Raw genomic sequence first — 57,671 nt, 5'->3', positions numbered from 1 at the left:
AAAGATTTCCGCCTCCGGGCTGAGTTCTACGGCAAAGCCGGCATGCGGCTGAAACCAGTCTTCGACCTTGATCCTGCCTTCGGGGAAGCTCGCCTGGACGATGGCATCGGCCTTGTTGGTGACCTTGAACCCCTTCCATCCCAGGTTGATCGTCACCATGCCTAGGTCGATCTTGTCCTGGACATGATATTGGAAGGTGTTCGTCGTGAAATCGAACTCCCACTGGGTGAAGAAGGGGTTTTTGGGATAGTCGCGGAAGCTCAGGCCCGGCTCCGTCCGGCTGGCGAAGGCGTAAAAGCGGCGCGCCTGATGGAATTCGTTATTCTCATACCATGCCCCTGCGCTCAGCGTCTGAATGCCCAGCGTATAGTCGACGCTGCCGAACACGCCGATCCGGTCCATGTCATATTCGGTCGTGCGAACCGACATGGGCACGCCGTTGGGGCTGGGCGTATAGGGCGTCCCCCACAGGCCCATGCCGCTATTATTGTGATAATAGCCCTTGATGCGGAACGTCGCGGCCTCGCCGATCGGGGTCGTCAGGCCAACCGCGCCCAGCCAGTCCTTGCGCAGGCCCGCCGCGTCATAATAGGCGTCGTCGGCGCTGGTGACGTTGCCGGGATAGACCTGTCCGCCCGCGACCGGTGCGCCGCTATAATCGTACAGGCCGTCGGGGAATGGCGATCCGCCGCTGTTGCTGATCCGATCGACGTCGTTGAGGCGGTCGGCATAATCGATCGCGCGCGCATAGTCGGGGAACGTGTTGTCCCAGTCCCATCCCAGGCGGCGGATCATGTTCATCGACATGTCCTGATAGTCTTGCTCGCGCCGGTCCGAATAGCTCAGCCACCCATCGATGGTCGCGTTGCCGGCCGGGATCACGACCTTCGCATTGCCCATATGCTGGTCCTGCGTCCCCTGGCCCTTCCACTTGTCGGTCGCGCCATAACCATAGGAGACATAGCCGCGGATGCCATCGCGCGTGCCCAGCGCCAACCGGGCGAAGGCGCGCCAGGTTTCGTCGCTGCCATAGGTCAGGTTGCCCTGGCCAGCGAGCGATCCGCCGCTCAGATATTCGGCAGGGTCGGCGGAAAATGTCTCGACCGTACCACCAAGATTGCCGGTCGATTGGGTGCCAAGCGAACCCGCCCCCTGACTGACGCGCACGCTGCCGATATTCTCGCTGCTGATCGCACGGGTGATGTGCAGGCCGTTATGGTTGCCATAGCTCATGTCGCCCAACGGAATGCCGTCGAAGGTGAAGCCCAGCTGATTCTGGTTGAAGCTGCGGATGGTGACGCGCTGCGACCATTCATAATTGCCGAACGGGTCGGCGGACTGGAAATTGACGCTTGGCAGCTTCTCGATTGCCTTGAGCGGATTGGTGCCCGGCGTCAGCGTGACGATGTCCTTGTCCGTGATTTCCTGCACCTGGCGCGTTTCGCCACGGCCAAAGACGATGATTTCCCCGCCGTCCGTCGGCGTGGCTGCTGCGGGCAGGGCGTCCTGCGCGAAAGCCGGCGTCGCCGCCAGGAAAGTCGATGCAAGCAAGAAAGTGTGAAGTGGCCGCATGGTGATAGTCCCCCTGGACACCGGTCTGGTCGCCGGGTCGCGAGGGGCCTGTATCGTCGGCATGTTGCAAGGTGGTGAGGGATCGTTGACGGATTGGCGTCATGGTCGTGACAGGTGCGTCATGAATGGTGTGTTGCAGGCCTGTGTCAGAAAAGCCGCACCTTCGTCATTTTGCATGATGTTATTGCATCGATGGCCGTGACGGCTATGGCAATGACCATATATTTCCAAGGGAAAGCAGAACATGCCCAAACCTGAAAGCTGGCGGTTCAGTCCCGATGCCTATCGTTTCATCACGAGCATCGATACTCGTTTCCAAGATCTCGACACGATGGGTCACATCAACAATGTGGCCATTTCTGGTATTTTCGAAACGGCGCGCATCCGCTTTCACCATCATCTGGGCCGTCACCCGCAGGAACAGGGGGTGCGCTGGCTGGTGGCCAATGTGAACCTCAATTTTCTGGAGGAATCGCATTTTCCCTATCCGTTCGAAGTCCATTGCGCCATCGGCCATATCGGCCGCACCAGCTGGACGATCAGTTCGGCGGGGTTCCAGAAGGGCGTGTGCGTCGCGACCTGCGATACGACGGTGGTGACTCATGGCGCCGAAGGGCGTCGTATCATCGACGATACGCTGCGCGAAGCGATGGAGCGGAATTTCCTGCGCACCTCCGCCTGATGGCGCCTTAGCTAAAACCCGCCAGATGGCGGCTCCATTGCAAAGCGATGACCCCGCCCTTGACCGGCTGGATCAGGGCGATGGCCAGCATCGCGGCAAGGCTGGGCCAGATCAGCGATTGCCACGCCAGCGGGATCGCCAGCATCCTGTTCGTCTCGATCATCAATGGCACCAGGATATGGCCCAGCAGCAGGATCACGATATAGGCGGGGAAATCGTCCGCCTGATGCGCGTCCAGCTGGAGGCCGCACCCCTCGCAGCAGGGCCTGACCTTCAAAAACCGAGCAAACATGCCCTGCGCGCCGCACGCGGGACAGCGGCCACGCAGGCCACGCGCGATGGCGGGCCAGGCGGCGCGTTCGGGCGGTTGCGGGACAATCGGATCGGTCATGCCCTCATCGCTAGGACGACATCCGGACCGGCGCAATATGATGGGCGCGCGGACATCGCTTCCGTCGGGCGCAAAGCCTGCTAGGAAGCGTCATGCGCCTGCCGGGTCCGACCGAAATATTTTGTCTGTTCGACGACGCGCGTGTGCGCGGACCCGCGCCCGCCCGTCTCTATCGTGATCCCGTGGCCACCATCGCGGCGTACCGCATGGATGAAGTGCAACCAGCGCTCGATCGCGTCGCACAGGCGAGTGATGGGGGCCTGCACGCCGCCGGCTTCATCAGCTATGAAGCGGGCCTGGCGTTGGAAGACAGGTTGGCGCCGATCGCCGCGCGAAGCGAGGGGGGCGGCGCGCCTTTGCTGTGGTTCGGCCTGTTCGAAGGGATGCGCCGCATCCCCTCGACCGCCGTGCCCGGTCTGCTGCCGGACAGGGCGCAGGCAAAGATCGGAACCGTGCGGCCGCTGATCGCCGAGGCGGATTATCGCCGCGCCTTCGAAGCGGTGCAGGGCTATATCCATGCCGGCGACATCTATCAGGTCAATCTGACCTTTCCTTGCGATGTGCCGTTCGAAGGCGACCCGCTGGCGCTCTATGCCGCGGTCCGCCCGCGCGCCGCCGCCGGCTATGGTGGCGTCGTCCACACCGGCAGCCATAACATTCTGTCCTTCTCCCCCGAACTCTTCTTCAGCCAGGTGCGCGGCCAGCTGACCGCGCGGCCGATGAAGGGCACCGCGACGCGCGGCGTCGATCCGGCAAGCGACGCGGCCCAGGCGCGTTGGCTGGAGGAGGATGACAAGCAGCGCGCCGAAAATCTGATGATCGTCGATCTGTTGCGCAACGACCTGTCTCGCGTGTCGCAGGCGGGCAGCGTCATCGTGCCTGACCTGTTCCGGGTGGAAAGCTACCCCACGGTGCATCAACTGGTATCCACCGTCCGCGCCCGCGTGCTGCCGGGCCTGTCGCCCGTCGATGTGTTGCGGGTGCTGTTTCCCTGCGGGTCGATCACCGGCGCGCCCAAAATGCGGGCGATGGAGATCATCGACGCGGTCGAACCGCATCCGCGCGGCGTCTACACCGGCGCGATGGGCTGGATCGATCCGGACGGCGACGCGGCGTTCAATGTCGCCATCCGCACATTGTGCATCGAAGACGGCAAGGGCGCGGCCCGGTTGGGGCTGGGGTCTGGTATCGTCGCGGATTCCGATGGTGCATCCGAATGGGCGGAATGTCTTGCCAAGAGCCGATTTCTTTGCGCAGCTTGACTTGAATGAGAGCAGGGGCTTGAAATAACCGCAATGTCTTTGATCGACGGACAGTATGACCTGCTCGAAACCATGGCCTTCGACCCGCATGAGGGGATAAGGCTGCTGGACCTGCATCTCGCGCGCATGAAGGCAAGCGCCGATGTGCTGGGTTTTGCCTTTGACCGGCACGATGTCCGCAACGAACTTCAGGCCGCGACCTTCCGCCTGCGCGAACGCAGCCGGGTACGGTTGCTGGTGTCCAGGGGCGGAGCGCTGGCGATCGAGGTGCGCGATCATCGCACCTGGCCGCACGCGATCGTGCCGGTTGCGGTCGTGCCCCGACAGGCGTCGGCTAACGACCCGCGCCTGCGGCACAAAACGACGGACCGGGCCGTCTATCGCGACGCATTGCGCCGTGGCGGCACCTATGAAGTGCTGCTGACCGATGAAAAAGGGTATTTGACCGAAGGCTGTTTCTCGACCCTTTTCGTCGAACGCGGCGACAAGCTGGTGACGCCGCCGCTCACGCGCGGCCTGCTACCCGGCGTTTTGCGCCAGAGCCTGATCGACATGGGGGAAGCTGCGGAGGCGGACCTCAAGGTTCATGACCTGGAGCGCGGCTTCTTCATCGGCAATGCCGCGCGCGGCATGGTCGCGGCGACGCTGGCGCGATAAGCGCCCGTCGATAGCCGCGCTTTTAAAGGGCAAAGCCATTGCCGCCCATCTGGCGGTTGCCCCTAAGTGCGTTGCGCACTAAGGACCGCCGCGTCCGCTTAATGTGCGGGCAAGAGGATATTTGAGAAAGAAGATTGCCATGAGCCAGACTTCCGCTGCCCTCGGTCGCATCCAGCCGTCCGCCACGCTCGCCATGAGCGCACGCGTCAACGCGCTCAAAGCCGAAGGCGTGGATGTCATTGGCCTGTCGGCGGGGGAACCGGATTTCGACACGCCCGATTTCGTCAAGGACGCCGGCATTGCAGCGATCCGCAACAACCAGACCCGCTATACTGACGTGGACGGAACCGTCGATGTCAAGGAAGCGGTCGCCTTCAAATTCAAGCGCGACAATGGCCTTGTCTACAAGCGCAGCCAGATCAGCGTCAATTCGGGCGGCAAGCATACCTTGTTCAACGCCTTGATCGCCACGGTGGACAAGGGCGATGAAGTCATCATCCCCGCGCCCTATTGGGTCAGCTATCCCGACATCGTCAATTTCGCGGGCGGCACGCCGGTCATCATCGAAGCGCCGGCTGCCCAAGGGTACAAGATCACTCCGGCGCAGCTAGACGCCGCGATCACCCCGCGCACGAAATGGGTGATGCTCAATTCACCGTCCAACCCCTCGGGCGCGGCCTATTCGGCGGACGAACTCACGGCGCTCGCCGATGTGCTGCTGCGCCATCCCCATGTGATGGTGATGACCGACGATATGTATGAGCATGTCTGGTATGCCGCATCGCCCTTCGCCACCATCGCGCAGGTCTGCCCGGAGTTGTATGACCGCACGCTGACGGTCAATGGCTGTTCCAAGGCCTTTTCCATGACCGGATGGCGCATCGGTTTTGCCGGCGGTCCTGAATGGATCATCAAGGCGATGGGCAAGCTCCAGTCGCAATCGACCAGCAATCCCTGCTCGATCAGCCAGGCCGCCGCCGTTGCCGCGCTCACTGGTCCGCAGGATTTTCTGGAAGACCGCAATGCGGTGTTCAAGAAGCGCCGCGACATGGTCGTCGCCATGCTGAACGATGCACCGGGCCTGGATTGCCCAACCCCCGAGGGCGCTTTCTATGTCTACCCTGACGCAAGCGGCGTGATCGGCAAGACGACGCCCAAGGGTGCGGTGATCGACAGCGATGAAGCACTGATCGGCTATTTCCTGGATGAAGCCAAGGTGGCCGCTGTCCATGGCGCCGCCTTTGGTTTGTCGCCGGCCTTCCGCATCAGCTATGCAACCTCGGACGATGTGCTGCGCAAAGCGTGCACCCGCATTCAGGAAGCCTGCGCGGCGCTGAAATAAGGCCGTCTATTTTCCGCCGCGCGAAAAAAACGGGCGGCGGGAACTTTTTTCGCCCAAACTGGAAACGGTCCTTTTCCCGCTGCGCCGTCTTGTGTTCGGCGCAGCGCGGCTTATATGCCGGTTGCGAACAGAAACTTAAATATCCGGCGGCGTTCGTCGTCCTTATCCTGGCATTGGTCGAAAGCTGCTGCGGTGGCATCGATTGTTCAGTCAGGGGCAAGGCGCATGAAGGTAGCGGGAAAGCCGATGAGATCGGCAGACTATGGTAGAAAGGCGTTTGCCATGAAGGCGTTCCTCAAATCCGACTTGTTCCTGCGCTTCCTGGGCGGGTTTGCGATCGGTGCTGTTGGCATGGTCATGCTGCAACCTGACGAGCCGCCGATGTTCAGCAGCACCGCTGTCGCCGCGACCTCGACCGATGGCTCGGCCCTTTAAGCGCGTCATCCCGTTTCTGGTGGCTGCGCTTGCCGCAGCCGCCCCAGCGCACGCGGAGCGTGTCGTGTCCGCGCCTGCCCCCGCCATGGATGCCGCACCCACGCGCAAGCTGGAAACAGCCGTTTTCGCAGGCGGCTGCTATTGGGGCGTCGAAGGCGTTTTCTCCCACGTCAAAGGCGTCAAGCTGGCGGTTTCCGGTTTCGCCGGTGGGCCACGCGGCATGCGCGTCGATTATGACACGGTCAGCGGCGGCGATACCGGCTATGCTGAAGCCGTGCGCGTAACCTATGATCCCAAGATCGTAAGCTATGGCACGCTGCTGCGCATCTTCTTCTCGGTTATCGCCGACCCCACTTTGCTCAACCGCCAGGGCCCCGACCGTGGGACGCAATATCGCAGTGCGCTCTTTCCCTTGAATGGCGAACAGGACCGGGCGGCGCGCGCCTATCTCGCGCAACTGGGGAAAAGCGGCCTGTGGAATGATCCGATCGTGACGAAGGTGGAGCGGTTCACCGGCTTCCAGGACGCCGACAGCTATCATCAGGACTTCATGCGCAAGAACCCGCGCCATCCCTATATCCTGCGTTGGGACGCGCCCAAGCTGGCGGCGTTCAAAACCATGTTTCCGGCATCATATCGCAACCAGCCTTCCGCCTGAGACGCGCGCGCGAAGCCGGCCCTTGTTCTGGCCGGACCTGCGCCTACCTGTTTGAGGAACGATGCAGGAGGATAGGATGAGCGACATGCGCGGCCGCCGGATTTTGACGACCTTGCAGGAGGACGGTCGACTGATCGTCGAACTGGCGGAGGAAAGCCTGCCACCGCCAACCGGGCATGACGTCGTCGTGCGGGTCGAGGCAGCGCCGATCAACCCATCCGACCTTGGCCTGCTTTTCGGTCCGGCGGACCTGGACAATGCCGAATATGGCGATGGCCGCATCGTAGCGACGATGCCGGACGGCGCGCGCCGGGCGATGGCCGCGCGTGTCGGGCAGGCGATGCCGGTCGGAAACGAAGGTGCAGGAACCGTCGTCGCGGCAGGGGAAGCCGCCGACGCGCAAGCCTTGCTGGGCAAAACGATCGCTTGTGTCGCCGGTGGCATGTTCGCGCAATATCGGACAGTCGATGCCCGGTCCGTCATTGAGTTGCCGGACAATGCCACGGCAGAGCAGGGGGCGTCCGCCTTCGTCAATCCATTGACCGCGCTCGGGTTTGTAGAAACCATGCGTCGCGACGGCCATAGCGCGATCGTCCACACGGCCGCTGCCTCCAACCTGGGCCAGATGCTGCTGCGCATCACCAAGGAAGACGGCGTTCCGCTCGTCAACATCGTGCGCAGCCCTACGCAGGCCGCGATGCTGAAGGATATGGGCGCGGAGCATGTTGTCGACAGCAGCAGCGACGATTTCAAAGCGCATCTCGTCGCGGCGCTCAAGGCCACGGGCGCGACTTTGGCCTTTGATGCGATCGGCGGAGGCACGCTGGTCGGGCAGATCTTGCACGCTATGGAAGAGGTGGCGTCGGAAGGGCAGGAATATAGCCGCTATGGCTCCAACAGCCGCAAGCAGGCCTATATTTATGGCTCGCTCGATACCGGCCCGACCATTCTCAACCGCAGTTTCGGTTTCAGCTGGTCGGTCGGGGGCTGGCTGCTCTTCCCCTTTCTGCAAAGTCTTGATGCAGCCGCACTGGAGCAACTGAGAGCGCGCGTGCGGGATAATCTGACGACGACCTTCGCGAGCCAGTATAAGGCGCGCATTTCACTGGAGGACGCACTCAAGCGCGATGCAGTGTTGACCTATAATGCGCGGCGCACGGGCGAGAAATATCTGTTGCTGCCCAACGGCTGAGCTGAGGCCGGACGGACTATACCATAGCTTGGCGGAAGGCACCCGGTCAGTCGGTGCGCCTCAAATAAAAAGAGGCGGGGGCTGCATCCACACCCCGCCTCTTTTTGCGATTCGCTGGTGCGCGCGCTTATTTCGGCGCGAGAACCATCAGCATCTGACGGCCTTCCATACGCGGATAGGCTTCGACCTTCGCGATTTCCTGGACATTCTCAGCCACGCGTTGCAGCAAATTCATGCCCAACTGCTGGTGGCTGAGTTCGCGGCCGCGGAAGCGCAGCGTGATCTTCACCTTGTCGCCATCGCCGATGAAGTCATGCACCTTCTTCATCTTCGTCTCATAATCATGATCGTCGATGTTGGGGCGCATCTTGATTTCTTTGAGTTCCTGCGTCTTCTGCGTCTTGCGGGCGATATTCGCCTTCTTCTGCGCTTCATACTTGAACTTGCCGATGTCGAGAAACTTGCAGACCGGCGGATCGGCGTTAGGCGAGACTTCGACGAGATCGAGGCCGATCTCATAGGCCTGCTCGATCGCCTCCTGCGTAAACATCACACCGAGATTTTCGCCTTCATCGTCAATCACGCGCACTTTGGGCACGTTGATGAACTCGTTATAACGGGGGCCGGATTTCGGCGGCGGCGCCATCGGGCGGCGCATCATCGGGGGACGTATAGCAATATCTCCTATGGTCGTTACGAAAACGAGCGGCTTTTAGCGACATTTTACCAATGCGGAAAGGGGTGCGCGGTTCCGCCGTGGCGAAATCACGCACCCTTGCAGCATTTCTGCCTCACCGCATATCGGGGGGCGACGCTTCTTTTTCAAGACGGGCGATGACATCGTCCAGCGACAGGAGGTTCTGGCCATCCTTGCCCAACTCGCGCAACGCCACCGTGCCCTCATCCGCCTCGCGTCGCCCGACGACCAGCAGGTTGGGCACCTTGGCCAGGCTATGTTCGCGCACCTTGTAGTTGATCTTTTCGTTGCGCGTATCGAGTTCGGCCCGGATTCCGGCGGCGCGAAGCCTGTCGACGGCCGCCTTGGCATAATCGTCCGCATCAGAGACGATGGTTGCGACCACCGCCTGAACCGGGGCGAGCCAGAGCGGGAATTTGCCCGCATAATGTTCGATCAATATGCCGATGAAACGTTCATAGCTGCCGAAGATCGCACGATGGAGCATGACCGGGCGATGCCGCTCGCCATCCTCACCGATATAGCTGGCGTCGAGCCGTTCGGGCAGCACCCGGTCGGACTGGATCGTGCCGACCTGCCAGGTGCGGCCAATCGCGTCAGTGAGGTGCCACTCCAGTTTGGGCGCGTAGAAAGCGCCTTCGCCCGGTAACTCCTCCCAGCCATAGTCCGGCGTATTGAGCCCGGCGGCAGCGACCGCGTTGCGCAGTTCTTCCTCTGCCTTGTCCCACATCTCCTCGGTGCCGAATCGCTTTTCGGGACGCAGCGCCAGCTTGATCGAATAGGTGAAGCCGAAATCCTTGTAGATACGGTCGGCAAGCGCGCAGAAGGCACGTACTTCCTCGACAATCTGGTCCTCGCGGCAGAAGATGTGCGCGTCGTCCTGCGTGAATTGGCGCACGCGCATCAGGCCGTGCAGCGCGCCATGCGGCTCGTTGCGGTGGCAGCAGCCATTTTCGTAGAAGCGCAAGGGCAGGTCGCGATAGCTTTTGATTCCCTGCCGGAATATCAGGACGTGCGCCGGGCAGTTCATGGGCTTCAAGGCCATCCAGTCGGCATCGTCCGACACCAGCGGCCCTTCGTCCTCGACATTGGGGACTTCGTCGGGGATGACGAACATATTTTCGCGATATTTGCCCCAATGGCCCGACTGTTCCCACTGGCGTGCGTCCATCACCTGCGGCGTCTTGACCTCGCGATAGCCAGCATCGTCGATAGCGCGGCGCATATAGGCTTCGAGGTTCCGCCAGATGACATAGCCCTTGGGATGCCAGAAGACCGAGCCATGCGCTTCCTGCTGAAGGTGAAACAGGTCCATCTCCGCGCCCAGCTTGCGATGGTCGCGCTTCCCCGCTTCCTCAAGCCGCGTCAGATGTTCGGCCAGTTGCTTCTTGTTGAGCCAGCCCGTGCCGTAGATGCGCGACAGCATCGCATTCTTCTGGTCCCCGCGCCAATAGGCGCCCGACACGCGGGTCAGCCTGAAGGCCTGCGGATCCAGTTTGCCCGTCGAGGCAAGGTGCGGCCCACGGCACATATCGTACCAGGAGCCTTCGGAACCGGGGGCGCCAGAATGATAAACGGTCAGTTCCTCACCCTGCGGCAATTCGGCCGCCCACTGCGCCTTGAACGTCTCGCCGGCCGCTTCCCATTGTGCAATCAGCGTGTCACGGTCGATCACCTCGCGTTTGAGCGGCTTGTCTGCGGCAATGATCTTGCGCATCTCGGCCTCGATCGCTGGCAGGTCTTCCTCGGTGAAGGGCCGATCCTTGGGCGCGAAGTCATAATAGAAACCATCCTCGGTCGCCGGACCGAAGGTGATCTGCGTGCCGGGAAACAGCGCCTGTACCGCTTCGGCCAGCACATGGGCAAAATCGTGGCGCGCCAGTTCCAGCGCGTCCGCTTCGTTCTTCGCGGTCACGAGCGCCAGATGGGCGTCCTCTTCCAGCGGCCGGCCGATATCGCGCAATTCGCCATCGACCCGCGCCGCGATCGCCGCTTTGGCGAGACCCGGGCCGATCGCCGCCGCAATGTCCGCCGGGGTAGTGCCGGGCGCGACTTCACGCACGGAACCGTCGGGCAGAGTGATTTTGAGCATGGCGGACACGATATGTCTTTCTGTTGAAGGAGCTGTCAGCGCGGCACACATAGCCGCGCCTTTCCCTTAGATGGGTCGACTTGCCTGTCAATACAGGGGGGATCTCATGATGAGGCCGAGCCGGAATCGAACTCGCAAAAATTCTAAGTTAATTTTCAAATTTATAATGGAAATGAAATGCGCAAAAGGGCCTCAGAAAAGCCCCAGGCCGCCTTTGCTGAACTTGAAAATCACAACGGATTTTCAGTTGTTTATCAAAATGCTCGCCATAATGGAACGGACAATGAACGGGGTGGGGTCGTCGGACCAAATAGGGAGCCGCTCCCCTCCGCCGTCTGGCTTGCTCGCCGTCCGGCTAGTGTACGGCTGTCTATTCGCTGGGCTTCCTATTGCGGCTAAGTCCCATCGTTCATTTTGATGGCGATAGCCTGGCTATCAAGCAGCAGTCTGGGCGCGTTGCTACAATGCTTTACCCAACTGCTCGCATTTTCAGCCATGTTGGCGATCTTCCAAATCCTATCAAAATGATGGCGCCCCCGCATTTGCATCTCACCGCGCCCATGATTGCCGTGCCTCCTTATCAAGATACGACAGAAGAGACCCGAAAAAACATGCTCAGCGGCCGCGACGCACATAGGCTTACCTATTCCACTGGCGCCCGGGTCATCCTTCCTACGAACGCTGCCATTGCGTCCCGCCGCGGTTTCCCCCGGCGGGACATATGGCGTCAAAAGCTGACGCGGGCGGTCACGCGGATGTCGCGTCCCGACAAGGGCGCGAAGTCCTTCAGGAATGAGGCATGGCGGCGGGCAACGACATCGAAGATGTTGTTTGCCGACAGCGCGAAGCTGAGAGGACGTTCTGTACCCCAAGGACGGTAGTTGACCTGCGCATTGACGAGGGTGAAGCCCTTCGTCTCCGTCTCGAAGTCAGAGACACGCTTCTGGTCGTCCGTCCATTCGACCTCGCCGCGCACGTCCACTTTGGGACTGGTGACGCCAAGACCGCCCAGCAAGCGAAGCGGCGGAATGCGCGGGGCGGGGCCTTCGCCGACGATACGCGCGTGGACATAGTCGCCCAGCGCGTCTGCGACGAGCTTCATCTCCCCGAACGTGGCGAGGGTGACTGACCCTTGCGCCTCGAACCCGTAATAGCGCGCCTTGGCCTGACTAAACTGGTAGACGGGCAGGCCATCCTCTTCTTCACCGGTCAGCCCTTCATAGATGAAGTTGGAAAACCAGTTATGATAGGCCGAGGCCTCAAAACTGTAATTCTCGCCCTTCCCACGTAGCACCGCTTCCAGACCCCATGCGCGTTCGGTCTTGAAATCAGGATTGCCAACCTCGAACGCCTGCGTTCCGGCATGTGGGCCGTTGGCGAACAATTCTTCCGCCGACGGCGCGCGTTCGGAACGGGAGAGATTGACGCCCAGACGCCAGTCGGAATTGAAGCCATAGGACGCGCCGCCCGAGAAGGAGAAGGTGTCGAAGGTTCGCTTGCCTGCGAAGAACTGATCCTGGTCTTCAAGTGGCAATGCCTGCAATTCGCTATGCTCGTAGCGCCCGCCTGCCTCCAGCTTGACCGCGCCATAGTCGAGCGTCTGAAGCGTGAACGCGCCGAACTGCTGCGTATCATTTTTGGGCAGGAAGGCTTCCTCGCCGACGACGTTGAAGTTCCGCGAGTAATATTGGACGCCGCTTGCGCCCTGCCATGGGCCATGATCGGCCTGCACCAGTTCGATGCGGCCCTCCATACCCTTGTTGTAGAAGGCGGTGCCGACTTCTCCGCTCTCTTCCAGTTCGAAATGCCGATAATCGGCGTAGCTGGCGCGCGCACGGATCGCTTTTAGCAAGCCGCCGCCCGTTTCGACCTCAGCCCGCAAATCCAGCCGATCCTGCGCCAGATCGAGGCGTGGCGCCTCCTGTTCCTGGCCTGGCAGCGTCGCGTAGCGCACAGGCACGCCATAGAGGCTGTCATAATGGCTGTAGGATACGCCCAGATTGCCGGTCTCGGTAATGAGAGCTGCACCGACGCCGGCGGTCCACGTCTTGGCTTGGCTATTGGGCAGCTTTCCCCGGATCGCAGCATTACCGGCAAAGTCGATGGCTTGCTCGCCTTCTTCCGGCTCTTCGGCGGGAAGCTGGCTGGATGCCAGCGCCTGCGCGCGCGCGCTTGGCGACAAGGCGTAGCCGCCGATGCGCATATTATCCGATTTCAGATAGCTGCCATCGGCGTGGACGACGAACTTGTCACCCAGCGGCACATCGACCGAACCGGCACCGCTGCGCTCGTCGGCTGCGCTGCCATAGGTGGCGATCGCGTCGATATGGACGGGCTCGTCGGGCACGCTGCGGGGGATACGCTTGTCGATGACATTGACAACGCCACCGATCGCGGACGCACCGAATAGCAGCGACTGGGGACCCCGCAGCACTTCAATGCGTTCGGCGAGCAATGGATTGACCACAGGCGCATGATCAACGCTGGTGTTGGACACGTCAATGGAGCCAATGCCATCGACCAGCACGCGTACGCGTTCCCCCTGAAGTCCGCGCAAGACCGGGCGGGACGCGCTGGGGCCGAAGGAGGTTGCGGACACGCCAGGCGTATGCTGGAGCGTTTCGCCGATCGATGGGCGTATCGCCTGTGTGAGGTCGCTCCCCTGAAGCACCGACGCGCCCGAAAGGATATCGGACCGGTCACGTTGGAACGGCGCGGTGACGATGATGTTGGCGGGGGTCTGTTCGTGCAGCGCGGCTTTCTCAGCCCTCTCATCTTCCGCCAGAGCGGGATTGCTGAGCGTGAAGATCGCGATGGCTGAACAGGTCGATAGAAGCAAACTGATGCGCATGGGGTACCCTTTTTTGATCCGAACCTCGGATCCTCTCCTGACTGCGCTCGAGGCGCTTTCCCCTGTTGCGGGCCTCTTATGCTCCTTTATTGCGCGTTACAACATATCATAACCATATCGTGTCAAAATATTGCTGAGTGTGTGATGGTTGCATCACTCCTCATCCTGCTAGGCGACGTGCTTCCGCCCATTGTAAATGATGCCTCCTGGCGTGCCGCATCTGTTGATCGCGGCCTACGCCGATAAGGTCGAGGGTCGCCATCCTTTCGTTTCCGGTCAGACACGCGGCGTGGCACCTTTCTTCTATCGGCGCTGTTGATCTCGGGAAATTGCGGAGAAATCAGCCGCCAACTCGTAATGACCCGCGATAAGTTGGCAGGGTAGCATCGGTCCTTCTACTATCTTGGCTGCCACCAGAAACATTCTGTAACTATATGGAAATGAACCGTTATCTTGGGCGATAGCTCATAGTTCAGGGTTGTGATGTGATATATTATTACGTATCACGCCGCATCTTCAGAACATCGACAGGGGACATTCCGTGAGAAATCACCTTCACCATTTGTGCGCCGTATCGATCATTGCGATCACCCCCGGCATCGCCCTTGCTCAGGCAGGCGGGCATGGCCAGGGGGATATCGTTGTTACGGCTGCTCCTTTGGGGCAAAAGGCTGATGAGACCACCACGCCGGTTGTGACACTCACGGGGGAAGAACTGATTCACCGGCGCGCCGCAACGCTTGGCGAGACGCTGGCAGGTCAGCCGGGGATCAATTTCGAAAATTTCGGCGGCGGCGCTAGCCGTCCAATCATTCGCGGCCAATCTTCGCCCCGCGTGCAGGTGCTGAGCGACAGCGCCAATGTACAGGACGCCTCGGCCATCTCGCCGGACCACAATGTCACGGGCGAGCCGCTATTGCTGCGCGGGATCGAGGTGCTGCGCGGTCCGGCGACCCTGCTCTATGGCAGCGGCGCAATCGGCGGCGCGGTCAACCTGCTCGACGAGAAGGTTCCGACCTATGTTCCGGAGGGCGGCATCACCGGTGCAGCCGAAGGGCGGCTGGGCACCGGTGATGATGAGCGCAGCCTGGTAGGCGGTGCAACAGTCGGCGTCGGGCCGCTGGCGCTGCGCGTTGAAGGCGTCCACCGCCGCTCCGACGACTATCGGGTGCCTCGTGCCTTTGGGGAGGACAGAGTGCATGGCTCCTACAATGACACATCGACCTTCAGTGTCGGGGGAAGCTGGATCGGCCCGGACGGCTATCTGGGCGTTGCCTATCCCCGCCAGCGCAATGAATATGGCGTGCCGGGCCACAATCATGATTATGAAAGCTGCCATCCCCATGGGATCGGCCTGCATTGCGGCAGTCATGGAGAAGAGGAGGAACATGATCACGACCATGATCATGAACACGACCATGAGGAGGAAGTGCCGTTCGTAAAGCTGCGCAGCAATCGCTTCGACATTCGTAGCGATTATAACAATCCGGTGCCCGCGCTGGAGAAGGTACGCTTCCGCCTGTCCTTCACCGACTATGCGCATGACGAGATCGAGGATGGGGAAGCGGAAAACACCTTCCTCAACAAGGCCCACGACCTGCGTGTGGAACTGACCCATGCGCCGCTGGGGGGCTTGCGCGGTACGTTCGGCATCCAACAGAGCGGCAGCCGGTTCCAGGCGATCAGCGGCGGTGTGACGCACACGCTGAATACGGACTCCAGCAATACCGCGATTTTCCTGCTGGAGACTTATTCGCTTGGCAATGTCCGGCTGGAGGCGGCCGCCCGACAGGAATGGCAGACGGTGAAGTCGCTGATCACGCGCTATCCCTCGATCAAGCACAAGCCCTTTTCGGCGTCAGCCGCCGCGATCTGGAGCATGGGCAGCGACTACTCGCTGGCCCTGTCGCTGGCGCATACCGAACGCGCGCCTTCGGTGCAGGAACTTTATGCCTATGGCCTGCACCTTGCGACCAACACCTATGAGATCGGGATCGTCAGCGGCAACAGCCGCCTTGCCGAAAAAGTATCGCAAGGCGTTGAAAAGGCGAATTCGGTCAACCTGACGCTGCGCAAGACGGCAGGGCCGACAACCTTCACCATCGGCGCCTATCATCAGGACTTCGACAATTATATCTACGCCCAGACGCTCGACCAGTTCGAAGATTTCCGTCTGATCCGCTATGCCGGGGCAGAGGCGACCTTCACCGGCATCGATGGGGAAGTGCGTCATGCCTTCAACGATCAGTTCGCCCTGTCGGTGTTCGGCGACTATGTTCGCGCCAAGCTGAAAAATGGTGGCGGTGACCTGCCGCGTATTCCGGCCGGGCGCCTTGGCGCACGCGGCGATGCGCATGTCGGGCCGTTCACGGCGGATGCGGAATATTATCATGTGTTCGAACAGGACCGGATCGCAGCCTTTGAAACGCGCACGCCGGGCTATGACATGGTCAATGCGACGCTCGCCTATCGCCTCGAACTGGGGGACAAGCGCAGCGCGGAACTGTTCGTGCGCGGCACCAACCTGACCAACGAACTGGCGTATAACCATAGCTCGTTCATCAAGACCTTCTCTCCATTGCGTGGCCGCAACTTCGTGTTCGGCCTGCGGGGGGCATTCTGAGCAAGACGAAAGGAACAGCGCGGCGACCGTCCGCGCTGTTCCGCCATATCGAGATGCTCCAGGGCGATCGGCCCTGGGGCACCTTTCTGGACGCGGGAACGGGCACCAATTCGATCGGCTGGGTGTCAGGGCTTGCGACCGATCGCTGGGTCGCCGTCACCGGCGCGGCGGGCCATGCCGTTCAGGTGCGTGACGCATCGGATCGCGTTCGCCGACCGCAGGACAGGATCATCCTTGGTAACTGGGCCAACCCGACGCTGCTGGCAGGCGAGCGTTTCGATACCATTCTCGCCGACTATCTGATCGGGGCGATCGAGGGATTCGCACCCTATTTTCAGGAACGGATGTTCGCCCGGCTGCGGACATTGGCGCGCGGGCGGCTCTATCTGGTCGGCCTTGAGCCCTATGTCGCTGAACGACCGGAGACACCCGACGGCCGCATCCTGTGTGACATCGGGCGATGGCGCGACGCCGTGTTGCTGCAAGCGGGCGAGCGACCCTACCGCGAATTTCCGATGGAATGGGTGCTGGAACAGATGACGGCGTCGGGTTTTCGCGTCGTCAGCGCGCATCGTTTCCCCATCCGTTACCAAGAGAAGTTTGTGAACAGCCAGATCGACATGTGCGCGTCGCGGCTTTCGAGGCTTGGGGATCGGTCACTGGCGGCGGCATTACATGCGCGGGGCGAAGCCTTGCGACAGGACGCTTTGGCCATCATCGGGCGCGAAGGCGGGCTGCGCCATGGCTTCGACTATGTGATCGCTGCTGAGAAAGGCTGATCGACTCGCCATCAATATTAAAGTCGGGGGGTCCGCATGACGGACGCTTATAGCCATGGGCTGCGCAAGCAGGGTGGCCGGTGCTTCGAAAACGCGCGCCCAGATATGAGCGGTCCGATCAGGCCACATAGGCGTCAGGGCGCTTAGCTGCATGGCTAAAAGCGGCGGCGAGCCAAAGGGATAAAGCATACAAAGGGGTGCACGCGCTGGTTCGTCGGGGAGGCTTTGTTTCGGGGGAAAGACATTCATGACAATTTCTGACTGACGCTGGACATCCTGTGTCCTTCGCCGTATCGAGAAATGATATACCGTCACATAAAGTCAAGGGTAGAATATGGCTTCCACTGACAATCGGCTCCCGGTCACCGTACTGTCCGGCTTTCTGGGCGCGGGCAAGACGACGACGCTCAATCATATTCTCGCCAATCGTGAGGGGCGACGCGTTGCCGTGATCGTCAACGACATGTCGGAGGTCAATATCGACGCCGATCTGGTGCGCGGCGGCGACGCGGCGCTGTCGCGCAGCGAGGAGGCGTTGGTTGAAATGACCAATGGTTGCATCTGCTGCACCTTGCGCGATGACCTGTTGAAGGAAGTGCGCGCGCTTGCCGAGGCGGGACGGTTCGATGCGCTGGTGATCGAGAGCACCGGCATTTCCGAGCCTCTGCCGGTGGCGACGACCTTCTCCTTCCGCGACGAAGACGGCCATTGTCTGGGCGATGTCGCGCGGCTCGACACGATGGTTACGGTGGTCGACGCGCTCAATCTGCTCGCCGACTATTCGAGCCAGGATTTCCTCGCCGACCGTGGCGAAAGCCTGGGCGAGGACGACACGCGCAGCCTGGTCGGCCTGCTGGTCGAACAGATCGAGTTTGCCGACGTGGTCGTCATCAACAAGGCGAGCGCCGTGTCGCCGGAGCAGCTTGCGATCGTCAAGAAGCTCGTCGCCTCGCTCAATGCCGATGCGCGGATCATCACGTGCGATCAGGGCAAGGTGCCGCTCGATGCGATGCTCGACACCGGCCTGTTCGACGAAGACAAGGCCGCGCAACATCCGCTCTGGGCCAAGGAGCTTTACGGCTATGCCAGCCATCAGCCCGAAACCGAGGAATATGGGATCGAGAGCTTCGTCTATCGCGCGCGCCAGCCCTTTGACCCGGCAAAGCTCCATGCTTTCCTGACCGATGGCGGGCTTGACACTGTGGTGCGCGCCAAGGGCCATTTCTGGCTGGCGACGCGGCCGGACTGGGTTGGCGAACTGGCCGTTGCCGGAGCGCAGACGATGACGGCGCGCATGGGCCGCTGGTGGGCCTCCATTCCCAAGAACCATTGGCCCGACGATGATCGCTTCGAGCGCTTCGTTTCGCAGCATTGGGACGGGACCTGGGGAGATCGGCGGCAGGAGCTGGTGTTCATCGGCATCGGCATGGACGAAACGCGCATCCGCGCCCGGCTCGACGCCTGCCTGCTCGCGGTCGCACGCTTCACGCCGGACATGTGGATGGGCCTGCGCGATCCTTTCCCAAGCTGGGAGCCGCAGATGGAGGCAGCGGAATGAGCGTTCTGGCAGCGTGCAGCGATGCGATGGTAGAGGACGACAATGCCAATATCCTGGCACGGATATGGGAGCCGGATGTGCATCTGGCGCTTTGGCGGCGATTGCTGCCCGACAGCCTGATGCCGCTCGCCTCGCTCGATTGGGAACAGATTGACGACATTGATGAGCCGGTGTCGCGCGAGACTGTGGCGGCGGACCTCCCCGCTTATCTTGAGGCAGCGGGCTATGCGGAATTGAGGCAGGCGTTGGCAGACGAGATACTGCCGCTATGCGCGCGTTTCGCCGCCATCATGGATTGCTCTTGGATGAAGTTGCGGCTGGAGGTCGTCGAAACCGATGCATGCCGCAAATTCCATGCCGACAATGTTTCCGCGCGTCTGTTGATGCCTTTGGTGGGGCCGGGCACGCAATGGGTTCATGCCGGCGATGACCACAAGATCGAGGCGCTGCAACCTGGCGAGGTCGGGCTTTTCAAGGGTTGGAAATGGACCGAGGCACCGCGCATCCTCCACCGGTCGCCGCCTGTCGCGGCAACGGGTGAAACCCGCCTGCTCTTCGCGCTGAGTCCGGTCGAGAGAAACGACGTCGCCTGACGGCATTTTTTTCTCGACCTTCCACAATAGACGCACAACTATCCCAAGATCAGATTCAGACCGGAGGCAGGTGCATGACGTCCCTTCACATATTGGCGCGGTATTCCGCTATCATTGCGCTTGCGGCAATGGCCGCCGCTCCCGCCGCTGCGGAGGAGGGAATGTGGACCTTCGACGCCTTTCCCACCAAGGCCATGCGTGACAGCTATGGCTGGGCGCCCGATCAGGCCTGGCTGGACCATGTTCGAAAATCGGCGGTTCGCCTGACGGGTGGCTGCTCGGCAAGCTTCGTTTCAGGCGCGGGACTGATCCTCACCAATCACCATTGCGTCGCCAGTTGCCTGTTCGACAACAGCAGCGCCGACGCCGATCTTCTCGACAAGGGGTTCATCGCGGCGCGGCGCGAGGATGAAAAGGCGTGTCCGGGCCAGCAGGCGGAAATCGTGACCGCCATCGCCGATGTCACCGGAACCGTGCAGGGAGCCTATAAGGGCATGACGGGCGAAGCGCTGACCCGCGCGCGCGACGCCGCCATCGCAAAGATCGAGGCCGATGGCTGCCCGGATCGCAAAACGATGCGATGTCAGGTCGTGACCCTGTTCGGCGGCGGGCAATATAAGCTGTATACCTACCGCAAATATTCGGACGTGCGGCTGGTCTGGGCGCCGGAGGATCGGGCAGCGACTTTTGGCGGCGACCCCGACAATTTCAACTTTCCCCGCTATTCGCTCGATGCCAGTTTCCTGCGCGCCTATGAAAACGGCAAGCCGGTCGTGCCATCCGATCATCTGACATGGAACCCGCGCCCGCCGAAGAAGGATGAGCTGACCTTCGTCGTCGGCAATCCCGGATCGACGGCGCGGCTGTGGACGCAAAGCCAGTTCGCCTTCGAGCGCGAAGTGCGCCTGCCGATCACGGTCGCGATCCTGTCCGAACTGCGCGGGCGGCTGATCGCCGCGATGGACACCAGTCCGGAGAGGCAGCGCGAAGGCCTCGACATGCTGAACGGCATCGAAAATTCGCTTAAAGTCTATATCGGCCGGACCAAGGCGCTCAATGACCCCGACTTTACCGGAAGGCTTGCCAAGGCGGAAGCGGACCTGCGCCAGCGCAGCGGCGGCAATGCCGCGATCGGCGACCCATGGGCGGATGTGAGCGCGGCGGTGCAGGCCTATCGCCCGCTCTATCTTCCTTATCGGTTCATAACGCCATCAAGCGATCTTTATGGTTACGCCGAGGCTCTGGTCATGGTTGCGAAGGAAAGGGCCAAACCGAACGGAGAGCGCCTGCCAGGCTATACCGACAGCGCGCTGCCGCTGCTGGAAAAGCAGATATTGGACAAGCGGCCGCTCTATCCCTGGCTGGAAAAGCTGCAACTGTCCTGGAGCCTGTCCAAGGCGCGCGAATATCTGGGCGTGGACGATGCGGACACGCAGTTGCTGCTGGGCAAGGAAAGCCCCGAACAGCTGGCCGAGCGGCTGGTGTCGCAGACCCGTCTTTCCGATCCCGACTATCGTCGTCAGCTCTGGGATGGCGGGTTGCAGGCGATTGAGGCGTCAAAGGATCCGCTGATTCAATATGCCCTCAAGCTCGAACCGCGCCAGCGCGCTCTCAAGCGCCAAGTGGACGAAAATTATCAGGGACCTCTGACGGCTGCCGGGGGCAAGCTCGCCGAGGCGCGCTTTGCGGCCTATGGCAACGCGCTCTACCCCGACGCGACCTTCACTCTGCGGATCAGCTATGGACAGGTGAAAGGCTGGACCGAACGGGGCAAGGCCGTCCCCTATGCCACGACCATGGGGGGCACATTCGACCGCGCGACCGGGAACGCACCGTTCGACCTGCCGACCGCCTTCGCCGCCAACCGCAAGGCGATCGATCCCGCCACGACCTATGATTTCGTGACCACCAACGACATTATCGGCGGCAATTCCGGCAGTCCCGTCATCGACCGGAGCGGTGCGGTGATCGGCGCGGCCTTTGACGGCAACATCCATTCGCTGGGCGGCAATTATGGATATGATCCGGTGTTGAACCGCACCGTGGTCGTGTCGACCGATGCGGTGCAGGAGGCGCTGGAAAAACTCTATCCCGCGCCCGCTCTGGTCGCTGAACTCAAGGCGCGCTGACGTGGCGCAACCCATTCAAACCGCTGCCTATTGGGACGAGACGGCGGATGCCTACATCGTGGGCGCGGAACCATTCACCGCACAATTTTGCCGCGATGCCGTGGCGCTGGCCGAGATCGAAACAGGCATGTCCCTGCTTGATATCGCGACGGGGCCCGGCGCGCTGGCGCTCGCCGCAGCGGCAGAAGGCGCGCAGGTGACCGCCATCGATTTTTCCGCGACGATGATTGATCGGCTCGCTGGCCGGTCTGATGGACTTGCCATTACGGCGCGGCAGATGAACGGTCAGGCGCTCGATCTGCCCGCAGACTCGTTTGACCGCGTCTGCTCGGTTTTCGGCGTGCCGCTTTTCCCTGATTGGCGGGCGGGCCTTGCCGAAATGGCGCGCGTGCTGCGCCCCGGCGGCCTCGCCGTCCTTGGGGTAGCGGCCAATCCCTATGGATTTGGTCCGAACCAGCTATTGGCGCAGGCGCGGCTGGCCCTATGGCCAGACATTGCGATCGACATGGATATGCCTGGCATGATGGCGCTGCATGAGGGCGATTGCATTATTGCCGCGTGCGAAGCAGCAGGGCTGGCGCACGTCACGCTGCACAGCCGGACTCATGACATTGTGCTGCCAGCGGGCATATTGACCCATGACAGCGCGATGATCGGTTCAAACCCTTTGATCGCCGGGCTGAGCGAAAGCGAGCGCGGCGCCGTCATCGCGCAGGCGCAAACCATGTTGGATCCTTGGCGCGATGGCGATCTCATCCGCATGCCGGGGACGGCGCATCTGGCGGTCGCGACCAAGCCGGGCAATAAGGGGCGAGAAGCCGCATAAGATGGCGCATCGTGACGGAAGGACAGCAAAGATGATGCATAACAACAATTTGAAAGTTTCCTTTCGTCACCGCTTGGCCGGCGCACTATGCCTGTCCCTTTGCGGATGGGTACTGGGGGGCGCCGCAGCGCCGATGCAGCGGCCGCCGCTGACCGACACGATGATGAATGAGCAGGTCAAGGCCTATGACTGGGTTCGCCCGCAGGCCGACTATGTGCGCAAAGTGGTGATGATCCCGATGCGCGACGGGAAGAAGCTCTACACCGTTATCGTGTATCGCAAGGGCGTGAGCGATGCGCCGATCCTGCTGAGCCGCACGCCCTATAATGCCGACAAATCGACCAGCCGCAACCGCAGCCAGAAGATCGAGGAGATCCTGCCCGTAATGGACGCGGAGTTCGTCAATGACGGCTATATCCGGGTCTATCAGGATGTGCGCGGCCTTGACGGGTCGGAGGGCGACTATGTCATGAACCGCCCGCTGCGCGGCCCGCTCAACCCGACCAAGGTCGATCACGCCACCGACGCCTATGACACGATCGACTGGCTGGTGAAGAATGTGAAGGAGAGCAACGGGAAGGTCGGCATAACCGGCTCCTCCTATCTCGGCTTCACGTCGCTCATGGCGTTGATCGACCCGCATCCGGCGCTCAAGGCCGCGGTGCCGCAAAGCCCGATGGTCGACGGGTGGATGGGCGACGACTGGTTCCACAACGGCGCGTTCCGCACCTTCGGCTTCGATTATGACCTGGGCCAGACGGTGAAGAAGGGCGGCGGGGCAGTGCCCAAGGGGACGGGCGACGAATATAGCGCCTATCTGGAGGCGGGGTCAGCGGCCGACTATGCCCGCGCATACGGCCTGCTGGACCTGCCGGTGGTGCGCAAGGTGCTGGAGCATCCCAGCTATGACGCATGGTGGCAGGGGCAGGCGGTCGACAAGCTGCTGGAGAAGAGAAAGCTGACGGTTCCGACCATGCTGGTTGTCGGCCAGTGGGACCAGGAAGACAGCTATGGCGCCCCGGCTGTCTACCGGGCGCTGGAAAAGCAGGACGCGGCCAATGACATGGTCAGCCTCGTCATCGGTCCCTGGCGGCATAGCCAGGTTAATTATGAAGCCCGCGCCCTTGGCCCGTTGCAATGGGAAGGCGACACGGGGCTGCAGTTCCGCACGCGGTACATGAAGCCTTTTCTGGACTGCCATCTCAAATCCAATCCGCCACCATGCACGACCCCTCCCGTGCTGACCTATGCGACCGGCGCAAATCAGTGGGAGGTGTCCCAGCAATGGCCGGCGGGCACGCCGACGCCGCTTTACCTCGGCAGCAATTTCGGCTTGTCCTGGACCAGGCCGGAGGCAGGCAGTGACAGCTATGTCTCTGATCCTGCCAAGCCCGTGCCGATGCTGCCGCGCCCGGTCCATATGCAGGGTGAGGAATGGCGAACCTGGCTGGTGCATGACCAGCGCTTCGTCGACGGTCGTCCGGATGTGCTCAGCTACACAACCGGCACGCTCGACAAGCCCGTGCATGTCAAGGGGGCGCCCAAGGTCGATCTGCGGGCTGCGACCACAGGGCGCGACAGCGATTTCGTCGTCAAGCTGATCGACGTCTATCCTCAGGAGAACTCCGCCAATCCAGCCATGGCGGGCTACCAGCTGGGCATCGGCATCGAGATTTTCCGCGGTCGCTATGTCCACGGCTTCTCCACTCCCGCGCCGCTGGAGCCGGGGAAAACCTATGCTTTCCAATGGTCGCTGCCCAATGTCGACCATGTCTTTCTGCCGGGCCATAAGATCATGGTGCAAGTGCAATCCAGCCTGTTTCCGCTCTACGACCGCAACCCGCAAAGCTGGGTGAACTCGATCATGGAGGCCAAGCCCGAAGACTATATGAAGGCGACCGAGACGATCCACCGGGGCGGCGACGCGGCCAGCGCCGTCTGGCTGCCCATCATTCAAGACTGAACCACCATATGATCGGTCGCGCTGGAAAGTCGTGGATGGACGACATCAGCCCAGCGCGATCAGCCTTCAAACTTCGGACCCTTGTCTCAATGCGCTTTTCCGAAGGGTTTATCCGTGAAGAACTAGCCATAGTGGAAATGACGAAGGCGCTGCTAAAAGGCGCGAACGGGGTCCTGATATGCGCGCGGTCTGGCAAAGACCGCCCGTCCGCCGCAAAGTGCGAGTAATCGCAGTCTTGCCCTCCCTGCCATTCTGAGCAACCAACGCGACGCGAGATTTCCTTCCATATTCCAGCGAAAACAAGCCTTGTACGACGGGCGTGTAACGATATATCGTTTTTGTTGCTGTGGCCGCGGGGGTGCGGCACGGGAGATTCAGACAATGTCCGCCCATCCTATCTTGGTCGTACAAGCGTTGGAACATCGGTATGATAAACGACCGGTTCTCTGTAAATTGGCGCTCGAGCTGAATGAGGGCGAGCACCATCTGCTTCTAGGACCGTCAGGGTCGGGCAAGACGACGCTGATCCATGCTATCTCGGGTTTGCTGGAACCCGATCAGGGTAGCATCATCATTGATGGCCAACCGATGACCGGACAAGGCGCGGCTGCTCGCGACCGACTGAGGCGTGATAAGATCGGGCTTATCTTCCAGTCGCTGAGACTGGTTTCGGCACTGACCGTCCGCGACAATCTGCGCCTTGCGAGCCGTTTAAGTGGGCATCCCGCTAACGACGATAATATAGATGCCCTTTTGGATCAGGTCGGCGTCGGCCACCGGGCTTCGGCCAAGCCGCGGCTGCTGAGCCAGGGCGAGGCGCAGCGGGCGGCGATCGCGCGCGCACTGGTTGGCAAGCCACGGCTGCTGATCGCGGACGAGCCCACCTCGGCGCTGGATGACGACAATGCCCGTCGGGTGGCTTCCCTTCTGCTCGAAACGGCCGACCGCAATGGATCGACCTTGCTCATCGCCACGCATGATGAACGGCTCAAGGCGCTGATCCCGCGCACCGTCAGCCTCGTTCCGGCAGGGACAACGGTCCAATGATCCGCCTTGCCCTCGCTTATCTGCGCGATCGTCCGCTGATGACGGCGCTCAACATTCTGCTGCTGGCGCTGGCGGTGGCCACACTCGTCATGCTGCTGTCGGTCTCGACGCAGCTTGGCGAGCGTTTCGAACGCGATGCGCAAGGGATAGACCTTGTGGTCGGCGCCAAGGGATCGCCGCTTCAGCTGATCCTGTCCAGCATCTACCAAATGGATACACCAACCGGAAATATCCCGCTCGAGAGCGTTGCCCTCCTGCGCCGCGATCCTTCGGTGCGTCAGGCGATACCGCTCGCCATGGGTGACAATTTCCGGGGCTATCGCATCGTCGGCACCGAGCCGTCCTATTTGACGCTACAGAATGCAAAGCTCGCCAAAGGGCGGATGTTCGGCAAGGCGCAAGAGGTGGTGATCGGCGCGCGCGTGGCGCAGGAGCTAGGCATGGATCTCGGCCAGCGCTTCGTCGGATCGCACGGACTGGTCGCGGACGGGGCGGCCGGAGAGCATGAACATTCGCCCTTTACGACTGTCGGCATACTTGCCCCCACCGGCTCTGTTATGGATCGGTTGATCCTCACCCCGGTCGAGAGCGTTTGGGACGCGCATGGCATCGACCACGATCATCATGGCACGCAAGCCCATGAGGGCGAAGATACGGGCCATCACGAGGCCGGCGCGCATCAGGATGAGCACGAGTACGAGCACGAGGCCGCCAGCCTGACAGAACATGAGGAAATGAAGCCAGAAATCACCGCGCTGCTTGTGTCCTACAAGTCCGCTTTCGGCGCGGTGCGCATCCCGTCCATGATCAACCGCCAGACCAACATGCAGGCAGCGGTGCCGGCAATAGAGACCGCGCGCCTGCTCTCGCTACTGGGGGTCGGCATCGATGGGGCGCAGCTTTTCGCCTGGTTGCTCGCAGCGACCGGGGGGCTTTCCATTTTCGTCGCGCTCCTGGCGGCGGCATCGGCGCGTGAGGGCGACCTTGCGCTGCTGCGGGTCATGGGAGCGAGCCGCGTGCAGGTTTTTGGCACGATCGTCGTTGAAGGGCTGCTCATTGCCGCGATCGGCGCCATCGCAGGTCTCGTCCTGGGACACGGCATCCTGGCGCTCGCGCGCGCTAATTTCGCGCAGCTCAGAGACTTGGGCTTTGATCCGCTCGCCCTCCTACCGGGCGAATGGGGCATCGTCCTTGCGGTGCTAGGCATCGGCTTTGTGGCGGCGATAATTCCCGCCATTCGTGTGTTCCGCCTTGATCTCGCGGATACTCTTTCCCGCTCAAGCTAGGAATTTTGACGATGCGCCTTCCGTTTCTGGCCGCGATCCTATTCGCTATGTCCATTCCTGCTGGCGCCGCCATGCAGCTGGGCAAACCGGCGCCAGCGAAAGATGTCTGGCAACCGGCAAAAACGCCGCCGGGCGGCACGCCCTGGTCCCTGTTGCAGCAGACCAAGCTCAACGATCGCACGGACGAAGCGACGATGACGATCTTCACCAAGCCGACATTCCCGGCCGCGGTGAAGGCGCTCAACGGTAAGCAGGTCAAGGTGGCTGGCTGGATGATGCCGCTGGAAAATGGCCGCCAGCAGAAACATTGGGTGTTACTCGGCTATCCCCCAGGCTGTCCGTTTCACATGCACGCGCTGCCGAACCAGTTCATGGAGATCAAAGCCGCGGTCCCCTTTCCGACCGATGAGAGCAAGGTGCATGTGGTTACCGGCACGCTTCAGCTAACCGGCTATGATGAGAGTGGCATCTTCTATCGTCTCGTCAACGCGCGTCCCGGCTGAGACATGATGAACCGCCGCGATTTTGCGCGAAGGGCTGGGGCGAATGGCGGGAACCCAGCTTGACTTCGTCATGTCGGAATATCACGATATCTCATATCTGATCGGAGACATGTGTTGCGCGTCGCAGCTTTATTCTTGTGCCATGTCGTGGCGGTGGCGGTCCTGATCGCGCCGACGGCGGTCGCGCAGCGTCCCGATAATTTGAAACCGTCCGAGTCGGTATGGAAACCGGCCGCCGCGCCGCCAGGAGGCATATCCTGGACGGTGCTTGAATCGACAAAGGAAATCCAGCGACGCCAAACCGGCACGATCTATTCGAAGCCCGCCTTTTCGCAGAAGGTAAAGGCACTCAACGGCAAGCGGATCAAGGTCAGTGGTTATGTCATGCCGCTTCAAAACAGCCCCAAGCAGACGCATTTCGTTCTGCTCGCCTATCCACCTGACTGCCCGTTCCACCTGAATCCTGCGCCCAACCAATTCATCGAGATCAGGACGAATTCCCCCATCGCGGTACGATCGGGCGTTCAGTCCTTTGAAGGACAGCTGATCCTGAGCGGCGAGGACGAAAGTGGCATTTTCTACCAGATGCAGGAGAGCCGCGAGATTTGAGCGGCATTGAAAGGACAAGATCCATGCGTGGTCCAGTTTCAATCATGTTTAAAATGGCATCTGGCGTATTGCTGCTCGTCGCGATGCCGGCGATGGCGTGCGACATGCATGGATATGGCTTCGGGGAAGCGGACATTCTGGCCGCGATTGATTATACTGGCTTGACCTATGAGCAACAGCTCGCGGCGCAGGAGGAAGCGTTGGCACGCTATGACCGAGAGAAGGCGGCCGAGCTGGAAAAAGCCAAGGCCGTGTTCGCCTCACGTTTCAAGGCTGATCCCGCCCCGGCCGAAATGGCGCAACAATAAACCCATTAGGGCGATCTTTGCTGACCCAAATGCGCTATGTGCCTGATCGCAAAGCAAACAGGTCTTTAACGAGCGGGGCACCAGAAGGCAGGATGCTGCAATTTGGGGCGAGCGGTAGCAAAGGCGCCTCCAGCCACTGGCCAGTGCAGATGCAAGGCCCATGCACAAAGCCAAAGCCAAGGGTCGTATTAAAGATTCCCTTCAGGCCATACGCATCCACGGCCCGGTGATAGCCAAGGTCTTGGCCGGACTATAAGCGTTGACATAAAGGGTTCTGCCATCAGGCGAGAAGCAGGCACCCGCAAGCTCGGTCTGTGCGGTCAGGGCGGCCAGCACATAGGTCGCGCCGCCCGGCGTCACGCCGATCAGCCGGTTGGCGACCACCTTGGTATATTGATCCTCGCACACCACGAGATGGCCATTGGGCGCCACCGTCAGATTGTCGCCGAAGTTGAGCATTGCCTTGCCGCGCGATTCGACGAAGAGCTGGAGCCGATCCCCCGACCGTCCGGGCCGCAGCCGCATGATCTGCCCCAATTTCGCCGCGCCCCCCGAAGTGCAGCAGAAGAACAGCTCGCCATCGCCCCAGTGGATCCCTTCGCCCCGCGCGAACCGCAACGCACCCGCCTGATTGCCGCGTTGGCGCAGATCGTCGTCTGGAGCATCGGTCCCATCGAGGTCGATCCAGCGGACAGCCAACCAGTCGCCCTCCACCACGTCGGTGCCGGCCCAGTTCCGGCTGTCGGTTCGCGCGGGATCTAGCAGCGCCAAGGCCTGGAGGCGCCCTCCCGCCATGAGCCTGCCAGGACGATCAGGCACATAGCGGTAGAGCAGCCCATCATCGCGATCCTCGGTCAGATAGACGATACCGGTACGTGGATCGACTGCCGCGGCTTCATGATTGAAGCGGCCCATGGCGCGGATCGGCTGCGGATCGACCAGCCCCCGCGCCGTTGCCGGAACTTCGAACACCCAGCCATGATCCTGGCCGACCCCATTCCCCGCTTTGGTGAGGTCCTCCTCGCAACTCAACCAACTGCCCCACGGCGTGATACCACCCGCGCAGTTGCGGATCGTGCCAGCGAGGCTCAGATGCTGCGAAACTGCCCGGCCGCTCGCATCGTCGATAACGATCGTCGTCGTGCCTCCGGGAAGCGCGCGACCGTCGCTCAGCCGGTCGTAGGCGAGCAGATCGCCCGCCGCCCCGCGCAAGGCGCCCTGGTCGATACCGTTCGGTGAAAGTTCATGGTTGCGCACCAGCGCGTGACGTCCGCCAGGCAGTGCGAAGCAGCCCATGCCGTCGGCACGGTCGGGCACGGCGTGGCCGTCGCTCATAGCCTCACCGAATTGAGAGACAACGCGGTAGGAAAAGCCTGCAGGCAGATCGAGCAATCCGGCAGGGTCAGGAAGGGTAGGGCCATAGCCCGCCGATGGCGTAGCCGCGCCGGTCAAAAGAGACGTGCGTTCAGCGCAGCCCGCGATCGCCAGCCCGCCCAGCGCCGTCGCCATGCTGATCGCAAATCCACGCCGATGCATCTTTGCCGGGGCGCATCTTTCCTCATCCGACATTCGCGCTCTCATTCCAATCCCCGGTTTCGCAGCAGCGCGTCGGGCGACGGCATCCTGCCTCGAAACGCCGTATAGCTTTCGACCGGGTCACGCGTGTTACCACGCTCCAGAATCTCCCGGCGCAGCTTTGCAGCGAGGGTTGGATCAAAGATGTTGCCCGCTTCCGTGAAGGCCTCGAACCCGTCGGCATCCATGACTTCCGCCCAGGTGTAGGCATAATAGCCCGCCGAATAGCCGCCGTCGAAGATATGGCTGAAATGGGCAAGCCGATGCCGCATGCCAATTTCCTCCGGCACGTCGAGATCCTTGAGCTGCGCCGCCTCCCATGTTCGGGCATCGAAATTCGCGGGCAGGCTGGTCAGCGAATGCAACCGCATGTCCAGGATCGCGGAGGAGAGTTGCTGGACCGTCAGATAGCCCTGATTGAATGTCCGCGCCTTGATCAGGGACTGCATCATTGCCTCTGGCATGGGTTCGCCCGCCGCGTTGCGCGCATATTTGCGCAGTACCTGCGGCTGCATCACCCAATGTTCATAGACCTGGCTTGGAAACTCCACAAAGTCGCGCGAGACGGCGGTTCCCGACAGGCTGGGATAGCGCACCTTGCTGAGCAGGCCGTGGAGGCCGTGACCGAACTCGTGAAACAGGGTCTCGGCCTCATCGATTGAGATCAGCGCGGGCTGGCCCGGGGCGGGCGGCACGATATTCTGGTTATTGACGACGATCGCCTGCTCGCCGAACAGGCTATTCTCGTCCCGCAGGCTGTTCATCCAGGCACCCGGGCGCTTGGTCGGCCGCGCGAACCAATCGGCGTAGAACAGGCCGATCTTGCGCCCGTCCGCCTCGCGCAACTCCCAGACCCGCACGCCGTCGGCATAGACGGGTACGTCCTTCCGCTCGTGCGCAGTGATGCCGTAGAGCTTGTTTGTGGTATCAAACAGCGCTGCCACCCAGCCGTCGAGCGGCATATATTGTTTGATCGCAGCCTCATCGAGCGCATAGCGTTCCTTGCGCACTTGTTCGGCATAATAGCGCCAGTCCCAAGGTTCGACCGTGCTGATCCCATCCCTGGCGGCGTGGGCGGTGATATCGCGCAATTCTTCCTTCGCGCGTTCCAATGCGGGGCGATAGACCTTCATCAGCAGGTCCATCGCCGCTTCTGGCGTTTTAGCCATCTGGTCCTCAAGCACGAATTCGGCGTGGCTCTGTGCACCGAGCAGTTTCGCCCGCTTGATCCTGAGCGTGACCAGCTTCGCGATGATGGCATTGGTGTCGTTCGCATTGCCGTTGTCGCCGCGCATTACGAAGGCGCGCCAGATCTGCTCGCGCGCCGACCGATTGGGCGACGCCGTCAAAAACGGCTCCGCGGCCGATCGCGTGGCGGGAAAGAGGTAGCCCCCCTCGCGCCCAGCCGCCTTCGCCGCGATCGCTGCGGCGCGGCGCTGGTCGCCCGGCAAACCGGCAACGTCGTCGGCCGTCAGGAGAACGTCGTTCGCCTTCTGGTCGGCCAGCAGCTTCTGTCCGAATTCAACGCCCAGCTTTGCCAACTCCTCGTTGATCGCTGCGACTTGCGCCCGTGCGGCCGGCTGCAATGCCGCGCCGGCGCGGACGAACTTCTCATGGGTTTCTTCCAGCAGGCGCGCCTGTTCGGGGTCGAGGCCAAGCGTGGCGCGCGCTTTCCACATCCGGTCGACCCGGCCAAAAAGCTTTTGGTCAAGGAAGGTCTCGTTCGAAAGGCGGGTCAGCTTTGGCGTGACGCGCTCCTCGATCGCCTGGATCGCGTCGGTCGCGTCGGCGGACGCGACGTTGAAAAAGACGCTGGCGATGCGGCCGAGCGGGCGACCGGCGCCCTCCATCGCCTCGATCGTGTTGGCAAAGGTAGGCACGGCGGCATTGTCGGAGATGCGCCGATAGTCGGCACGGGCGGCGACAAGGGCGGCATCGAATGCAGGCTCGTAATGCTCTGGTCGGATTCGGTCATAGGGCGGCACCCCGTCAGGGGTCGTCCATTCGCCGAGCAACGGGTTGGTCGATTGGTCAGCCAAGGCGGCGGCCGGTGCAGCGGCGGCGGTGGAGAGCGGGGATATCAGCATGGCAATAGGGGCAGTACAGGCAAGCAGATGCACGTTCAAACTCCAACGATGGGTGATGAAGAGACAGTTGGCAAAGCCAGCGCTGCCTCATGGTCGCCAGTGGCGCGGATATTGGCCTCACAATCCCCGCAATGCCCGTGCAGTTCTACAACGGTCCGCTCGATGGCAAAACCCAGCCGCTGTGCACAATCCTCAAGCCCGGAAATGACCTCCGGATTAGACAGGAGTTGGACCGTATGGCACTGATCGCAGATCATGCATCCGTCGAAGGATTGCTGCCTCAGCATATAGGCTGAAAGCGATTCCACCCGATGGACCAAGCCCCGTTCGATCAGCCGCGCGAGCGTCCGATACACTTGGTTGGGCACGACCGGCCGGCCAACGTCCATGGACCGATGGGAAATGTCGTAGGCGCTGATCGGCCGGTTCGATCGAGCGAGGAGGTCGAGGATGAGCGCGTCCAGATCTTCTGGTGTTCGCCGCACGGGCAAGCGAAATTTACTATCGGCTGTGTGGAGCGAAAGGGGCGCAGCTCGCATGATCACAGCCGCGTAGGATTTGGCAGGCCAGCATAGACTGTCTTCGCGTCAAATGCAGCCTCGCGCTCGATGCGACGCAGTCTGACCGGACTTTTATCCGGGAGCATGTCGAGGTCGACTTCGCGATAGAAGCAGGATCGGAACCCGACGTGGCAGCTTCCCGGCCCATCGATCGTCACCATCAGGATCAGCGCATCCTGATCGTCATCGACCAGCACATGATCGACCCTCTGCCTAAAGCCGCTATGTTCACCCTTGCGCCACAAGGCGCGGCGGCTGCGTGACCAGAAATGCGCTTGGCGCGTCCGTAATGTCCGCTCCAACGCTTCGGCGTTCATATAGCCAAGCATCAAAACCATCTGGTCGTCGGCATTGACGACGATCGCGGGCATCAGCCCTTCCGCATCGAAGCGCGGCGCGAGATCATGGCCGAGTTCGACCTGCTCGACGCCCGTGCGTGCGGCGAACATCGTCATGATCCGATGCTCCCGGAACTGAGGGCGGGCGCGCGGTCGTTGAGCAGATCCTCGACATAGCCCGCCAGCCTGTAGCGTTCGATGCCGCTGGTAAGCAGCGCCAGCGTATCGCGCAGTTCTTCAGCGGGTATGTCGCGCGTGATGAAAACCAGCCGCGTCCTCCTGTCATCCGATGGCCAGGCATCGAGCAGCACCGGTGGATGGAAGATATGTTGGACGCCGTGGATAACGACGGGCTTCGGCTCCCCGATCAGGTTGACGATCCCCTTGATGCGCAGGATGTCTGCCCCCTTGAACATGGTGAGGATCTCCAGCCATCGCTCGAAGCCTTCGGCATCAAGCGGTTCGTCAAACATCAGACAGGTGGCGTGGATATGATCGTCATGGCGGTTCAGGTTTTGATGGTGATGGTGGTCATGCCTGTGATGATCGTCCGTATAAGCCTCGGCCTGAAGCCAGCGTTGGACGTCGTTCGTTTTGGTCGCAGGATCGTAGAGGCCCGCATCGAATAGCGAGCGGGGATCGGCCTCTCCATTGCTGACCGGAATGATCGGTGCGGCGGGATTGAGTGCGCGCAGTCGTTGCTCAATTGCCACTCGCTTATCGCCTGTGACAAGGTCGGTCTTGGTCAGCAGGATGCGATCGGCCATGGCGGCCTGTTTGATCGCCTCCTCCTGCGCGTCGAGCGTCGCCATGGCGGCGGCGGCATCCACCGTCGCGATCACCCCGTCCAGCCGATAGAGCGTCGCCAGGTGGCTATCGGTCATCAGCGTGTGCAAGATCGGCGCTGGATCGGCAAGGCCCGTCGTCTCGATGACCACGCGGTCGAACCAGCATTTGCCCTCGCGCGCGAATCGCCAAGGTGCATCGCGCAGCGTCCGCAGCAGATCGCCGCGGATCGTGCAGCACAGGCATCCGCCCATCATTTCCACCACCAGGTCATCGCTCGACCGGGTGATGAGATCATGGTCGAGGCTGACCGCGCCAAACTCGTTGATGACGACAAGCGCGCAGCGCATCTCCGGCGCATTGACCAGATGATTGAGCAGCGTGGTCTTGCCGCTGCCGAGAAAGCCGGTCAGCACCGACACCGGAATCAGCGACTGGGGACCGGCGAAAAGCGCGCTCATGAAGCGCCCCCGGCAGCAAGTTCGGCGCGGGCCTCAAGAAACCAGGCTTTTACCCGCTCAAGATGGGCTTCTCCCCAGGTTTCGACAAAGCGCACCGTTCCATAATCACGCGGATCGGCGAGCGCCGCGATGCGCGCTTCGAAGAAAGCGGGCGTCAGCGGAATGCGGCACAAGACCGTGATGCAATGTTTCCATTCCTCGTAATTGCGGGCAATAAGCGGCGGTTTCATAAGGTCCGGCTTCCTCTCTGCGGTGCGCCGCTATCATGCATTGACTGCCAGTTGAGGGCATGTCCGATGGCAAGGAGCAGTGCGCCAGCAACAGACAACATGGTTTCCGTGCTCTCGGTGGGCGCCAGCAAAGCACCGAAGGCCAGCAGGCCGAGCCCCGGCAGCGCGATGATCGTTGGCCTGATCCTGCGATGGCGGCGATAGCCGGTCGCCAGGGCCAGGACGCTAGTGGGGACGGCAAGCGCGAGCGCCCAGACATGAAAGTCTTCGGGCATCATGAAAAAGGCGGCGAGGGTCGGCAGCAGGACGATCAAAACAGGCAGGACAAGGCAATGGATCATACAGAGGATCGAGGCGCCGATCGCGATACCGTCAAATAGTCGTTGTCCTTGCGTATTGACGGCCATGCCCGACTCCCATCAGCGCTGGGCATTCCTTGCCCTTGCTGTACTGGAGATGATATACTGTAACATAAAGGTCAAGGGTAAATTATGGCTTCCACTGACAACAGGGCTTTGCCAACTCCCGTTGCCGTGATCGCCGCGACCAGTGTTGTGGTCCTTCAAGTTGACCACATTGTCTATAACCGTCTTCGTGGGATATATGGCGGCGCGGCCGACCATGGGATTTTTGGCCTGCGTGGTCAGGCCCCCGCCGACGATAAGAGAAGAGCGCCGATGCTCGCCACGTGGCGATGAAATGAAAAAGCCATGTCGGGTATGTTCTGCTTCGCGCATTCCCTTCTGCGGGAGATGCGACGAAGTTACGTCATGAGGAGTCAGACGGATGCTCCTGCCGGTCAGATATCGGTGATCTTGCCGGTCAGGATCGGTGTGGAGCTGGGCGCCTCATGCGGGGCGGTCCCGGGATCTTCCAGCGTGATCGCCAGAGTGGCGCCATTTTCGAAGAAGATCTGCATTTCCCGGCTGACGTGGATCGATTTTGTGTCCTGCGCCAGCAGGCCGAGCGATCGTGGCTTGCCGTCGGAAGGGATAATCCAGAGTTCTGGCATCTTAGTCGCCGTCCCGATGGACGTTTGACTGAGTCGCAACGTCCCATGCTGACGATCATAGGCGACACCCAATATCGCGGCACCGCTGGCGTCGGCGAGTTGTGACACGCCAACGCTAGGTGAGCCAGGTATCTTGGCCGGGCGGACCACGAGGAAAAGGGCGAGGCAAGCCGCGATCCCACCGAGTAGCAGCGCCCCGCGACGCCAATGCCTCAGCTGGCGAACGGTCGCATCATTTGCAAGCTGAGGCACTGCACCGATGCGCGCGGCCACCGCATGCCATGCGCGTTCGGGCGCCACCACAGGGGGCACGCTATCCAGCAAGGGCGACAGGCGGATGCTCCACGCATCGACCGCTCGCGCAAAGGCCGGATCGGACAGGCACAGGCGCAGCGCCTCCGCGCGTTCCGTCCCGTCCAGCAGGCCAAGAGCCAGCTCGGCCGCGAGCAGATCCTGTTCGGGCGGCGTGGGTTCAGTCATCACCAAGGCACGCCTTCAATTGCGCGATGCCGCGCCTGACCCAGCTTTTGAGTGTTCCAACTGGCGTTCCCTGATCCTGCGACAATTGCTGATACGTCCGCCCCTCGAGAAACGCGAGGCGGATGGCGCCAGACTGGTCAGCGCTCAGATTCTCCAGACAGGCCATCAGCCGCGCACGCATCTCGACCTGCTCCAGCCGGGTATCTGCCAGAGGCGCATCATCAATGGCCATCATCAGGGTGTCATCCGAGGAGTCTGCATGACGCGTCTCGCGCCGGCACCAGTCGATAGAGGCGTTACGCGCGATCACTGCCATCCAGCTGATCGGACTGGCCTTGGCAGGATCGAACGAACTTGCCCGGCGCCACACCTTCACATAGACGTCCTGCAACACATCCTCCGCAGCCTCCCGATCGCCGCAGATACGCAGGCATATTCCGAAGAGTTTCGCCGAGGTCATGTCATAGATCGTCTTTACCGCAGATGTCTCGCCGGACGCCGCATCCGCCATGGCTTCAACCAGCTGCTGTCGGGCCGCTTGCATTTCGTTTTCGGCCCCATCCTGCATCCGCTGTCCCGCTCCCTTCGGGTTTCATGGACAGCATAACGCATTGGGCCGACATCGGACCCATGACGCAAGGAAAAACCTTGCGTCGATCGGAATCACATCATCGTCCCGACAGTCAGAATAGGCGCAAGTAGCAGGATGCAACATCCCACCATCAGCTTGCGAGGGTTGGTCAGGCGCGAGATGGCGATACCGGTAAAGTTGTCGAAACGATCCATTTTTAAACTCCTTTGGCGTCAGACAAATTCAGAGAGCAGCTTGAGATTGAGGATAATGATGATTGCCGACACGCCCCAGGCGATGGCCTTGATCCATGCCGTGTTGACGAAACTGCCCATCAGCTTGGAGTTGCTGGTGAAGCGCACCAGCGGCACGACCGCGAAGGGCAGTTGGAGACTGAGGATGACCTGGCTGAAGATCAACAGCGTGGTGGTGCCGCTTTGCCCATAGAGGATGGCGACGATCACAGCGGGCACGATCGCCATCAACCGGGTCGCAAGGCGACGGACCCACGGGCTGACCTTGAAGTCGACAAAGCCCTCCATGACGATCTGGCCGGCGAGCGTCGCCGTCACCGTCGAATTCTGGCCCGATGCGAGCAAAGCGGTCGCAAACAATGCGCTCGCGCCAGCCGCGCCCAGCACCGGGGTCAGCAGATCATAAGCCTGATGGATATCGGCGACATCGGTTCGTCCGTTCGCATGAAAGGCGGACGCCGCGAGGATCAGGATCGCGGCATTGATGAAAAAGGCGAAACCGAGTGCCACCGTGCTGTCGATGGTGGCGAAGCGGATCGCTTCGCGAATGCCGCCGCGTGTCCGGTCGAACCGGCGGGTCTGCACCAGCGAGGAATGGAGATAAAGGTTGTGCGGCATCACTGTCGCGCCAAGGATGCCGATCGCAATATAGAGCATCGCCGGGTTGGTGGCGATCTGCGCCGTGGGTATGAATCCCTTCGCGACGGCGGCCATATCGGGCTGCGAAAAGACCAGTTCGATCGCGAAGCAGACGGCGATGACGATCAGCAGCGCGACGACAAAGGCTTCCAGTTGACGGAAGCCGCGCTGGTGGAGCATCAGGATCAGCAGCACGTCGGCGGCGGTGATGCAGATACCGAGCACGAGCGGGATGCCGAACAGAAGTTGCAGGGCGATGGCCGTGCCGATCACCTCGGCCAGGTCGCAGGCGACGATCGCCATCTCGCACATCAGCCACAGGAAGATACGGACCGGCCGGCTGTAATGCTGGCGACAGGCCTGCGCCAAGTCCAGCCCGGTAACGATGCCGAGCCGGGCGGCGAGCGATTGCAACAGCATCGCCATCAGATTGGAAAAGAGAATGACTGACAGTAAAGTATAGCCGAAAGCCGACCCGCCCGCGATGTCGGTTGCCCAGTTGCCGGGGTCCATATAGCCCACGGCGACAAGGTAACCCGGCCCCGCAAAGGCGCCGAGCTTGCGCCAAAACTGCCCCACCCCGCCAGGCACGCCGACCGATCGATGGGATTCGGGCAGGCTTGGCTGATAGGCCGTTGCGACCGGATCGATGATCGTGTCGGCGGCGGGCGGTGGTGGGGACATGGGCGGCTCCTCGTCGTGTCCGTTGCGGGGCGTCAGTTCGCAGCGCTGGTCTTGATGTTGCCGTTCAAGCCCGACGGGAAGAAGCCGCCCGCGCTCTTGGCGGTCTTGTCCAGGTAGACGATGTTGAGAACCTGGCCAGCGGACCGGCTGTACGCGATGCCGTCTGTGTCGGTCGGCACGATGTTGGACTTGCCGTCGGATAGGCTGATGCCCTGGTCCAGATCCGAAGACCCGTCGAGACTGTCGCGGGCATCGGAAATCTTGTCGGCAGATGTCCGCAGGCTGGGCGCTTCCAACCCCTTGCGGTAGAGTACCGTGCGGATGAGTCCGGCATGATAGGCTTCAGCCGCCAAAATGCCGGCAGCCGCTTCCAGATAGGTCTTGTTCGAGATCAGGGGAGCTGCGCCCTTGTAGGCAGTCACGCCGACATCCTCGAACACGAACGCCCCGAGCAGGAAGTTCTCGTCATTGGCATAAGGATCGAAGGACTGGTTGTCGTTGATAAGGCCCGCCGCCCGCGCCGCCGCTGAGAAGGCGCTTGTCGATCCCGCACTAATATCGATCGCCGGCTGGGCCACGGCCGAACTGCCGAGTTGATTGCGCAGGAAAAGGACATGCTTGGCCTCATCCCCGGCAATTTCAGCCGCATATTGGGCGACGACAGGATCGCTGAAGGTGACTTTGCGGCCGCCCATGATTGCGCCCTGCGTTCCGGTTCCCGTCAACTGGCTGCCCGGCAGTCCTTCGCCGGTAACGGCATAGGTATAGAATTGCGCCTCCAGATATTCGAGCTGAAGCGCGAAATTCAGGACGTCGGCATCCGTCAAGCTTGGCGGAGGTGTAGGCGTGGGGGTAGGCGTCGGCGTGGTGGTCTTGTCGTCGTCGTCGCATGCCGACAACAGGCTGCCGGCAGACGCCAGGACGGCGGCGCTCCCGGCGACCTTGAAGAAGCGCCGGCGTTCTTCGCGGCGCTGTGCGCGGGCCCTGAGGGCGGCCATGATCGCATCATTCTGGTCCATGATCTTGTTCCTTTAAAAGGCTGGGACGGCCGCTCAGTTAGCGGCGCTGGTGCGGATCGAACCGTTGACGCCGGACGGGAAGAAGCCGCCCCCGCTCACCGCAGCGTTGTTGAGATAGACGATGTTGAGCACCTGTCCGGTCGAGCGGCTGTAGGCGATGCCATTGTCGTCCAGCGGCACGATGTTGGACGCCGATCCGATCGGCGAGATGCCCTGATCGAGGTCACTCGCCCCATCCAGGCTGTCGCGTGCGTCGGAAATCTTGTCCGCCGACGACCGCAGCGCAGGCGTGTCGATGCCCTTGCCATAGAGCGTCGTCCGCACGATCGCGGCATGATAAGCCTCCACTGCCAATATGCCGGCAGCTGCTTCCAGATAGGTCTCGTTGGTGATGAGCGGGGCGGCACCCTTATAAGCGGTTACGCCCACATCCTCGAAAATAAAGGCGCCGAGCAAGAAGTTCTCGTCGCTGGCGTAGGGATCGAACGTCTCGCCTGCGCCGATGAGGCCAGCCGCGCGCGCGGCGGCGGAGAAGGCGCTGTTGGGACCCACGCCGATGTCGATGGCCGGCTGCGCGACCGCCGAATTGCCGAGCTGCGCGCGCAAGAATTTGACATGCGCCAGTTCGTCCGCTGCGATCTCCCGGGCATATTGGGCCACAATCTGGTCGCTGAAATTGACCTGACGCCCGCCGCTGACGGCGCCCTGAGAGCCGCTGCCCGACAGGTCGCTGTTGGAAAGGCCGACGCCGCTTGCCGCATAGGCGTAAAATTGCGCCTCCAGATATTCGAGATTCAGCGCAAAATTGAGCACATCCGCATCGCTGACGGCGGTCGCCTGGGCATGGGCGGGCGCAATCGTCATCGCCATCTGCATGCTCCCGGCAACGCCCGCCACGGCCGCGATCGCACGGAAAAATTCGCGCCGCTGCTGGCGCCGCTCGCCATGCTCGCGCAGGCGATCGATGGTCCGATCCTCATCTTCGTTCATGTCGCTTTCCTCCGATGGGCTGACCGGAGACGTTCGCCACCAGTGCGAACATGGCCAGCAATCAAAGGCGTGACGGACGAAGCGGTCGCTGCCTATTCCGCGCAATATCTAAGGGATGACACGTAGCAACGATCTGCCCTTAAGGACGTTGTGCGTAGTTCGCTCATAATTTTTCAGTGGTCTGGATCAGCCACTGCATCCTTTTCGGCCAAGCAACCGTAGCTTGAGAGAGCTGGGACGCGCATCTGCCAATCAGGGAGCGGATATGGCGAGAGAGAGTGGGCCAATAACGGACGAGCTCCGTGCGGAAAAGCTGATTAACATACTCGACCGCGTTCCGGTCGGCATTGGCCTCTTCGATGACGATGGCCTGCTACTCCATGCCAACGCGCAATTTGGCCGCAACATGGGCGCTGACATCATGTCTCTCGATTGCCTGCTGGCCGATTGCCGGCGCGGTTTTCTTGATGACGGGACACAGCTGTCTCTCCTCGCGCATCCCGTCACGAAGGCGATGGCCGGCGAGATCGTCATGCCGGCCGTCGAATTCAATCTGCGCGACGATCTCGGCAAGGAAGTGCGCCTTTCGATGAGTGTCGTGCCGCTCGCCTCCACCACCATATCGGGTATCTCTGGCGCCATGGTCGTCGTCGAGGATATTTCGGATGGTTTGCGGGCGTCGCCGGCGCCGGGCCTGGAAATCACGCATTTCCAGCGTTTTGCAGAGCATTCGCATCATGCGCTCTGGATCACCCATGCCTCAAGTGGCGCGGTCGAATATCTGAGCCCTGCCGCCAAGCGCCTGTGGGGCATGGAGAGCTCAGGACAGGAGCATGGCGATTGGCTGCAAGCCGTCCACCAGGATGACCGGCAACGTCTGCTTGAAGCGCGGGCAGACGCCGCGCATGGCATTGTGCGCAAGCTTCATTACCGTCTTGTCGATACACAAGGCATCATACGGTTCCAGATACGCGAGACCTGCTTCGCGATCCCGGCCGGCCCCGGACAGGAAGACTGGATCGGCGGCATCGTCGAAGACGTGTCACCGGAAATCCAGATCTATTTAATTCAGCATCCGAATGCTGCCGATCCAACTCTGAATGACGCGCTCGTCCGATCAAACCACCGCATAAAGCGGTTCTCATCGGCCGAGGCGCTGATGCATGTGGCCGATGTACTGAACCCGGGCTGCATCATCGTCGACATACGGGGCATCGATCTTGCCGCAGCATCACTCTCCCGCATCCTGTCGGCCCGTCCAGCGGATCTTCAGATAGTCTTCATCGGCGACGCATTGACGGAGAGTGACGAGATCATCGCGACGATGCGCGCGGGGGCGATTGATTTTCTCCTCGCGCCAGTCACGTCCCACGACCTGGACGAAGCGGTTCGGCACGCTTGCGAAGCCTTGCCGTCCCGTTTCGAACAGGTGGGGGAGGATCGTCACGACCTTCATGACCGACTTGCTCGGCTGCCTCGCCGCGAGCGCGATGTGCTGCTGGGTCTCGTCGACGGCGGCACGAACAAGAGCATCGCGCGCACCCTTGGAATCAGTCCACGGACCGTCGAGGTCCATCGCGCGCACCTTATGGAAAGGCTGGACGCCCGCAATCTTTCCGAACTTCTGCAAATGGCGCACCGCGCAGGGATCGGACAGGCCGGTCATGGCGATCGGGACAGGCACCGGTCGTGATCCTGCTCAAGCACGGAGCGCAAACACCATGAGTACGCGCGCTTTCGCAGGTGTTCGCTCCTCAATGCCAGACGATCAGCTCACGCAATGGGCTTATAACCATGTGTCTCATCGAAGGAGCCATGCCGGGCGCTGAACAATTGTCTGAATTTCAACTTTCGCCGGGCCGAACCGGTCTGGCCGTTCCGCAAGAATGGCCGCGATTATGCGCTGAGCGTCCAGGGCACGATCGAGGCGAATAATGGCGAAACGCTGGGCCAGTTAACCGGGTGCCGACCGGCGGCTTTTCTAACCTTAACACTTAAGATTGGCCAATAGCTGACGATCGGCTTCTGGGTTGAGAGGTGCACAGAGCGGCCGCTATGGACTGGCATCAAGTGGCGGCCGATGGTGGCCGGCCGCCACGCACTCTCTAAAATTGCGTCCGCAGCCCGAACACGATGCTTCGCCCCCGCAGCGGCGACTGATCCTTGACGAACGACGTGTGTACGAAGGCAAGCTCGTTGCTCAGGTTCGTGCCGCGAGCGTAGAGTTCCAGGTCCGCGCCGCGAGCCATATCGATTGTGTAAGCGATGGTGGCGTTGACCATGTTATAGCCGTCGGTAGGCGTCTCGTAGAGCGCCACCTTATCCTGCCCGAACGTGCGATAATATTCGATGTCGCCAGAAATCGGACCGGCTGCATAGGCGTAGCGTGCGCCAAGCCGACCGGGCGGGATGCGCGGGAGATTGTCGTCATCATTTGTAAGGTTGGTCGCGACATAATCGCCAAAGACGGTCACCTGCGAACTCTCATCAAACTGATAGCTGACCTCCCCGTCTACGCCGTAGAATTCGGCATCTGCGGTGGTGTAGAGCAGGAAGTCGTGGCGCTGGCCGGTGGTGAATTCGGTCTCGAGCAAGTGCGCGAAGATGTAGTTGTCGACATCCTGATAGAAGGCGCCGACTTCGAACTCCAGCGGTCCGCCCGCCTTGCGGAAGGTCAGATTGATCGCCCGCGCCCGCTCCATGACATCGTCGTCATAGGAAAACAGGTCTTCGGGAAGGTAATCCTGTACGAAACCCGTCGCCAGCAGGCCGACCTCGTAACTGTTGGTCGCCAGGCTGCTGCCGTCGGCGAACAGCTCGCGGACATTGGGCGCGCGTTCGGTCTGCGCGAGCGAAAGCGCTAGCGAGTATCCGTCAGTGACATTCCAGGTTGCACCCAAGGAGATCGAGAAGGGGTTATGCTTCCGATCGGGATTGCTCGCGATGAAGGACTCCCGGCGCTCCCGTTCGACATCCTGACGCCAGTCGTCGCCATAATTGTCGATGTAATAACCCCAATATTCTTCCTCGAGATTGATGTAGAACTCGCCGGGAATTGGAGTCTTGATGGTTCTCCAGTCCTTGCGCGCCGCGATTTCGATATCGACGGGGCCAAAACTGCGGCGCTCGCTGAGGAACAGGCCGATATTCTCGGTCCGATACTCCTGCGTGCCGGCAAAGCCGAACGATGCGGTAGGCGGCACATGCAGGTCGATCAGGTTCAGCCCGCTGAATGTGCCATCGGTATATTGCACACCCAGAGTGCCGGTGAATCCGAACAAGGGCTTGTGGGTTAGCTCGATTCGGCCATCCCACACCTCGTTGGCATAGCGGCTGTACAGGATCGGGCCATCGACTTCGTCGTGCTGATAGTCGGTATATGAACCCCTGATCCGAACATTGGATATGCCGGGTAGCAGATCGACGAAATCACCGCGCAAGTCGACGCGTTCGCTGCGCAGGTCTATCAGCGCCGTGTCGCTGTCGGGATTGGTGAGCGGGTTCTGGTAGTTGCCATGTCCGATGCAATGCAGGTCGATCCGGCCGGGCGCAGGAAAAGGATATCCGTGCAGGTGGCATACGCCATTGGCGTGACTGTGTCCTGGCAGGCCATATTGAGCATCCTGCCGTGTGTATGCCACCCCGATATAGCCCGTGTCGGTCACCCAGGATGCGCCGATCGCATAGCTTGAGCTTTCAGCGAAGGAATCCGCAAGCCTGCCGGAACCGTAGCTGTCCGGCACGTCGTAATCCTCACGATCTGAATAAGATCCTTCCGCGTGAAGTGCGATTGGTCCCAACGCGGCGGTAATGCGACCAGCGGTAGTCATTTCCTGATCCGCCGTTCCATATCGCACTTCGGTAGCGCCGGTGATCCCCCCATCGGGAAGCGCCTTGGGTACCTTGCTGTCGATGAGGTTGATCGCGCCGTTGACGGCGCTCCCGCCATAGCGGATCGCCGCCGGGCCCCGCTGCACCTCGATCGCGTCGAGCAACAGCGGATCGGTAACGATGGCATGGTCGGGTGACACCGAGGCCGCATCAAACACATTCGCGCCATCGGACAGTATCTCGATACGGGGGAGCGTTTGGCCACGAATGATGGGTCGCGAAGCGCCGGCGCCGAAATTATCCATGTGAACGCCGGGCAGTCCGTCCAGCGTTTCGCCCAGCGTACCGCGCCGGCGATGGACCAGTGCTTCGCCGCTCAGCACGGTGACAGGTAGCGGCGTCGCTCCGTCAGACCCGCTGAGCGACTGTCCGGTGACGACAATGGTATCGCGCGCGGACTTTACGCGAGTCCCGCCTGAAACCTCCTCTTTGCGATCGTCCGTCTCCGCGTCCTCGGCCAGGGCCTCGATAGGCATGAAAGCCAAGGTGGACACAATAGAAATGAGGCAGGCTTTCGCCTTCTGCGAATTGGCGACGCTCAAGGTAACCCTCCGTTTTCAGAATGGGGTGCACCTAATGAGGATATAACATATCGTCAACGTGTTTACAGACCGCTGTAATGATTGGCAGACATGATCTGACAGGCGCTCCGGATCACGTCGCTGTGCGACCCACTCATGATAGGTGGATGGGGCAATTGGCAGAACCCTGTACATCGGCTCGACCCTATATTCCGCGATGCTCGTCTATGAAGGCCGTCATCGTTTGAACGGGCGGCCGGGGACGGTCAAATAACCAAGGAGACAGGCTGATGAGATAGGCCAGGCCTGATGATTTTGCGAAACTGTGTTTTGCCCGTCACAGTTCGCTCTCTTTCGCGCCCAGCCGCAACCCGATGTGGGCAAGGGTGAGGGGATGTCCTCTTAACCACCGGAAAAACACGTACCAAATTAAGGTGTTGGCGCGTTCAAATGGAGGCCCGAGCCGGAATCGAACCGGCGTGCACGGATTTGCAGTCCGCTGCGTCACCACTCCGCCATCGGGCCTTGCAAGTGGGACGCCGCAAATGTGCGGCTTTGATCGCAAAGTCAAGCCGGATGGCTTGGCGGCGCCCTAAGATTCTTGGGCGTGTCCATGCAAAGCCGCTTGGCGCGGCGCGCCCGCTGATTTAGAGGTCCGATGATCTCCTTAGTGTATTGCATTGCCAATACAGTTGTGCCAAGCGAGGAACTATCGTGAGCGAGCAGACCTATTCTTCGATGCGGACCGCCATGGTCGAAAGCCAGTTGCGCACCAGCGACGTGGACGACCAGCGCGTGATCGCCGTGATGGCCCGGGTGCCGCGGGAAGATTATGTTCCCGCCGAGCGCCGCGCCATGACCTATATCGACCGTCCCATTCCGTTGAGCGGTGGCCGCGCGCTCAACGCGCCGCTGGTGACCGGTCGGCTGCTCAAGGAAGCGCAGGTTGATGCGGGGGACAAGGTGCTGCTGATCGGCGCGGCGACCGGCTACAGCACCGCGCTGCTCGCCGAAATGGGCGCGCAGGTGACGGCGGTGGAAGAAGAAGGCGGTCCCGAGATTGCCGTCCCGGGCGTGACCCTCGTGCGGGGCGCTCTGGCCGCCGGTGCGCCCGATGGCGCGCCCTATGACATATTGTTCATCGATGGCGCGGTGGAGGAAGTCCCCGCCGCGCTCGTTCAGCAGCTTGCCGATGGCGCCCGCGTCGTGACCGGAATCATCGATCGTGGCGTCACGCGTCTGTGCGCGGGCCGGATGGTCGGCGGCGCGCTGGGGCTTAGCAGCCTGGCGGATATTGAAATGGTGGCTCTGCCCGGGTTCGGCGCGGCCAAGACGTTTACGTTCTAGAAGGAGGATGAGCGGGGGAGATGACAGGCAAGCGCACCTATAAACGGCACCATGCCGCAGCTGCCCTGCTGTTGCTGTCTTCCGCCATCAGCCTGCCCGTGCATGCCGAAACGCTGCAGGGCGCGCTGGCGAAGGCCTATGCGTCGAACCCGACGCTGACCGGCGCGCGCGCGGGGCAGCGCGCGACCGACGAGAATGTGCCTATTCAAAAGGCCAATGGTCGACCGGCCGCCGACATCCAGGGCAGCTATAGCGAAAGCATCCTCAAGCCCACGATCAGCTTCACCTCGCCCCAGCGCACGCTAAACGCCCAGGCATCCCTGAGCGTGCCGATCTATTCCGGCGGGTCCGTGCGCAACAGCGTCAAGGCCGCCGAAGTGCGGGTGGAGGCGGGGCAGGCGGGCCTGCGCGGCACCGAAGCCAGCATTTTCTCGCAAACCGTCGCGGCCTATATGGACGTGATCCGCGACAGCGCGATCGTGTCGCTCAATCAGGCCAATGTGAATGTGCTGGAGGTCAATCTTCAGGCGACCAACGACCGGTTCGAGGTCGGCGACCTGACGCGCACTGACGTCGCCCAGTCCGAATCGCGGCTGGCGCTGGCCCGGTCCGACCTGCAGACGGCGCAGGCCAACCTTATCACCAGCCGCGAAAATTACATCGCGCTGGTGGGGGAAGCGCCCGATGCGCTGGAGCCGCCGCCGCAGCTTCCCGGTCTGCCGGCAGATCCGTCGATCGCGGTGCGCGTCGCGCTCAATGACAATCCCGACATATTGGCGGCCAAGAAGCAGCGCGATGCGCGGCGTTATGACGTGAAGGCGGCGCGCGGCACCGTGCTGCCGACCATCTCCGCCTTCACCCAGGCGGGCTATACCAACTATCTCCATACGCTCGGTGGCACGGCGCTCGACGCCGACGGCAACAGCATCGAAGGGCCGCAGGTCAACAAGCAGGCCGCCGCTGGCGTCCAACTGACGATCCCGCTCTATCAGGGTGGACGACCCGCCGCGCAGGTGCGGCAGAACCAGGCGCTCGAATCGCAGGCGATCGAGCAGGAGATTGAAACCGAACGCAACGTCATCGCTCAGACGCGTGCGGCCTATGCCAGCTGGCAGGCGTCGCTCCAGACGATCCAGTCCAGCCGCAAGGCGGTGGACGCCACGGGCTTGTCGCTGGAAGGCGTGCGGGCGGAAAATTCGGTGGGCAGCCGCACCATCCTAGACATCCTCAATGCCGAGCAGGAAGCGCTGATCGCCCGGGTCGAACTGGTGTCGGCGCAGCGCAACGCCTATGTCGCCGGCTTCACGCTGCTCGCCGCGATGGGGCACGCCGAAGCGAAGGATTTGGGACTGGAAAGCGGCACGCTCTATGATCCGATGGTCAATTATGACCGGGTAGAGGGCAAATGGTTCGACTGGGACTGGGGCGCCGCGCCCGCGCCAGTGGCGACGCGGACCGTTGACACGCCCGCGCAGGATGCCAAAGTCGATCCCGCGACGGCCCGCCAGCCTTAACCGCTTGTTAACCGGATCAGGTAATTCTAAGGCGGTATTGCTGCGCAATGGATTTTGGACGGGGACTATCCATGGGTGACATGACCAAGGAACCCTCGATGGAAGAGATACTCTCGTCCATCAAGCGGATCATCGCCGAGGAAGGCGAAGAAGCGGTGCAGGCCGCGCCCCGCCGTACCCGCGCCGATAGCGCCCGGGCGGCGTCCGTGCCGGTCGCGCCAGCGATCGAGGAAGTGCTGGAATTGACCGATGAGGTCGCGGAGGAGGAAGTGATGCCCGCTCCCAAAGCTGCTGCCACCAAGCCGTCCGATCCGAAAGGCGAGGATACGATCCTGTCGGTCGAAAGCGAGGTGGCCGCGCGCCATTCGCTTTCCGCGCTGTCCTCCATGCTGGTCGCGCCGCGCGATGGCGAGGAAAACACGCTGGACGGCCTGGTCCGCTCCATGCTGCGGCCGATGCTCAAGGAATGGCTCGATGCACGCCTTCCCGCGCTGGTCGAGGATATGGTGGCCAAGGAAATCGCGCGCATCACCAGCCGCTAAGGCCGGTCTTGCGGCCGCTGACGCAGCGGCCTAGACCCCTGTCATCCTGACGGCGCACGGGCCTTGCGGCCTTAACCGTCGTCTGCACGACATGGGGACATATGCATGAAGACTTTGCTGCTTGCAGGGATCGGCGCGATGGCGCTGGCCTGCGCGCCCGCGCTGGCCCGGCCGTTCACGCCCGCCGACATGGTGAGCCTTGACCGGATCGGCGCGCCGGCGGTGTCGCCGGACGGCAAATGGCTGGCCTATCAGCTGCGCAGCACCGACCTGGCCGCCAATCGCGGGCGCACGGACCTTTATCTGCTTGCCATCGATCGGCCAGGCCAGACGCCGCGCAGGATCGCTTCGGTGGCGGACAAGAATGAAGCCTCGCCCGTCTTTTCGCCCGACGGGTCGGCGCTCTACTTTCAGTCGGACGCGAGCGGCGACGATCAACTCTGGCGCGTGGCGCTGAGCGGCGGTGATCCGGTTCAGATCAGCAAGGCGCCCGGCGGCATTTCCGGTTTCCTGCTCAGCCCCGATGGCATGAAGGTCGCGCTATGGGCCGACCGGCCGGTGGGCGCGAAGACGCTGGACGATGTAAAGCCGACCGCGCCGGCAGATGCGGGCAGCGGCCGCGTTTACGAGCAACTGTTCGTGCGCCATTGGGACACATGGTCGGATGGCCAGCGGTCGCAGATTTTCGTCATGCCCATTGCCGGTGGCCCAGCCGTGTCAGTGATGGGCGGCCTGGTCGGCGACAGCCCGTCAAAGCCCTTTGGAGGCGCGGAAGAGATCGCCTGGAGCAGGGACGGCAAGACCCTGTTCTTCGCCTTGCGGGAGGCGGGACGGATCGAGCCGCTGTCGACCAATCTCGACATTTTCTCCACCCCCGCCGATGGCAGCGCGGCGCCGACCAACCTGACCGACGCCAATGACGCGACCGACACGATGCCGGCGGTGTCGCCCGATGGCCAATGGCTGGCCTATGCGGCGATGAAGCGGCCGGGTTACGAAGCGGACCGGCTGGTGCTGACGCTGCGCAATATCGCGACCGGCGAAACGCGCGCGCTGACCGAAGGATGGGACCGGTCGGTCGGGTCGATCGCCTGGGCGGCGGATGCCCAGTCGCTGCTGGTGACGGCCAATGACGTGCTCGACAATCCGGTGTTCCGGGTCGATGCCACGTCGGGCAAGGTGACGCGCCTGACCGGCAAGGGCCATGCCGGCAGCGTCATTCCCCTGCCGCAGGGCGGGTTCGTCTATGCGCTCGACAGCATCCAGTCGCCCGCTGATTTTTGGAAGATGCCGGCCAGGGGCAAGCCGGTGCGCCTGACCCAGGTCAATGCCAACAAGCTGGCGGGCGTCGACGATGTGTCGGTCGAACGCTACAGCTTCAAGGGCGCCAATGGCGACACTGTCTGGGGGCAGATCGTCAAGCCCAGGGGCGTGACCGGCAAATTGCCCGTCGCCTTCCTGGTCCATGGCGGGCCGCAGGGCAGCTTCAACGACAGCTGGTCCTATCGCTGGAATCCCAAGGCTTTCGCCGCCCATGGCTATGCCGCGGTGATCGTCGATTTCCACGGCTCCACCGGCTATGGCCAGACCTTTACCGACAGCATCAACAAGGATTGGGGCGGCAAGCCGCTGGAAGACCTGAAACTGGGCCTGGCCGCCGCCGCGGCGCAGGATGCGCAGGTCGATGCCGGCAATGCCTGCGCGCTCGGCGCCAGCTATGGCGGCTATATGATGAACTGGATCGCGGGGCAGTGGCCCGACGGGTTCAAATGCCTGGTCCAGCATGACGGCGTGTTCGATGCGCGGGCCATGGCTTATGAAACCGAGGAGCTTTGGTTCGACGAATGGGAACATGGCGGCCCTTATTTTGAGGTGCCGCAGGAGTTCGAGAAATGGAACCCGGTCAACCATGTCGCGCAATGGAAGACGCCGATGCTGGTGGTGACGGGGGAAAAGGATTTCCGCATTCCCTATACCCAGGGGCTGGCCGCCTTCACCGCGTTGCAACGGCGGGACATCCCATCGAAACTGCTGGTTTTCCCCGATGAAAATCACTGGGTGCTCAAGCCCAAAAACTCACTGCAATGGTATGGCGAGGCGCTGGGCTGGCTTGACAAGTGGACGGCGAAATAGACAGCAGCGCGGGCTGTGATAGACTGGCCGCTTCTTTGCAAAGGGGGCGGCCATGTTGATGGTGATGAGTGCGGCGATTGCCTTTGTCGGCACGCATTTCCTGTTGTCCCACCCCTTGCGCGCGCCGCTGGTCGCGCGGGTGGGGGAGAAGGGGTTTCTGGGGCTCTATTCGCTGGTGGCCTTCGCGACCCTCGGGTGGTTGGTCATGGCGTATCGTTCCGCATCCGTAACGGAAATGCTCTGGCCGGTTGGCGATGGCCTGTGGGCGCTGGCGACGATCATCATGTTGTTGGCGTCGGTCCTTCTAATGGGATCGCTGGTCGGCAATCCGGCAATGCCCGACCCGGACGGCGCGGTGCGCGTGCCGGCGCAGGCGAAGGGCGTATTCGCGGTGACGCGTCATCCCATGCTCTGGGCCTTTGCCCTGTGGGGGCTGAGCCATATTCTGGTCTACCCGGTGGCCAAGAATATCATCGTCGCGCTCGCCATTCTGATCCTCTCGCTGGTCGGCGCGGCATTGCAGGACCGGAAAAAGGAACGGCTGCAACCGGCGCAATGGCGGGAATGGGAGGCGAAGACCAGCTATTGGCCGTTCGCCGCCATCGTGGCGGGACGGGCGCGGTTCGGGCGGTTCGGCGCGCATGCCCTGGCGGGCGGCGTGGTCGTGTGGCTGGCCGCGACCTGGGCGCATATGCCGCTTGCGGGCTGGGCGGCGGGCATCTGGCGCTGGATCGGCTGATAGTTTCGCTGGAATGGAGCGGGCAGGGCCTTTAAGGGCGCTGTCATGACCGAGCTGCCCAAGACATTCGACCCCGCGTCCATCGAAACCCGCTGGTATCAGCATTGGGAGGAAAAGGGGCTGTTCCGCCCCGATCGCCCCGACGCCACGCCTTTCACCATCGTCAATCCGCCGCCCAATGTCACGGGCAGCCTGCATATCGGCCATGCGCTCGACAACACGTTGCAGGATATCGTCATCCGCTATGAACGGCTGCGCGGCAAGGATGCGCTGTGGGTTGTGGGCACCGACCATGCGGGTATCGCCACACAAATGGTGGTGGAACGCCAACTCAACGCCATGGGCGAAAAGCGCACCGACTATAGCCGCGAGGATTTCATTGCCAAGGTGTGGGAGTGGAAAGCCGAAAGCGGCGGCGCGATCACGCGTCAGCTGCGGCGGCTGGGCTGCTCCATGGACTGGGCGAACGAGCGCTTCACCATGGACGAGGGCTTTTCCAAGGCCGTGGTCAAGGTGTTCGTGGAACTGCACAAGCGCGGCCTGCTCTACCGCGACAAAAGGCTGGTCAACTGGGACCCGCATTTCCGCTCCGCCATTTCGGACCTGGAGGTCGAGACGGTAGAGACCAAGGGCGGCTTCTGGCGCTTCCGCTATCCGCTGGCGGACGGCGTGACCCTGGCCGATGGCAGCGACCACATCGTCGTCGCGACGACGCGGCCCGAAACGATGCTGGCCGACATGGCGGTCGCGGTGCATCCCGACGACGCGCGCTACAAGGATGTCATCGGCAAGCAGATCGTTCTTCCGATCACCGGCCGGCGCGTTCCCATCGTCGCCGACGACCATGCCGACCCGGAACTGGGCACGGGCGCGGTCAAGATCACGCCGGGACATGACTTCAACGATTTCGAGGTGGGCAAGCGCGCGGGCTTCAAGGCCGGCGACATGCTCAACATGTTCGACGCAGACGCCAATGTCGTCCAGACCGCCGACGGCCTGATCCCCGACGCATTTCTGAGGCTGCACCGCTTCAAGCGCGACGGCGTCGATGGCGCGCGCGAAGCCGTGGTGGCTGAGATGAAGGCGCTCGGTTTCCTCGTCCCGCATGTGACGAAGAACAAGGACGGTGAGGAGGTTTCCGCCGATTTCGAGCCGCGCACGATCCAGACGCCGTTCGGGGATCGCTCCGGCGTGGTCATCGAACCCTGGCTGACCGACCAATGGTATGTCGACGCGGCAAAGCTGGCGCAGGCGCCGATGCAGGCCGTGCGCGATGGCGCGATCGAGATCGTGCCCAAGACATGGGAAAAGACCTTCTTCAACTGGATGGAGAATATCCAGCCCTGGTGCGTGTCGCGGCAACTGTGGTGGGGGCATCAGATTCCGGCCTGGTTCGATGCGGACGGCAACAGCTATGTCGCTGAAACCGAAGCCGAAGCGCAGGCTCTGGCGGGCAACAAGGCGTTGACGCGCGATCCCGATGTGCTCGACACTTGGTTCTCGTCCGCGCTCTGGCCGTTCGGCACGCTGGGCTGGCCGGAACAGAGCGAGACGCTTTCACGCCACTATCCCAACGATCTGCTGATTTCAGGCTTCGACATCCTGTTCTTCTGGGACGCGCGCATGGCGATGCAGGGCATGGAGTTCATGGGTGATGTGCCGTGGCGCAAACTCTATCTCCATGGCCTCGTCCGCGCAGCGGATGGGCAGAAAATGTCCAAGTCCAAGGGCAATGTGGTTGATCCGCTGGGCCTGATCGACCGGTTCGGCGCGGATGCGCTGCGCTTCTTCATGGCGGCGATGGAAAGCCAGGGCCGCGACGTGAAGATGGATGAAAAGCGGGTCGAGGGCTATCGCAACTTCGCCACCAAGCTGTGGAATGCGGCGCGTTTTCTGCAATCGAACGGCGTAACCGCCTCGACAGCCCATGAAGCGCCCGCCGCCACGCTGCCGGTCAATCGCTGGATCATCGCCGAGACGGTGGCCACGGTGCAGGCGATTGACCTTGCCATGGCCGACCTGCGCTTCGATGCAGCGGCCAACGCCATCTATCACTTCGTCTGGGACCAGTTTTGCGACTGGTATATCGAACTGACCAAAGGCGCGATGGACGATGAAACCCGCGCCGTCGCGGGCTGGGCGTTCGATCAGATCCTCGTCATGCTGCACCCGTTCATGCCATTCATAACCGAAGAGTTATGGAGCCTGACCGGCGCGCGCGCGAACGAACTGATCGTCGCGCAGTGGCCGCAGGCGCTGGCCGCCGTGGACAGGGAAGCGCAGTCGGAAATCGACTGGCTGATCCGACTGGTGAGCGCGATCCGCACTGCGCGGACGGAACTCAATGTCCCGCCGGGCGCGAAGCTACCCATAGTCGTGAGCGGCGCAGCGGAGGACACGCACCGCCGGCTCGACCGGCAGGGCGTCGCGCTGGCGCGGCTTGGCCGGGTGGAGAGCCTGAGCTTTGGCGAACCGCCCGCCGGCGGCGCGGCGCAGATCGTGGTGGACGAGGCGACGTTCATCCTGCCGCTGGAAGGCGTGATCGATATTGCGGCGGAAAAGGCGCGACTTGCCAAGGCGCTGGCCAGCGCGGAGAAGGAGCGCGATGGTCTGGGCGGTCGCCTGTCCAATGCCAGCTTCGTCGAAAAGGCCAAGCCCGAAGCCGTCGCCAAGGCGCGCGAGGATCATGCTGAAAAGACTGCCGAAGCCGAGCGGTTGAAAGCGGCGCTGGATCGGTTGGGATAAGCACGCGCATATGACCCGTTCGGGCTGAGCTTGTCGAAGCCCCTTTCTTCCTTGATAGAAGAATGGCCCTTCGACAGGCTCAGGGCGAACGGAGGCGGCCATGGTCCGCCTCCTCATCCAGCCTGTGCGGGGAGATGCAGACAATGGCGACAGGCAAATCAGGCAGTAAGGACCTGACGCAGGGGGCGATCGGATCGACGCTGCTGCTCTTTGCCATGCCGACGCTGGCGTCCAACATCCTCCAGTCCTTGAATGGCTCGATCAACGCCATCTGGGTCGGCCGTTTCCTGGGCGCGCAGGCGCTCGCCGCGACCGCCAACGCCAATATCATCATGTTCCTCATGTTTTCCGTCGTGTTCGGGTTCGGCATGGCGTCGACCGTGGTGGTCGCCCAGTCGGTCGGCGCGAAGGATATCGATGCGGCGCGCCGCGCCTTCGGCACCGCCGTCGGCTTCTGTTCGATGCTGGGGCTGGGCGTCGCCATCGCTGGCTGGATCGGCGCACCCGCGCTGCTGCGGCTGCTCGCGACGCCGCAGGAGGCGTTCGACCTGGCGCTCGTTTATCTGCGCGTTATTTTCTTCGCCATGCCCGCGACCTTGCTGGTCGTCATGATCATGATGGGCCTGCGCGGCGCGGGCGACGCGCGCACTCCGCTCATCTTCATGATCGTCAGCGTCGCCATCGACCTGGTGCTCAATCCCGTACTGATCCTGGGGCTGGGGCCGGTCCCGGCTTTCGGCATTGCGGGGTCAGCAGCGGCGACAGCGGCGGCCGGGTTCATCAGCCTGATCGGCGTCGTCGCTTTCATCTATGCCAAGGACATGCCGCTGCGGCTGCGCGGGGCCGAACTGCGCTACCTCTGGCCCGCAGCAGACCAGATGCGCGTGCTGCTGGGCAAGGGGCTGCCGATGGGCTTGCAGATGATCGTCATGTCGCTCTCTGGCCTGGTGATGATCGGCCTCGTCAACCGGGAAGGGTTGCTGGTGACGGCCGCCTATGGCGCGGCGCAGCAGATCTGGACCTATCTTCAAATGCCCGCGATGGCCATGGGCGCAGCGGTCAGCGCGATGGCGGCGCAGAATATCGGCGCGGCGCGGTGGGACCGGATCAGCCGCATCACCGGCTATGGCCTGGGCTATCTGCTGGCCGTGACCAGTGCGATGGTGGCGGTGATCCTGCTGTTCCACGAACCGCTGCTGGCGCTGTTCCTGGGCAATAATCAGGCGGCGATTGAGGCGGCCTGGACGATGCAGCTGCTCGCCAGCTGGAGCTTCATCTTCTTTGGCTGCACCATGATCCTGTTCGGCGTCATGCGGGCCAATGGCGTGGTGGTCGCGCCGCTGCTGATCCTTATCTTCACATTGTTCGCGGTGCGGCTGGGCTTTTATTATCTCGCCTATCCAGTGGTGGATGCGAACGCCCTGTGGCTGAGTTTCCCGGCCGGATCGCTGACCGCGCTGCTGCTCGCGTCGGCGGTGTATCTGCATGGGGGCTGGCGCAAGGCGAAGCTGATGGCGCCGGTCCATGCCGAACAATGCCGCGAAAGCGTGAACAGCGAAACCGAGCCTGCCGGCCGAATCGCCCCGGTAGGATAAGGTGTCAGCGCCCCTGGCTGCGCCAGCGGGTGATGGTGCGCGCCAGAATATCAGCCTCGCCGCCCGATTGCCGCCACAGATCGGTAAAGCTGGGATCATTGGATGCCGGGCGGCGCTGCGGCTCCAGATTGTCGAGCGCGACGCGGATCGGCACCGCGACGCCTTCGCCGCAGATGATCGCCTCGCGATTGCGCAGCGCAGGAATGGTATCCAGGAAGCCGCGCGCGCCTTCGGGCATCGCCGCCTTCACGAATGCCTGGTCGCGATCATTATTGAGGCGCATGGCGATGATGGTGCCGCATTGCGACAGCACGCCTTCGGCCAGATCGGATGGTCGCTGGGTGATGAGGCCCAGCGACACGCCATATTTGCGGCCTTCCTTGGCGATCCGCTCCAATATCTTGCGCACGGCCTGACCCGATCCGCTGGTGGAGGAGGGGATGTAGCGATGCGCTTCCTCGCACACCAGCAGGATCGGCCGCTGCGGTTCGTCCCGTGCCCAGATGGCATAGTCGAACACCAGCCGCGACAGCACCGACACCACGGTCGAGGTGATGTCGGATGGCATGGCCGACACGTCGATGATGGAAATGGGCTTGCCATCGGAGGGCAGGCGGAAAATCTTGGCAATGAACTGCTGCATCGTGTCCGCGACCAGCATGCCCGAAAACATGAAGCTGTAGCGCGGATCGGCCTTGATCTCGTCGATCTTGGTCTTGAGCCGCATATAGGGCAGCGCGCCCGTGCCCTTGTCCAGCTTTCCCATCTCGTTCTGAAGGATGGTGGTGAGGTCGGACAGCAGATAAGGGACCGGCGAATCGACCGTCAGCCGACCGATGCTTTCGGCCAGCCGGTTCTTCGATCGCGCGGCGAGCAGGCATTTGGCCAGGATGTCGCTGTCGACCGTGCGGTCGGCCCCCTGCGAGGTCACGAACACCTCGCAATGCTCCTCGAAATTCATCAGCCAATAGGGCAGGGCCAGGTTGCTGACGTCATAGACCGCACCATTCTGCGCGAAGGCAGCGCCATATTCGCCATGGGGATCGATCATGACGATATGCCCCTGGGGCGACAGGTCGCAGATGCGATGCAGGATCAGCGCCGCACTGGTCGACTTGCCGGTGCCGGTCGAGCCCAGCAGCGCAAAATGCTTGCCCAGCATCGAATCGACATAGAGCGCCGCGCGCGTTTCGCTGGTCGGGTAGACGGTGCCGATTTCGACATTGGCGCGGTCATCGGCGGCGTAGATCTGTTGCATGTCGGCGCTCGACACCGGGAAGATGTCAGTGCCGGGCGTGGGATAGCGGGTGACGCCGCGCCGGAAATGATGGATGCGGCCGGTCGCCGACTCCTCATCGCCTTCGCCCAGAAAATCAATGTCGGCGATGACGCTGTGCGTCGCCTGATCCAGCGCCATGGTGCGCACGCTGGCGATGAGCCAGCAGCCGCCGACCCGCATCTTGACCTGGCTGCCGACCTGTCCCGCCATCGCGACGCAGGGATCGGCGTCCTGGCCCAATATCCCCAGGCGCTGCGCGTCGATCAGAACTTTGGAACTCGACCCGGCAATCTGGAAGATCATGCCCATGGAATGCGGATGATCCGGCTTGGACGACGCGGCAAAATTCTGGGCGTCCGACATGTAGGACATGGTGCATCCGTTTCCTTGGCGCCGATTGAGACCCGGCAAACATCAAGGCTTTAGAAGGAAGAGGTAAATTTTGGCTTAGCCGCGTCGGTCGTCTGTGATGCCGGTTGCATGCTAAGGCTGGACAAGGGAACATGGATCAGCTTCAGGCATTTCAAGCGCCAGCTGAACACAGGATGCTTTCTTGTCCGAAACGATAGTCGCCGACCGCGCACGCCGATCCGACGCCATCGCCATCGCGCGGGTCATCTGCATATTGGGCGTGGTCTATGTCCATGCCTGGACCGGGCTCAACGGCATTGCGCTGGCGGCTTTGCGGGGCACGGGGCAGGACACGCTGCGCTGGACGCTGATGGAGGTGTTCGGGCGCAGCGCGGTGCCGCTCTTGGGCCTGATCTCGGGCTGGCTGGTCGCCGGATCGGGCACGTCGCGCGCCTGGACCACGCATGTGGCGCGCAAGGCGCGGACGATCCTGCTGCCGATGGTGCTGTGGAACGCGCTTGCCATCCTGTTCGTATCGGGCGCGGCCTTGCTGTTCCATCTTAAGGCGCCCACGCCCAGTTCGCTGGAATGGGTGGCGCAGGAATTGTTCATCCTGACGCGCAATCCCGACATCAATGTCCAGATGCCGTTCCTGCGCGATCTGTTCCTGTGCATGCTCGTCGCGCCCCTGTTGGTGCGGCTGCCTGGCTGGGTGCTGATTCTGATCGCATTGGCAGCAGCCGCCGCGCAGGTGGCGGGGCTGGGGCCGCCGGTGCTGATGCGCGCATCGATCCTGTTCTTCTTCGTCATCGGCATATTGGCGCGCCGGCAGGGGACAGAGCAGGTCGTGGCGCGCATGCCGCTATGGCTCGCGCTGCTACCCTTCCTCTTGCTGATGATGGTGCAACTTTACCGGGCCGTGGCCGTGGGGGATGGCGAATGGACGACGGTGCAGCGCGCAATCGACATGAGCGTGCGGATCGCTGCTGCCGTCGCTTTCTGGCGGATCGCCTGGACACTGGCGGGATCGGGCGCGCGGGGGCTGCTGCTGCGGATCGAACCCTATATGTTCTTTCTGTTCTGCGCGCATCTGATCCTGATCTGGCTGGGCGGCCCGTTGATCGGAAAGATCACCGGCGACATGGGATCGCCGCTCTATCCGATTTACCTGATCCTTCAGCCGCTGATCGTGCTGCTCGTCGTCATCGCGGTCGGATCGGCGCTGCGGCGCGTCGCGCCGCGCGCGGCGGCATTGCTGAGCGGCGGCCGGCTC

At 62.1% G+C, this 57,671-nt stretch carries 49 protein-coding genes, 1 tRNA gene, 2 pseudogenes and 1 other annotated feature (1 of these 53 running past the window's edge); of the genes and pseudogenes, 29 read left to right on the top strand and 23 right to left on the bottom strand.

Features of this window, described 5'->3' with window-relative positions; translation table 11 throughout:
- Positions 1-1,572, bottom strand: the 5' portion of a protein-coding gene (locus tag B2V90_RS04925) for a TonB-dependent receptor (RefSeq protein ID WP_228222057.1). 744 nt of this gene lie to the left of the window's left edge; only the first 1,572 of its 2,316 coding nucleotides appear in the window; the start codon lies at positions 1,570-1,572; the stop codon falls past the left edge of the window.
- A 244-nt stretch (positions 1,573-1,816) separates the two neighbouring features.
- On the opposite strand from B2V90_RS04925, the gene B2V90_RS04920 reads away from it, so the two are divergent.
- Positions 1,817-2,254 (top strand): acyl-CoA thioesterase, encoded by a 438-nt coding sequence (locus B2V90_RS04920; protein WP_228222056.1) that lies wholly within the window; start codon positions 1,817-1,819, stop codon positions 2,252-2,254.
- A gap of 7 nt (positions 2,255-2,261) precedes the next feature.
- Here the strand turns inward: B2V90_RS04920 and B2V90_RS04915 are convergent, their stop codons facing one another.
- Positions 2,262-2,645 carry a DUF983 domain-containing protein gene (locus B2V90_RS04915; protein WP_228222055.1) on the bottom strand — a complete coding sequence of 128 codons (384 nt, stop codon included), beginning with the start codon at positions 2,643-2,645 and terminating at the stop codon, positions 2,262-2,264.
- Between the two features lie 92 nt (positions 2,646-2,737).
- On the opposite strand from B2V90_RS04915, the gene pabB reads away from it, so the two are divergent.
- The 6 genes from pabB to B2V90_RS04885 all read left to right on the top strand — a co-directional run bounded on the left by pabB (position 2,738) and on the right by B2V90_RS04885 (position 8,191).
- Positions 2,738-3,907: an aminodeoxychorismate synthase component I gene (pabB, locus tag B2V90_RS04910; protein WP_228222054.1), complete on the top strand. Its 1,170-nt coding sequence runs from the start codon at positions 2,738-2,740 to the stop codon at positions 3,905-3,907.
- A gap of 33 nt (positions 3,908-3,940) precedes the next feature.
- The gene (locus tag B2V90_RS04905) at positions 3,941-4,564 is read left to right on the top strand and encodes an aminotransferase class IV (RefSeq protein ID WP_228222053.1); all 624 of its coding nucleotides are present in this window, start codon (positions 3,941-3,943) and stop codon (positions 4,562-4,564) included.
- A gap of 139 nt (positions 4,565-4,703) precedes the next feature.
- Complete coding sequence (locus tag B2V90_RS04900; protein WP_228222052.1) at positions 4,704-5,906, top strand: pyridoxal phosphate-dependent aminotransferase; 1,203 nt, start codon at positions 4,704-4,706, stop codon at positions 5,904-5,906.
- Positions 5,907-6,188: 282 nt separating this feature from the next.
- Positions 6,189-6,341, top strand: coding sequence for a hypothetical protein (locus tag B2V90_RS04895; protein WP_009821017.1), 153 nt, complete (start codon positions 6,189-6,191; stop codon positions 6,339-6,341).
- Entirely contained in the window at positions 6,325-6,999 is a 675-nt protein-coding gene (gene msrA / locus B2V90_RS04890) for a peptide-methionine (S)-S-oxide reductase MsrA (protein ID WP_228222051.1), read from the top strand. Before B2V90_RS04895 ends, msrA begins: the two co-directional genes overlap by 17 nt.
- Before the next feature lie 76 nt (positions 7,000-7,075).
- Positions 7,076-8,191, top strand: coding sequence for a zinc-binding dehydrogenase (locus B2V90_RS04885; protein WP_228222050.1), 1,116 nt, complete (start codon positions 7,076-7,078; stop codon positions 8,189-8,191).
- Positions 8,192-8,318: 127 nt separating this feature from the next.
- On the opposite strand, the gene infC is transcribed toward B2V90_RS04885, so the two are convergent.
- From infC to B2V90_RS04870, 3 genes are all read right to left on the bottom strand, one after another.
- A complete protein-coding gene (gene infC / locus B2V90_RS04880; protein WP_037542090.1) occupies positions 8,319-8,852 on the bottom strand; it encodes a translation initiation factor IF-3 in 534 nt (177 codons plus the stop codon).
- 130 nt (positions 8,853-8,982) lie between these two features.
- The gene (thrS, locus tag B2V90_RS04875) at positions 8,983-10,980 is read right to left on the bottom strand and encodes a threonine--tRNA ligase (RefSeq protein WP_228222049.1); all 1,998 of its coding nucleotides are present in this window, start codon (positions 10,978-10,980) and stop codon (positions 8,983-8,985) included.
- Positions 10,981-11,707: 727 nt separating this feature from the next.
- Positions 11,708-13,831, bottom strand: coding sequence for a TonB-dependent receptor (locus B2V90_RS04870; protein ID WP_228222048.1), 2,124 nt, complete (start codon positions 13,829-13,831; stop codon positions 11,708-11,710).
- 541 nt (positions 13,832-14,372) lie between these two features.
- Between B2V90_RS04870 and B2V90_RS04865 the strand changes: the two genes are divergently transcribed.
- From B2V90_RS04865 to B2V90_RS04810, 12 genes are all read left to right on the top strand, one after another.
- Positions 14,373-16,454 (top strand): TonB-dependent receptor domain-containing protein, encoded by a 2,082-nt coding sequence (locus B2V90_RS04865; protein ID WP_293919970.1) that lies wholly within the window; start codon positions 14,373-14,375, stop codon positions 16,452-16,454.
- 53 nt (positions 16,455-16,507) lie between these two features.
- On the top strand, positions 16,508-17,233 hold the full coding sequence (locus B2V90_RS04860) for a hypothetical protein (RefSeq protein ID WP_009821025.1): 726 nt from the start codon (positions 16,508-16,510) through the stop codon (positions 17,231-17,233).
- Positions 17,234-17,567: 334 nt separating this feature from the next.
- Complete coding sequence (locus B2V90_RS04855; protein ID WP_228222046.1) at positions 17,568-18,791, top strand: GTP-binding protein; 1,224 nt, start codon at positions 17,568-17,570, stop codon at positions 18,789-18,791.
- Positions 18,788-19,384 carry a DUF1826 domain-containing protein gene (locus tag B2V90_RS04850; protein WP_228222045.1) on the top strand — a complete coding sequence of 199 codons (597 nt, stop codon included), beginning with the start codon at positions 18,788-18,790 and terminating at the stop codon, positions 19,382-19,384. The genes B2V90_RS04855 and B2V90_RS04850 overlap by 4 nt, the downstream gene beginning before the upstream one ends.
- 74 nt (positions 19,385-19,458) lie before the next feature.
- Positions 19,459-21,513, top strand: coding sequence for a S46 family peptidase (locus B2V90_RS04845; RefSeq protein ID WP_228222044.1), 2,055 nt, complete (start codon positions 19,459-19,461; stop codon positions 21,511-21,513).
- Between the two features lies 1 nt (position 21,514).
- A complete protein-coding gene (locus tag B2V90_RS04840; protein ID WP_228222043.1) occupies positions 21,515-22,339 on the top strand; it encodes a class I SAM-dependent methyltransferase in 825 nt (274 codons plus the stop codon).
- Between the two features lie 133 nt (positions 22,340-22,472).
- A complete protein-coding gene (locus tag B2V90_RS04835) occupies positions 22,473-24,302 on the top strand; it encodes a CocE/NonD family hydrolase (RefSeq protein WP_228222121.1) in 1,830 nt (609 codons plus the stop codon).
- A gap of 306 nt (positions 24,303-24,608) precedes the next feature.
- Complete coding sequence (locus B2V90_RS04830) at positions 24,609-25,349, top strand: ABC transporter ATP-binding protein (RefSeq protein ID WP_293919965.1); 741 nt, start codon at positions 24,609-24,611, stop codon at positions 25,347-25,349.
- Entirely contained in the window at positions 25,346-26,635 is a 1,290-nt protein-coding gene (locus tag B2V90_RS04825; protein WP_228222042.1) for an ABC transporter permease, read from the top strand. Before B2V90_RS04830 ends, B2V90_RS04825 begins: the two co-directional genes overlap by 4 nt.
- A gap of 11 nt (positions 26,636-26,646) precedes the next feature.
- Positions 26,647-27,138, top strand: a complete 492-nt coding sequence (locus tag B2V90_RS04820; RefSeq protein ID WP_228222041.1) for a DUF3299 domain-containing protein — start codon at positions 26,647-26,649, stop codon at positions 27,136-27,138.
- Positions 27,139-27,252: 114 nt separating this feature from the next.
- Positions 27,253-27,747, top strand: a complete 495-nt coding sequence (locus B2V90_RS04815; protein ID WP_266103124.1) for a DUF3299 domain-containing protein — start codon at positions 27,253-27,255, stop codon at positions 27,745-27,747.
- Positions 27,744-28,055, top strand: a complete 312-nt coding sequence (locus B2V90_RS04810; RefSeq protein ID WP_228222039.1) for a hypothetical protein — start codon at positions 27,744-27,746, stop codon at positions 28,053-28,055. Before B2V90_RS04815 ends, B2V90_RS04810 begins: the two co-directional genes overlap by 4 nt.
- 201 nt (positions 28,056-28,256) lie before the next feature.
- Here B2V90_RS04810 and B2V90_RS04805 read toward each other — a convergent pair whose 3' ends face one another.
- The 14 genes from B2V90_RS04805 to B2V90_RS04740 form a co-directional block, all read right to left on the bottom strand.
- A complete protein-coding gene (locus B2V90_RS04805; protein ID WP_293919961.1) occupies positions 28,257-29,624 on the bottom strand; it encodes an alkaline phosphatase PhoX in 1,368 nt (455 codons plus the stop codon).
- Positions 29,625-29,632: 8 nt separating this feature from the next.
- The gene (locus B2V90_RS04800; RefSeq protein WP_228222037.1) at positions 29,633-31,717 is read right to left on the bottom strand and encodes a M3 family metallopeptidase; all 2,085 of its coding nucleotides are present in this window, start codon (positions 31,715-31,717) and stop codon (positions 29,633-29,635) included.
- 35 nt (positions 31,718-31,752) lie between these two features.
- On the bottom strand, positions 31,753-32,256 hold the full coding sequence (locus B2V90_RS04795) for a Fur family transcriptional regulator (protein WP_266103123.1): 504 nt from the start codon (positions 32,254-32,256) through the stop codon (positions 31,753-31,755).
- A gap of 2 nt (positions 32,257-32,258) precedes the next feature.
- Complete coding sequence (gene hisI, locus B2V90_RS04790) at positions 32,259-32,732, bottom strand: phosphoribosyl-AMP cyclohydrolase (protein WP_228222035.1); 474 nt, start codon at positions 32,730-32,732, stop codon at positions 32,259-32,261.
- Positions 32,729-33,862 (bottom strand): CobW family GTP-binding protein, encoded by a 1,134-nt coding sequence (locus B2V90_RS04785; protein WP_228222034.1) that lies wholly within the window; start codon positions 33,860-33,862, stop codon positions 32,729-32,731. The genes hisI and B2V90_RS04785 overlap by 4 nt, the downstream gene beginning before the upstream one ends.
- Positions 33,859-34,092: a hypothetical protein gene (locus B2V90_RS04780; protein ID WP_228222033.1), complete on the bottom strand. Its 234-nt coding sequence runs from the start codon at positions 34,090-34,092 to the stop codon at positions 33,859-33,861. The genes B2V90_RS04785 and B2V90_RS04780 overlap by 4 nt, the downstream gene beginning before the upstream one ends.
- Entirely contained in the window at positions 34,089-34,499 is a 411-nt protein-coding gene (locus B2V90_RS04775) for a MerC domain-containing protein (protein ID WP_228222032.1), read from the bottom strand. Before B2V90_RS04775 ends, B2V90_RS04780 begins: the two co-directional genes overlap by 4 nt.
- A 12-nt stretch (positions 34,500-34,511) precedes the next feature.
- A complete protein-coding gene (locus B2V90_RS23045) occupies positions 34,512-34,829 on the bottom strand; it encodes a hypothetical protein (protein ID WP_323132799.1) in 318 nt (105 codons plus the stop codon).
- A 62-nt stretch (positions 34,830-34,891) separates the two neighbouring features.
- Complete coding sequence (locus B2V90_RS04765) at positions 34,892-35,584, bottom strand: anti-sigma factor (RefSeq protein ID WP_228222119.1); 693 nt, start codon at positions 35,582-35,584, stop codon at positions 34,892-34,894.
- Complete coding sequence (locus B2V90_RS04760) at positions 35,577-36,128, bottom strand: sigma-70 family RNA polymerase sigma factor (protein ID WP_293919956.1); 552 nt, start codon at positions 36,126-36,128, stop codon at positions 35,577-35,579. Before B2V90_RS04760 ends, B2V90_RS04765 begins: the two co-directional genes overlap by 8 nt.
- A 119-nt stretch (positions 36,129-36,247) precedes the next feature.
- A complete protein-coding gene (locus B2V90_RS04755) occupies positions 36,248-36,370 on the bottom strand; it encodes a hypothetical protein (RefSeq protein WP_266103122.1) in 123 nt (40 codons plus the stop codon).
- A gap of 18 nt (positions 36,371-36,388) precedes the next feature.
- Positions 36,389-37,732: an Nramp family divalent metal transporter gene (locus B2V90_RS04750; protein WP_009821047.1), complete on the bottom strand. Its 1,344-nt coding sequence runs from the start codon at positions 37,730-37,732 to the stop codon at positions 36,389-36,391.
- 32 nt (positions 37,733-37,764) lie between these two features.
- Positions 37,765-38,751 carry a ferritin-like domain-containing protein gene (locus B2V90_RS04745; RefSeq protein ID WP_228222030.1) on the bottom strand — a complete coding sequence of 329 codons (987 nt, stop codon included), beginning with the start codon at positions 38,749-38,751 and terminating at the stop codon, positions 37,765-37,767.
- 33 nt (positions 38,752-38,784) lie between these two features.
- Complete coding sequence (locus B2V90_RS04740; protein WP_009821049.1) at positions 38,785-39,741, bottom strand: ferritin-like domain-containing protein; 957 nt, start codon at positions 39,739-39,741, stop codon at positions 38,785-38,787.
- A gap of 265 nt (positions 39,742-40,006) precedes the next feature.
- Here B2V90_RS04740 and B2V90_RS04735 point away from each other — a divergent pair, with 265 nt between their 5' ends.
- The gene (locus B2V90_RS04735) at positions 40,007-41,434 is read left to right on the top strand and encodes a LuxR C-terminal-related transcriptional regulator (protein ID WP_228222029.1); all 1,428 of its coding nucleotides are present in this window, start codon (positions 40,007-40,009) and stop codon (positions 41,432-41,434) included.
- 135 nt (positions 41,435-41,569) lie between these two features.
- Positions 41,570-41,698 (top strand): annotated as a pseudogene (locus B2V90_RS04730) (LysR family transcriptional regulator); the annotation flags it as partial.
- Between the two features lie 148 nt (positions 41,699-41,846).
- Here B2V90_RS04730 and B2V90_RS04725 read toward each other — a convergent pair.
- From B2V90_RS04725 to B2V90_RS04715, 3 genes and pseudogenes are all read right to left on the bottom strand, one after another.
- Positions 41,847-44,174: a TonB-dependent receptor gene (locus B2V90_RS04725; protein ID WP_293919950.1), complete on the bottom strand. Its 2,328-nt coding sequence runs from the start codon at positions 44,172-44,174 to the stop codon at positions 41,847-41,849.
- Between the two features lie 99 nt (positions 44,175-44,273).
- Positions 44,274-44,412, bottom strand: a pseudogene (locus B2V90_RS04720) (IS3 family transposase); the annotation flags it as partial.
- Positions 44,322-44,430: a sequence feature (AL1L pseudoknot), on the bottom strand. Its footprint overlaps the pseudogene before it by 91 nt.
- Before the next feature lie 174 nt (positions 44,431-44,604).
- Positions 44,605-44,678, bottom strand: a tRNA-Cys gene (locus B2V90_RS04715).
- Between the two features lie 189 nt (positions 44,679-44,867).
- On the opposite strand from B2V90_RS04715, the gene B2V90_RS04710 reads away from it, so the two are divergent.
- The 7 genes from B2V90_RS04710 (at position 44,868) to B2V90_RS04680 (ending at position 54,768) form a co-directional block, all read left to right on the top strand.
- The gene (locus B2V90_RS04710; protein WP_228222027.1) at positions 44,868-45,500 is read left to right on the top strand and encodes a protein-L-isoaspartate O-methyltransferase family protein; all 633 of its coding nucleotides are present in this window, start codon (positions 44,868-44,870) and stop codon (positions 45,498-45,500) included.
- Positions 45,501-45,520: 20 nt separating this feature from the next.
- Positions 45,521-47,014 (top strand): TolC family outer membrane protein, encoded by a 1,494-nt coding sequence (locus B2V90_RS04705; RefSeq protein ID WP_009821054.1) that lies wholly within the window; start codon positions 45,521-45,523, stop codon positions 47,012-47,014.
- Between the two features lie 71 nt (positions 47,015-47,085).
- The gene (locus B2V90_RS04700) at positions 47,086-47,556 is read left to right on the top strand and encodes a DUF2497 domain-containing protein (RefSeq protein WP_009821055.1); all 471 of its coding nucleotides are present in this window, start codon (positions 47,086-47,088) and stop codon (positions 47,554-47,556) included.
- A 105-nt stretch (positions 47,557-47,661) separates the two neighbouring features.
- Positions 47,662-49,689, top strand: coding sequence for an alpha/beta hydrolase family protein (locus B2V90_RS04695; protein ID WP_228222026.1), 2,028 nt, complete (start codon positions 47,662-47,664; stop codon positions 49,687-49,689).
- Positions 49,690-49,741: 52 nt separating this feature from the next.
- Complete coding sequence (locus B2V90_RS04690) at positions 49,742-50,428, top strand: NnrU family protein (protein ID WP_228222025.1); 687 nt, start codon at positions 49,742-49,744, stop codon at positions 50,426-50,428.
- 45 nt (positions 50,429-50,473) lie between these two features.
- The gene (locus B2V90_RS04685; RefSeq protein WP_228222024.1) at positions 50,474-53,173 is read left to right on the top strand and encodes a valine--tRNA ligase; all 2,700 of its coding nucleotides are present in this window, start codon (positions 50,474-50,476) and stop codon (positions 53,171-53,173) included.
- A gap of 143 nt (positions 53,174-53,316) precedes the next feature.
- Complete coding sequence (locus B2V90_RS04680) at positions 53,317-54,768, top strand: MATE family efflux transporter (protein WP_228222023.1); 1,452 nt, start codon at positions 53,317-53,319, stop codon at positions 54,766-54,768.
- 4 nt (positions 54,769-54,772) lie between these two features.
- Here the strand turns inward: B2V90_RS04680 and B2V90_RS04675 are convergent, their stop codons facing one another.
- Positions 54,773-56,419 carry an ATP-binding protein gene (locus B2V90_RS04675; protein ID WP_228222022.1) on the bottom strand — a complete coding sequence of 549 codons (1,647 nt, stop codon included), beginning with the start codon at positions 56,417-56,419 and terminating at the stop codon, positions 54,773-54,775.
- Between the two features lie 181 nt (positions 56,420-56,600).
- Here B2V90_RS04675 and B2V90_RS04670 point away from each other — a divergent pair.
- On the top strand, positions 56,601-57,671 hold a 1,071-nt coding region (locus B2V90_RS04670; RefSeq protein ID WP_293919942.1), incomplete at its 3' end, for an acyltransferase family protein.

The sequence above is a fragment of the Sphingobium sp. UBA5915 genome (assembly GCF_002431195.1).
Taxonomy (GTDB): Bacteria; Pseudomonadota; Alphaproteobacteria; order Sphingomonadales; family Sphingomonadaceae; genus Sphingobium; species Sphingobium soli.
This window is presented reverse-complemented; position numbering and strand designations above follow the sequence as displayed.

Excerpts from the sequence above, each read along its gene's own strand:
- B2V90_RS04870 (WP_228222048.1), bottom strand. The coding sequence starts at position 13,831 with ATGCGCATCAGTTTGCTTCTATCGACCTGTTCAGCCATCGCGATCTTC.
- B2V90_RS04740 (WP_009821049.1), bottom strand. The coding sequence starts at position 39,741 with ATGAACGAAGATGAGGATCGGACCATCGATCGCCTGCGCGAGCATGGC.
- B2V90_RS04845 (WP_228222044.1), top strand. The coding sequence starts at position 19,459 with ATGACGTCCCTTCACATATTGGCGCGGTATTCCGCTATCATTGCGCTT.
- B2V90_RS04675 (WP_228222022.1), bottom strand. The coding sequence starts at position 56,419 with ATGTCCTACATGTCGGACGCCCAGAATTTTGCCGCGTCGTCCAAGCCG.
- B2V90_RS23045 (WP_323132799.1), bottom strand. The coding sequence starts at position 34,829 with ATGCGCGAAGCAGAACATACCCGACATGGCTTTTTCATTTCATCGCCA.
- B2V90_RS04835 (WP_228222121.1), top strand. The coding sequence starts at position 22,473 with ATGCAGCGGCCGCCGCTGACCGACACGATGATGAATGAGCAGGTCAAG.
- B2V90_RS04760 (WP_293919956.1), bottom strand. The coding sequence starts at position 36,128 with ATGCAAGCGGCCCGACAGCAGCTGGTTGAAGCCATGGCGGATGCGGCG.
- B2V90_RS04780 (WP_228222033.1), bottom strand. The coding sequence starts at position 34,092 with ATGAAACCGCCGCTTATTGCCCGCAATTACGAGGAATGGAAACATTGC.
- B2V90_RS04685 (WP_228222024.1), top strand. The coding sequence starts at position 50,474 with ATGACCGAGCTGCCCAAGACATTCGACCCCGCGTCCATCGAAACCCGC.
- B2V90_RS04825 (WP_228222042.1), top strand. The coding sequence starts at position 25,346 with ATGATCCGCCTTGCCCTCGCTTATCTGCGCGATCGTCCGCTGATGACG.
- B2V90_RS04680 (WP_228222023.1), top strand. The coding sequence starts at position 53,317 with ATGGCGACAGGCAAATCAGGCAGTAAGGACCTGACGCAGGGGGCGATC.
- B2V90_RS04745 (WP_228222030.1), bottom strand. The coding sequence starts at position 38,751 with ATGGACCAGAATGATGCGATCATGGCCGCCCTCAGGGCCCGCGCACAG.
- B2V90_RS04850 (WP_228222045.1), top strand. The coding sequence starts at position 18,788 with ATGAGCGTTCTGGCAGCGTGCAGCGATGCGATGGTAGAGGACGACAAT.
- B2V90_RS04885 (WP_228222050.1), top strand. The coding sequence starts at position 7,076 with ATGAGCGACATGCGCGGCCGCCGGATTTTGACGACCTTGCAGGAGGAC.
- thrS (WP_228222049.1), bottom strand. The coding sequence starts at position 10,980 with ATGCTCAAAATCACTCTGCCCGACGGTTCCGTGCGTGAAGTCGCGCCC.
- B2V90_RS04855 (WP_228222046.1), top strand. The coding sequence starts at position 17,568 with ATGGCTTCCACTGACAATCGGCTCCCGGTCACCGTACTGTCCGGCTTT.
- B2V90_RS04695 (WP_228222026.1), top strand. The coding sequence starts at position 47,662 with ATGAAGACTTTGCTGCTTGCAGGGATCGGCGCGATGGCGCTGGCCTGC.
- B2V90_RS04895 (WP_009821017.1), top strand. The coding sequence starts at position 6,189 with ATGAAGGCGTTCCTCAAATCCGACTTGTTCCTGCGCTTCCTGGGCGGG.
- B2V90_RS04765 (WP_228222119.1), bottom strand. The coding sequence starts at position 35,584 with ATGACTGAACCCACGCCGCCCGAACAGGATCTGCTCGCGGCCGAGCTG.
- pabB (WP_228222054.1), top strand. The coding sequence starts at position 2,738 with ATGCGCCTGCCGGGTCCGACCGAAATATTTTGTCTGTTCGACGACGCG.
- infC (WP_037542090.1), bottom strand. The coding sequence starts at position 8,852 with ATGATGCGCCGCCCGATGGCGCCGCCGCCGAAATCCGGCCCCCGTTAT.
- B2V90_RS04735 (WP_228222029.1), top strand. The coding sequence starts at position 40,007 with ATGGCGAGAGAGAGTGGGCCAATAACGGACGAGCTCCGTGCGGAAAAG.
- B2V90_RS04805 (WP_293919961.1), bottom strand. The coding sequence starts at position 29,624 with ATGTCGGATGAGGAAAGATGCGCCCCGGCAAAGATGCATCGGCGTGGA.
- B2V90_RS04905 (WP_228222053.1), top strand. The coding sequence starts at position 3,941 with ATGTCTTTGATCGACGGACAGTATGACCTGCTCGAAACCATGGCCTTC.
- B2V90_RS04700 (WP_009821055.1), top strand. The coding sequence starts at position 47,086 with ATGGGTGACATGACCAAGGAACCCTCGATGGAAGAGATACTCTCGTCC.
- msrA (WP_228222051.1), top strand. The coding sequence starts at position 6,325 with ATGGCTCGGCCCTTTAAGCGCGTCATCCCGTTTCTGGTGGCTGCGCTT.
- B2V90_RS04920 (WP_228222056.1), top strand. The coding sequence starts at position 1,817 with ATGCCCAAACCTGAAAGCTGGCGGTTCAGTCCCGATGCCTATCGTTTC.
- B2V90_RS04820 (WP_228222041.1), top strand. The coding sequence starts at position 26,647 with ATGCGCCTTCCGTTTCTGGCCGCGATCCTATTCGCTATGTCCATTCCT.
- B2V90_RS04915 (WP_228222055.1), bottom strand. The coding sequence starts at position 2,645 with ATGACCGATCCGATTGTCCCGCAACCGCCCGAACGCGCCGCCTGGCCC.
- B2V90_RS04785 (WP_228222034.1), bottom strand. The coding sequence starts at position 33,862 with ATGAGCGCGCTTTTCGCCGGTCCCCAGTCGCTGATTCCGGTGTCGGTG.
- B2V90_RS04705 (WP_009821054.1), top strand. The coding sequence starts at position 45,521 with ATGACAGGCAAGCGCACCTATAAACGGCACCATGCCGCAGCTGCCCTG.
- B2V90_RS04860 (WP_009821025.1), top strand. The coding sequence starts at position 16,508 with ATGCTCCAGGGCGATCGGCCCTGGGGCACCTTTCTGGACGCGGGAACG.
- B2V90_RS04690 (WP_228222025.1), top strand. The coding sequence starts at position 49,742 with ATGTTGATGGTGATGAGTGCGGCGATTGCCTTTGTCGGCACGCATTTC.
- B2V90_RS04900 (WP_228222052.1), top strand. The coding sequence starts at position 4,704 with ATGAGCCAGACTTCCGCTGCCCTCGGTCGCATCCAGCCGTCCGCCACG.
- B2V90_RS04750 (WP_009821047.1), bottom strand. The coding sequence starts at position 37,732 with ATGTCCCCACCACCGCCCGCCGCCGACACGATCATCGATCCGGTCGCA.
- B2V90_RS04795 (WP_266103123.1), bottom strand. The coding sequence starts at position 32,256 with ATGCGAGCTGCGCCCCTTTCGCTCCACACAGCCGATAGTAAATTTCGC.
- B2V90_RS04800 (WP_228222037.1), bottom strand. The coding sequence starts at position 31,717 with ATGCTGATATCCCCGCTCTCCACCGCCGCCGCTGCACCGGCCGCCGCC.
- hisI (WP_228222035.1), bottom strand. The coding sequence starts at position 32,732 with ATGACGATGTTCGCCGCACGCACGGGCGTCGAGCAGGTCGAACTCGGC.
- B2V90_RS04755 (WP_266103122.1), bottom strand. The coding sequence starts at position 36,370 with ATGGATCGTTTCGACAACTTTACCGGTATCGCCATCTCGCGCCTGACC.
- B2V90_RS04775 (WP_228222032.1), bottom strand. The coding sequence starts at position 34,499 with ATGGCCGTCAATACGCAAGGACAACGACTATTTGACGGTATCGCGATC.